The 56,590-nt window shown below is 71.2% G+C and carries 50 protein-coding genes (2 of these 50 only partly in view); 20 read left to right on the top strand and 30 right to left on the bottom strand.

Translation table 11 applies throughout. From position 1 onward, the window contains the following. The 3 genes from ACFYYF_RS01460 to ACFYYF_RS01450 form a co-directional block, all read right to left on the bottom strand. Window positions 1-774, bottom strand: the 5' portion of a protein-coding gene (locus ACFYYF_RS01460; protein ID WP_361690080.1) for a polyphosphate kinase 2 family protein. It extends 192 nt beyond the left edge of the window; only the first 774 of its 966 coding nucleotides appear in the window; its start codon is at window positions 772-774; the stop codon falls past the left edge of the window. A 42-nt stretch (window positions 775-816) separates the two neighbouring features. Next, complete coding sequence (locus tag ACFYYF_RS01455) at window positions 817-1,353, bottom strand: three-helix bundle dimerization domain-containing protein (RefSeq protein WP_388770133.1); 537 nt, start codon at window positions 1,351-1,353, stop codon at window positions 817-819. 499 nt (window positions 1,354-1,852) lie between these two features. Continuing rightward, the gene (locus ACFYYF_RS01450; RefSeq protein WP_365494744.1) at window positions 1,853-2,305 is read right to left on the bottom strand and encodes a phospholipase; all 453 of its coding nucleotides are present in this window, start codon (window positions 2,303-2,305) and stop codon (window positions 1,853-1,855) included. A gap of 304 nt (window positions 2,306-2,609) precedes the next feature. Here ACFYYF_RS01450 and ACFYYF_RS01445 point away from each other — a divergent pair, with 304 nt between their 5' ends. The 4 genes from ACFYYF_RS01445 to ACFYYF_RS01430 all read left to right on the top strand — a co-directional run bounded on the left by ACFYYF_RS01445 (window position 2,610) and on the right by ACFYYF_RS01430 (window position 5,765). Then, complete coding sequence (locus tag ACFYYF_RS01445) at window positions 2,610-3,056, top strand: SRPBCC domain-containing protein (RefSeq protein WP_388770129.1); 447 nt, start codon at window positions 2,610-2,612, stop codon at window positions 3,054-3,056. Continuing rightward, complete coding sequence (locus tag ACFYYF_RS01440) at window positions 3,053-3,406, top strand: ArsR/SmtB family transcription factor (RefSeq protein ID WP_388770126.1); 354 nt, start codon at window positions 3,053-3,055, stop codon at window positions 3,404-3,406. Before ACFYYF_RS01445 ends, ACFYYF_RS01440 begins: the two co-directional genes overlap by 4 nt. Before the next feature lie 837 nt (window positions 3,407-4,243). After that, the gene (locus ACFYYF_RS01435) at window positions 4,244-4,843 is read left to right on the top strand and encodes a cysteine hydrolase family protein (protein ID WP_388770123.1); all 600 of its coding nucleotides are present in this window, start codon (window positions 4,244-4,246) and stop codon (window positions 4,841-4,843) included. 10 nt (window positions 4,844-4,853) lie between these two features. Further along, complete coding sequence (locus ACFYYF_RS01430) at window positions 4,854-5,765, top strand: GlxA family transcriptional regulator (RefSeq protein ID WP_388770120.1); 912 nt, start codon at window positions 4,854-4,856, stop codon at window positions 5,763-5,765. A 54-nt stretch (window positions 5,766-5,819) separates the two neighbouring features. Here ACFYYF_RS01430 and nhaA read toward each other — a convergent pair whose 3' ends face one another. Beyond that, the gene (gene nhaA / locus ACFYYF_RS01425) at window positions 5,820-7,721 is read right to left on the bottom strand and encodes a Na+/H+ antiporter NhaA (protein ID WP_388771512.1); all 1,902 of its coding nucleotides are present in this window, start codon (window positions 7,719-7,721) and stop codon (window positions 5,820-5,822) included. A gap of 174 nt (window positions 7,722-7,895) precedes the next feature. Between nhaA and ACFYYF_RS01420 the strand changes: the two genes are divergently transcribed. After that, window positions 7,896-10,283: an ATP-binding cassette domain-containing protein gene (locus ACFYYF_RS01420; protein WP_388770118.1), complete on the top strand. Its 2,388-nt coding sequence runs from the start codon at window positions 7,896-7,898 to the stop codon at window positions 10,281-10,283. A gap of 36 nt (window positions 10,284-10,319) precedes the next feature. On the opposite strand, the gene ACFYYF_RS01415 is transcribed toward ACFYYF_RS01420, so the two are convergent. From ACFYYF_RS01415 to ACFYYF_RS01395, 5 genes are all read right to left on the bottom strand, one after another. Continuing rightward, window positions 10,320-10,802 carry a potassium channel family protein gene (locus ACFYYF_RS01415; protein ID WP_388770116.1) on the bottom strand — a complete coding sequence of 161 codons (483 nt, stop codon included), beginning with the start codon at window positions 10,800-10,802 and terminating at the stop codon, window positions 10,320-10,322. Window positions 10,803-11,091: 289 nt separating this feature from the next. Beyond that, entirely contained in the window at window positions 11,092-13,926 is a 2,835-nt protein-coding gene (locus tag ACFYYF_RS01410) for a hypothetical protein (protein ID WP_388770114.1), read from the bottom strand. A 469-nt stretch (window positions 13,927-14,395) separates the two neighbouring features. Continuing rightward, window positions 14,396-14,869: a hypothetical protein gene (locus tag ACFYYF_RS01405; protein WP_388770111.1), complete on the bottom strand. Its 474-nt coding sequence runs from the start codon at window positions 14,867-14,869 to the stop codon at window positions 14,396-14,398. Window positions 14,870-14,983: 114 nt separating this feature from the next. Continuing rightward, window positions 14,984-18,238, bottom strand: coding sequence for an ATP-binding protein (locus tag ACFYYF_RS01400; RefSeq protein ID WP_388770109.1), 3,255 nt, complete (start codon window positions 18,236-18,238; stop codon window positions 14,984-14,986). Further along, window positions 18,192-18,659, bottom strand: a complete 468-nt coding sequence (locus ACFYYF_RS01395; protein WP_388770107.1) for a PucR family transcriptional regulator — start codon at window positions 18,657-18,659, stop codon at window positions 18,192-18,194. The genes ACFYYF_RS01400 and ACFYYF_RS01395 overlap by 47 nt, the downstream gene beginning before the upstream one ends. Between ACFYYF_RS01395 and ACFYYF_RS01390 the strand changes: the two genes are divergently transcribed. Next, window positions 18,636-19,343: a PucR family transcriptional regulator gene (locus tag ACFYYF_RS01390; RefSeq protein ID WP_388770105.1), complete on the top strand. Its 708-nt coding sequence runs from the start codon at window positions 18,636-18,638 to the stop codon at window positions 19,341-19,343. The two genes, ACFYYF_RS01395 and ACFYYF_RS01390, sit on opposite strands and share 24 nt — an antisense overlap. 184 nt (window positions 19,344-19,527) lie before the next feature. After that, window positions 19,528-20,934: an FG-GAP-like repeat-containing protein gene (locus tag ACFYYF_RS01385; RefSeq protein ID WP_388770103.1), complete on the top strand. Its 1,407-nt coding sequence runs from the start codon at window positions 19,528-19,530 to the stop codon at window positions 20,932-20,934. Window positions 20,935-21,004: 70 nt separating this feature from the next. Here the strand turns inward: ACFYYF_RS01385 and ACFYYF_RS01380 are convergent, their stop codons facing one another. Continuing rightward, window positions 21,005-22,177, bottom strand: a complete 1,173-nt coding sequence (locus ACFYYF_RS01380) for an amidase domain-containing protein (protein WP_388770101.1) — start codon at window positions 22,175-22,177, stop codon at window positions 21,005-21,007. 90 nt (window positions 22,178-22,267) lie between these two features. Between ACFYYF_RS01380 and ACFYYF_RS01375 the strand changes: the two genes are divergently transcribed. From ACFYYF_RS01375 to ACFYYF_RS01355, 5 genes are all read left to right on the top strand, one after another. Then, window positions 22,268-23,224, top strand: a complete 957-nt coding sequence (locus ACFYYF_RS01375; RefSeq protein WP_388770099.1) for a GlxA family transcriptional regulator — start codon at window positions 22,268-22,270, stop codon at window positions 23,222-23,224. A 215-nt stretch (window positions 23,225-23,439) separates the two neighbouring features. Further along, window positions 23,440-24,438, top strand: a complete 999-nt coding sequence (gap, locus tag ACFYYF_RS01370) for a type I glyceraldehyde-3-phosphate dehydrogenase (RefSeq protein WP_361684942.1) — start codon at window positions 23,440-23,442, stop codon at window positions 24,436-24,438. An 827-nt stretch (window positions 24,439-25,265) separates the two neighbouring features. Continuing rightward, window positions 25,266-25,520 carry a hypothetical protein gene (locus tag ACFYYF_RS01365; RefSeq protein ID WP_388770096.1) on the top strand — a complete coding sequence of 85 codons (255 nt, stop codon included), beginning with the start codon at window positions 25,266-25,268 and terminating at the stop codon, window positions 25,518-25,520. Next, on the top strand, window positions 25,492-26,007 hold the full coding sequence (locus ACFYYF_RS01360) for a DUF6879 family protein (RefSeq protein WP_388770093.1): 516 nt from the start codon (window positions 25,492-25,494) through the stop codon (window positions 26,005-26,007). The genes ACFYYF_RS01365 and ACFYYF_RS01360 overlap by 29 nt, the downstream gene beginning before the upstream one ends. Window positions 26,008-26,028: 21 nt before the next feature. Continuing rightward, window positions 26,029-26,880 (top strand): helix-turn-helix domain-containing protein, encoded by an 852-nt coding sequence (locus tag ACFYYF_RS01355; protein WP_388770091.1) that lies wholly within the window; start codon window positions 26,029-26,031, stop codon window positions 26,878-26,880. Window positions 26,881-27,142: 262 nt separating this feature from the next. On the opposite strand, the gene ACFYYF_RS01350 is transcribed toward ACFYYF_RS01355, so the two are convergent. Further along, a complete protein-coding gene (locus ACFYYF_RS01350; protein ID WP_388770089.1) occupies window positions 27,143-27,616 on the bottom strand; it encodes a transfer protein spdA in 474 nt (157 codons plus the stop codon). A gap of 265 nt (window positions 27,617-27,881) precedes the next feature. On the opposite strand from ACFYYF_RS01350, the gene ACFYYF_RS01345 reads away from it, so the two are divergent. After that, window positions 27,882-28,439 carry a hypothetical protein gene (locus ACFYYF_RS01345; protein ID WP_388770086.1) on the top strand — a complete coding sequence of 186 codons (558 nt, stop codon included), beginning with the start codon at window positions 27,882-27,884 and terminating at the stop codon, window positions 28,437-28,439. A gap of 418 nt (window positions 28,440-28,857) precedes the next feature. Here ACFYYF_RS01345 and ACFYYF_RS01340 read toward each other — a convergent pair whose 3' ends face one another. The 3 genes from ACFYYF_RS01340 to ACFYYF_RS01330 form a co-directional block, all read right to left on the bottom strand. Further along, on the bottom strand, window positions 28,858-29,607 hold the full coding sequence (locus ACFYYF_RS01340) for a hypothetical protein (RefSeq protein WP_388770084.1): 750 nt from the start codon (window positions 29,605-29,607) through the stop codon (window positions 28,858-28,860). 753 nt (window positions 29,608-30,360) lie between these two features. Next, the gene (locus ACFYYF_RS01335; protein WP_388770082.1) at window positions 30,361-30,549 is read right to left on the bottom strand and encodes a hypothetical protein; all 189 of its coding nucleotides are present in this window, start codon (window positions 30,547-30,549) and stop codon (window positions 30,361-30,363) included. 602 nt (window positions 30,550-31,151) lie between these two features. After that, window positions 31,152-32,783, bottom strand: coding sequence for a recombinase family protein (locus ACFYYF_RS01330; RefSeq protein ID WP_388770080.1), 1,632 nt, complete (start codon window positions 32,781-32,783; stop codon window positions 31,152-31,154). 51 nt (window positions 32,784-32,834) lie between these two features. Here ACFYYF_RS01330 and ACFYYF_RS01325 point away from each other — a divergent pair, with 51 nt between their 5' ends. Continuing rightward, a complete protein-coding gene (locus tag ACFYYF_RS01325; RefSeq protein WP_388770077.1) occupies window positions 32,835-33,155 on the top strand; it encodes an antibiotic biosynthesis monooxygenase family protein in 321 nt (106 codons plus the stop codon). A gap of 58 nt (window positions 33,156-33,213) precedes the next feature. Here ACFYYF_RS01325 and ACFYYF_RS01320 read toward each other — a convergent pair whose 3' ends face one another. From ACFYYF_RS01320 to ACFYYF_RS01300, 5 genes are all read right to left on the bottom strand, one after another. Continuing rightward, window positions 33,214-34,512 carry a hypothetical protein gene (locus tag ACFYYF_RS01320; RefSeq protein WP_388771509.1) on the bottom strand — a complete coding sequence of 433 codons (1,299 nt, stop codon included), beginning with the start codon at window positions 34,510-34,512 and terminating at the stop codon, window positions 33,214-33,216. A gap of 89 nt (window positions 34,513-34,601) precedes the next feature. Continuing rightward, window positions 34,602-35,801: a glycosyltransferase gene (locus tag ACFYYF_RS01315; RefSeq protein ID WP_388771506.1), complete on the bottom strand. Its 1,200-nt coding sequence runs from the start codon at window positions 35,799-35,801 to the stop codon at window positions 34,602-34,604. Between the two features lie 244 nt (window positions 35,802-36,045). After that, window positions 36,046-36,576, bottom strand: coding sequence for a hypothetical protein (locus ACFYYF_RS01310; RefSeq protein ID WP_388770074.1), 531 nt, complete (start codon window positions 36,574-36,576; stop codon window positions 36,046-36,048). 8 nt (window positions 36,577-36,584) lie between these two features. After that, window positions 36,585-37,100, bottom strand: a complete 516-nt coding sequence (locus ACFYYF_RS01305) for a SigE family RNA polymerase sigma factor (protein ID WP_388770071.1) — start codon at window positions 37,098-37,100, stop codon at window positions 36,585-36,587. 303 nt (window positions 37,101-37,403) lie between these two features. Continuing rightward, window positions 37,404-38,741: an NAD(P)-binding domain-containing protein gene (locus tag ACFYYF_RS01300; protein ID WP_388770069.1), complete on the bottom strand. Its 1,338-nt coding sequence runs from the start codon at window positions 38,739-38,741 to the stop codon at window positions 37,404-37,406. A gap of 256 nt (window positions 38,742-38,997) precedes the next feature. On the opposite strand from ACFYYF_RS01300, the gene ACFYYF_RS01295 reads away from it, so the two are divergent. The 4 genes from ACFYYF_RS01295 (at window position 38,998) to ACFYYF_RS01280 (ending at window position 43,209) form a co-directional block, all read left to right on the top strand. Continuing rightward, window positions 38,998-39,648, top strand: coding sequence for a TetR/AcrR family transcriptional regulator (locus tag ACFYYF_RS01295; RefSeq protein WP_365490355.1), 651 nt, complete (start codon window positions 38,998-39,000; stop codon window positions 39,646-39,648). Then, window positions 39,648-41,360: a GMC oxidoreductase gene (locus ACFYYF_RS01290; protein ID WP_388770066.1), complete on the top strand. Its 1,713-nt coding sequence runs from the start codon at window positions 39,648-39,650 to the stop codon at window positions 41,358-41,360. Before ACFYYF_RS01295 ends, ACFYYF_RS01290 begins: the two co-directional genes overlap by 1 nt. Beyond that, entirely contained in the window at window positions 41,357-42,067 is a 711-nt protein-coding gene (locus ACFYYF_RS01285) for an acetoacetate decarboxylase family protein (RefSeq protein ID WP_388770064.1), read from the top strand. The genes ACFYYF_RS01290 and ACFYYF_RS01285 overlap by 4 nt, the downstream gene beginning before the upstream one ends. A 215-nt stretch (window positions 42,068-42,282) precedes the next feature. Then, the gene (locus tag ACFYYF_RS01280) at window positions 42,283-43,209 is read left to right on the top strand and encodes an SGNH/GDSL hydrolase family protein (RefSeq protein ID WP_388770062.1); all 927 of its coding nucleotides are present in this window, start codon (window positions 42,283-42,285) and stop codon (window positions 43,207-43,209) included. Between the two features lie 105 nt (window positions 43,210-43,314). Here the strand turns inward: ACFYYF_RS01280 and ACFYYF_RS01275 are convergent, their stop codons facing one another. Continuing rightward, the gene (locus ACFYYF_RS01275; protein ID WP_388770059.1) at window positions 43,315-44,766 is read right to left on the bottom strand and encodes a cellulose binding domain-containing protein; all 1,452 of its coding nucleotides are present in this window, start codon (window positions 44,764-44,766) and stop codon (window positions 43,315-43,317) included. 297 nt (window positions 44,767-45,063) lie between these two features. Here ACFYYF_RS01275 and ACFYYF_RS01270 point away from each other — a divergent pair, with 297 nt between their 5' ends. Next, window positions 45,064-45,951 carry a GntR family transcriptional regulator gene (locus ACFYYF_RS01270; RefSeq protein ID WP_388770057.1) on the top strand — a complete coding sequence of 296 codons (888 nt, stop codon included), beginning with the start codon at window positions 45,064-45,066 and terminating at the stop codon, window positions 45,949-45,951. Between the two features lie 21 nt (window positions 45,952-45,972). On the opposite strand, the gene ACFYYF_RS01265 is transcribed toward ACFYYF_RS01270, so the two are convergent. Continuing rightward, window positions 45,973-46,746 carry a crotonase/enoyl-CoA hydratase family protein gene (locus tag ACFYYF_RS01265; RefSeq protein WP_388770054.1) on the bottom strand — a complete coding sequence of 258 codons (774 nt, stop codon included), beginning with the start codon at window positions 46,744-46,746 and terminating at the stop codon, window positions 45,973-45,975. Window positions 46,747-46,816: 70 nt separating this feature from the next. Beyond that, window positions 46,817-48,025 (bottom strand): cytochrome P450, encoded by a 1,209-nt coding sequence (locus ACFYYF_RS01260; protein ID WP_388770051.1) that lies wholly within the window; start codon window positions 48,023-48,025, stop codon window positions 46,817-46,819. Window positions 48,026-48,425: 400 nt separating this feature from the next. On the opposite strand from ACFYYF_RS01260, the gene ACFYYF_RS01255 reads away from it, so the two are divergent. Continuing rightward, a complete protein-coding gene (locus tag ACFYYF_RS01255) occupies window positions 48,426-49,253 on the top strand; it encodes an alpha/beta fold hydrolase (protein WP_388770049.1) in 828 nt (275 codons plus the stop codon). 75 nt (window positions 49,254-49,328) lie between these two features. Here ACFYYF_RS01255 and ACFYYF_RS01250 read toward each other — a convergent pair whose 3' ends face one another. The 8 genes in view from ACFYYF_RS01250 to ACFYYF_RS01215 are tightly spaced (at most 44 nt apart) and all read right to left on the bottom strand, a layout consistent with a single transcriptional unit that may run on beyond the window. Further along, window positions 49,329-50,258 carry an LD-carboxypeptidase gene (locus tag ACFYYF_RS01250; protein WP_388770046.1) on the bottom strand — a complete coding sequence of 310 codons (930 nt, stop codon included), beginning with the start codon at window positions 50,256-50,258 and terminating at the stop codon, window positions 49,329-49,331. 44 nt (window positions 50,259-50,302) lie between these two features. Further along, window positions 50,303-51,463, bottom strand: coding sequence for a M20/M25/M40 family metallo-hydrolase (locus ACFYYF_RS01245; protein ID WP_388770043.1), 1,161 nt, complete (start codon window positions 51,461-51,463; stop codon window positions 50,303-50,305). Continuing rightward, entirely contained in the window at window positions 51,456-52,295 is an 840-nt protein-coding gene (locus ACFYYF_RS01240; protein ID WP_361684976.1) for a M55 family metallopeptidase, read from the bottom strand. Before ACFYYF_RS01240 ends, ACFYYF_RS01245 begins: the two co-directional genes overlap by 8 nt. Further along, window positions 52,292-53,446 carry an o-succinylbenzoate synthase gene (menC, locus tag ACFYYF_RS01235; RefSeq protein WP_388770040.1) on the bottom strand — a complete coding sequence of 385 codons (1,155 nt, stop codon included), beginning with the start codon at window positions 53,444-53,446 and terminating at the stop codon, window positions 52,292-52,294. The genes ACFYYF_RS01240 and menC overlap by 4 nt, the downstream gene beginning before the upstream one ends. Further along, window positions 53,443-54,351, bottom strand: a complete 909-nt coding sequence (locus tag ACFYYF_RS01230; RefSeq protein WP_388770037.1) for a hypothetical protein — start codon at window positions 54,349-54,351, stop codon at window positions 53,443-53,445. The genes menC and ACFYYF_RS01230 overlap by 4 nt, the downstream gene beginning before the upstream one ends. Beyond that, entirely contained in the window at window positions 54,327-55,358 is a 1,032-nt protein-coding gene (locus ACFYYF_RS01225) for an ABC transporter ATP-binding protein (protein WP_388770035.1), read from the bottom strand. The genes ACFYYF_RS01230 and ACFYYF_RS01225 overlap by 25 nt, the downstream gene beginning before the upstream one ends. Next, a complete protein-coding gene (locus ACFYYF_RS01220) occupies window positions 55,355-56,395 on the bottom strand; it encodes an ABC transporter ATP-binding protein (RefSeq protein WP_388770033.1) in 1,041 nt (346 codons plus the stop codon). Before ACFYYF_RS01220 ends, ACFYYF_RS01225 begins: the two co-directional genes overlap by 4 nt. A 5-nt stretch (window positions 56,396-56,400) precedes the next feature. Next, a protein-coding gene (locus tag ACFYYF_RS01215; RefSeq protein ID WP_388770030.1) for an ABC transporter permease crosses the window boundary here: on the bottom strand, window positions 56,401-56,590 show its end. 764 nt of this gene lie beyond the right edge of the window; 190 of the gene's 954 nt are visible here — the last part of the coding sequence; the start codon falls outside the window, past its right edge; the stop codon is at window positions 56,401-56,403.

Below are 56,590 nucleotides of genomic sequence, written 5' to 3'. Positions count from 1 at the left end.
CCGCGCGAACCACTTCCGGTCCGCCGGGACGACGTACCAGGGCGCCCACGGCGTACTCGTGTGCGAGAGCATCTCGGAGAAGGCGTGCTGGTACGCGTCCCAGTACCGGCGCTCCCGGACGTCGGCGGCGGAGAACTTCCAGTTCCGCTCCGGCACGTCGAGCCGCTTCATGAAACGGGTGCGCTGCTCCTCCTTGGACAGGTTCAGGAAGATCTTCACGACCTTGAACCCGTTGTCCGTCAGATAGCGCTCCCATTCGTTGACGGCCCGGTAGCGCCGGTCCCAGATGTCCGGCCCGCGCACCTCCGCCGGCAGCCGCTGCCGGTCGAGGACCTCCGGATGGACCCGGACGACCAGCACCTCCTCGTAGTGCGAACGGTTGAAGATCGCGATGTCCCCGCGGGCGGGCAGCTTGGCCGCGTACCGCCACAGATAGTCGTGGTCGAGCTCCTCGGTGGAGGGCTGCTTGAAGCTGCTCACCTTGACGCCCTGGGGATTCACCCCGCTCATCACGTGCCGGATCGTGCCGTCCTTGCCTCCGGCGTCCAGCGCCTGGAGACACAGCAGGACGCCGTACGTGTCCTGCGCGGCGAGCCGTTCCTGGTACTCGGCGAGCAGCGACACCCCCGTGCGCAGCAGCTCCACCCCCTGCTTCTTCTTCAGGCCGCCCTTGTAGCGGGGGTCGAAGTCCCTGCCCAGCTTCACCCGTGACCCCGGTTCGACCCGCAGGGGCTCGATGAGCTTCGCGACGTGCTCGGCCCTGGCATCCGTCATGACGACCCGCCTCTTCTCGCTGTCACGGTGAGCGCCGCGCGGTCACCGGCCCTCACCGACACCGCCCAGGTCGGACGCGGACGCGGGCGCGGGCCGCAGCCTCGCGGGGATCCAGCGGTCCAGCAGGGAAGAGCGGCGCGGGCCGCCGGCGGACCGTTCCAGCGTGCCCGCCGTCCTCGGCCCGCCGTCGCCCGCGCCGCCGACGGCGGGCGCGGGGGAACTCCCCTCACCGTCGAGACCGGAGAGCAGCGCACGGACCTTGCGCTCGACCAGAATGGGGACGTACGTCCTGACCTTGGCCTGCTGGAACGAGCTGCGGGCCGTCGCGACCACCTGGTCCACGACGGCCGGGGCGACCGAGGGGTACGCGGCCTTCATGCGTGCGGTCAGGTGACGCAGGGCGGCCGCCTCGTCCTGGCGGACGTCCACGGGAGCCGCGGGATCCGCGCTCGCGACGGCGTCCACGGGAGCCTCGGGGTCCGCCGTCGCGACGGCGTCCGCGGGCGGGGCGGGGGCGCGGCTCGCTCCCCCCGGCGCGCTGCTCTCGTCGTCCGTGGCTTCCGGCTCGTCCCTCTTCATCGTTCGACCACCCGCGCGCTCGCAAGTCGCGAGCCTCAAGGGGCGGAGACCGCAAGGCCAACGGTCACGATCCGGCTGCCCCGAGACGGCTCGACGGCCGGGTTACGAGGCCGTCCCACTCATTCTGGGTCCGTCCGGTCGAAACCGCCTCACGGACGACGCGCGCCGGCCCGGGTGCCGGCCGGGGGCCGCCGCCGAGGGCGGTGCGCGAGGTGTGCGACGGCCCGTGCCACCCGACCCGCGCCCACGGCCATGACACCCCGTGTGTGTCCTGCGGACGGGACAGGGGGAGGGCATGCCGGGGGACGACGGGGCGGGTGGCAGGGGGTGTTGCGGGGACCGGGCGGAGGTCGGCCACTCCGACGGATCGGGGAGACGGCGATCCGTCAGCAGGACTCAAATGGCCGCGAGTCGGCTCGCGTCCCGGTGTCGTAGGGGCGGACACATGTCATCGACGGCCCGCACCCTGTGCGGTGCCTCGCCGTCCGGGGGCCGGGCCTCAGCCGAAGACCTTGACCGCCTGGTAGTAGGTCCACGCGGTGCTGTCGCAGGAGGCCTTCGTCGCGCCGCTGTAGTTGGCGCAGACGCGGCCGAGGTCCGCGTAGAACATGCTGTCGAGACGGGACTTGTTGGCGTCGAAGGTGCCCGCGGCCTTGTAGTTGCGATAGCCGAAGTCGTGGCGGGCGCATGAGGTGGAGAAGGGGAAGCCGAACGGGTTGTCCGGCGAGGTGGAGCAGTAGTCGGTGGACCAGTCGAACGCGTACGCCGACCAGGCGGACTGGTTCGCACGTGCGGCGACCCACGCGTTGTAGCTCGACGCGCTGGTCTGGGTCCAGCTGGACAGGACTTGGGGCTTGTCGGCAGGGGCGGCGCTAGCGGCTGTAGCGGTCGCCGTGACGGCCACCAGGGCCATGGCCGAGGCGGCGAGGCCGGTGGCGAGTCTTCGGTGCATCCCAACACCTCCATGAGGCTGCGACCCGCCCGTCGGGCTGCAGGTTCATGACAGGAATGATCGGCACGGCGACCCCCTTTGACTAGTGCTTGGACCCCAACAATCAATTAACTCGCAGGAGTTGGGGGGACATGTTTCATGTCTGCGACCACCATGGCGGCCTATGGCTGGATGTGTTCCTTGGGGTGGGTGGTGTCCCGGTCGCATCCCATTGGCGCCCGTGACGTGCAACCGCAAGGTTGCTATGAAACGAGTGACGTGCAACCCTGGAGTTGCATCAATGATGGCTTCGAAGGAGTACGTCATGACCGAGGACCGGATCGAACGCGAAACCCTGATCGAAGCGCCCCTGGAACGGGTCTGGCCGCTGGTGGCCGTGCCCGGCTTCTGGGTGGCCGACGAGGAGAGCCTGCCGACCACCGAGGGCAGGGCGGGCGAGTCCGTCGTCGTGAAGAACGCCCGGTACGGGGAGTTCCCGGTGCGGGTGGAGAAGGTCGAGCCGCCCACCTACGTCGCCTACCGCTGGACCAGCGCGTTCCCCGGAGACCCGCTGAGCGACGGCAACAGCACCCTGGTCGAGTTCACCCTGATTCCGGAGGGCACGAGCACACGGCTGCGGGTCGTCGAGAGCGGCTTCGCGGCGCTGTCCGGCTCCGCCGAGCTGCGGCACAAGGCCCACGAGGACAACAGCAACGGCTGGCCCCAGGTCCTGGAGGCGTTCAAGAAGCGCGCCGCCCAGCCGTCGGTGTGACCGAGGCACAGAGCGGGAGCGAGGAGGTCGACGGCGTGCTCGCCGCGCTCGCCGACCCGACGAGGCGTCACCTGCTCGATCTGCTGGCGGCCCGGGGCGAGGTCACGGCCACGAAGCTGGCCGAGGAACTGCCCGTGTCGCGGCAGGCCGTGGTCAAGCACCTCGCCGTGCTGGACGCGGCCGGGCTCGTCACCGGGAGCCGGGTCGGGCGGGAGGTGCGGTACGCCGTGCGGCCGGCCGCGCTGAACGCCACCGCCCGGTGGATGGCCGCGCTCGCCGCCGACTGGGACCGGCGCCTCGCGCACGTCAAGCACGTCGCCGAGACCGCGGAACGCGCTGCGCGCGAGTGACCCACCCCGTGCTCGTTCCCCGGCACCCAGGTCCCGATGCCCAGGCCCCGCTGCCCGCTGCCCGGCGGCCACTGACCGGCTCCCGCCGCCCGCTGACCGGCTCCCCCCGCCCGCTGACCCGCTCCCGCTGCCCGCTGCCCGGCGCCCAGGTCCCGCTGCCCGGCGCCCGCCCCCGGCTCCCGCCGCCCGGCCGCCGTTCCGGCTCCCGCAGCCCAGCTGCCGCCGCTCGGCTCCTGCCGCCCAGCTGCCGCCGTTCCGGCTCCCTCCGCCCGCCCGCCGTTCCAGCTCCCGCTGCCCGGCGGCCACTGACCGGCTCCCGGCGGCCACTGACCGGCTCCCGCCGCCCGGCCGCCGCTGCCCGGCTCCCGCCGCCCGGCCGCCGCTGCCCGGCTCCCGCCGCCCGGCCGCCGCTGCCCGGCTCCCGCTGCCCGGCTCCCGCTGCCCGGCTCCCGCTGCCCGGCTCCCGCTGCCCGGCTCCCGCCGCCCGGCTCCCGCTGCCCGGCTCCCGCCGCCCGGCCGCCGCCGCCCGGCTCCCCCCGTCCGCCCCGTGCCGCTCGCCACCCACTGACCGGCGCCAGGTGGCGGGGAGCGGCTTGCGTGCCCATGTTCATGGGTCGTGTTCCGGGGTGTTCATGTCTCCAGCCCTCGCGCGTTCGTGTGCGTCGCCGTGTACATGTGTCCTGCACTCCCTGTTCATGTGTCCATGTACGTGGGCCCATGCATGGGCCCACGTACATGTGTCCGCCTGCTCCCCCTCCGCATGCGTGACCGGATCGGTCCGCAGTCGGACCCGATGTGGCCTGTCCCCCTGGCGCGTGCCCCGGTCAGAGTGGAGCCATGACCCGAGCACTGATCGTCATCGACGTCCAGGAATCCTTCCGCGCGCACCCCCTGTGGGAGACCATCTCCGACCCGAAGATCACCGACCGGGTGGACCGGCTCGTCCGGCTCGCCCGTGAGGCCGGCGACACCGTGGTGTGGGTGCTGCACGCGGAGCCCGGCAGCGGCGACGTCTTCGACCCCGCCCTCGGCCACGTCCGGCTGATGGACGAACTCCGCCGCGAGGACGGCGAGCCGCTGGTCCACAAGACCTCCCACAACGCCTTCACCACCACCAACCTCCAGCAGCTCCTCACGGAACGCGGAGTCCGCGAGCTCACGGTCTGCGGCATCCGGACCGAGCAGTGCGTGGAGACCACCACCCGCCTCGCAAGCGACCTCGGCTACCGGGTCACGTTCGTCACCGACGCCACCGCCACCAACCCCATCCCGCACCGGGACGCCCCCGCGGATCAGAGCGTGGCGGAACTGCTCGCGGACCCCCGCACCCTCGGCGCCGACGAGGTCATCAGGCGTACCGAGTACGCCCTGGCCGGGCGCTTCGCCGTCATCGCCACGGTCGACGAACTGGAGACCGCCGCCGCGTCTCGGGCATGATGACCGGATCGTGAGCCACATCGTCTTCTTCCTGGTGCCCGGAGTCCATCTGCTGGACCTGGCCGGCCCCGCGCAGGTCTTCTCAACGGCCGCCGACTTCGGGCACCCCTACTCCCTCGGCTACGTCGCGGAACAGCCGCGGATCGTCACCGCCCAGGGACTGCCGCTGACGGCCCTGACCGAGTGGCCCGAGCTCGGCCCCGAGGACCTGATCGTCGTGCCCGGCTGGCGCGCCCTGACCCTCGCCGAGGGTCCCCGCATCGGCGATGCGACGCTGCGGGTCCTCCGGGACCACCATGCGCGGGGCGGCACCGTCGCCAGCGTCTGCGCGGGAGCCGACGCTCTCGGCCGGGCCGGACTGCTCGACGGACGACGCTGCACCACCCATCATGACGTCCAGGACGAACTCGCCCGCCGCTACCCCCAGGCGGCCGTGGTCCGCGACGTCCTCTACACGCAGGACGACCGGGTCGTCACATCGGCGGGCATCGCCAGCGGGATCGACCTCGCCCTGCACATCGTCGCCGGCCGGCACGGCCCGGCCGCGGGGGCGCAGGTCGCCCGCGACATGGTCGTCTACGCACGGCGCAACGGCCATGAACCCCAGGCCAGCGCGATGCTCCGGCACCGGTCCCACCTGGACGACACCGTGCACCGCGCCCAGGACCTGCTCGACGCCCGGTTCGACCGGCCGGTGCCCCTGCCGGAGCTGGCCGCCGCCGTGGGCGTCAGCGAACGCACCCTGACCCGGCTCTTCACCCGCGCGACCCAGGGCCTCACACCGCTGCGCTACCAGCAGGCCCTCAGACTGGAGCGTGCCGAGCACCTCATCAGCCACGGTCTCACTGTCGACGCCGCCGCCCGCGCCGTGGGCTTCGAGGACGCCCGGATGCTGCGCCGGCTGCGAGCCCGCGCGACCTGAGACGCGTCGAGCGGGCCGGCCGCAGACGGTCCTCCCCTTCGGGCCGCCGGGGCCTCAGCCATCCTGCCCCGCGCCCGTGAGCGTCGTCCGCTGGCGCGCGGCGCGGACGGCCGCCGTCAGGGAGGCGATGTCGTACGCGCCGTAGTGACGGCGCCCGTTGACGAAGAACGTCGGCGTGCCCGAGACCCCGCTGAGGTCCGCCGACTCGACGTCCATCGCCACCCGGGCCACGCTCGCGCCGCCTCGCAGGTCCGCGCGGAAGCGTCCGCTGTCCAGGCCGAGCTCGGCGGCGTACCGGAACAGGTCCTTCGGGCCCAGCTCGCCCTGGTGACCCATGAGGAGGTCGTGCATCTCCCAGTAGCGGCCCTGACGGGCCGCGGCCTCGGCGGCCTGCGCGGCGAGCTGGGCGTTGGGGTGCACGTCGTTGAGCGGCAGATGGCGCCACACATAGCGGACGTCCCCGAAGTCGGCCAGCAGTTCACGCACCACCGATTCGGCCAGTCCGCAGTACGGACACTCGAAATCGCCGTACTCGACGAGCGTCACCGGCGCGTCGACCGGCCCGCGCACATGGTCGCGCTCCACGTCGACGGGTTCGCTCAGATCGACGATCGTCTGGCCGGTGCCGAGGAGGGCCCGCGCGCGGGAACGCCCGCTGAGTGCGCCGATCACCAGGGTGACGATCCAGGTGAGGAGGAACGAGCCGGCGACCGCGGCCAGGATGCCGATCTTCGCCTGCTCCAGCCGTTCACCCTCGAAGGCCAGCGACGCGATCAGCAGCGCCACGGTGAAGCCCACGCCCGCCAGCGTCCCGCCCGCGGTGATCGCGCCCCAGCCGACGGGCGGGTGCAGCCGTCCCCGGCCGGCGCGCGTGGTCAGCCAGGTGCCGCCGATGACGCCGACCGGCTTGCCGATCATGTAGCCGAAGAGGATGCCGAGAGTGATGGGCGAGGTGAACGCGTCGGCGAGCTGACCGGTGCTCAGCGTGATACCGGCGTTGGCCAGGGCGAACAGCGGCACGATCACGTAACTGGTCCAGGGGTGGTACATCTGCTGGAGCCGCTCGTTCGGCGACAGCGTCGAGGCGAGACCGCGGCGCACCGTGCGCTCCAGCTCCGGCGTCGGCTGCTCGCGAAAGCGCCGGAACAGCCGGCTCGCGTGCTCCAGGTCGCTGCGCTCGGCCGGGTACGCGTAGGTCAGCATGCCCATCGCGAGACCCGTCACCACGGGGTCGACGCCCGATTTCAGGAGCGCCACCCAGATCGCCACGCCCAGCACGCCGTACAAGAACAGGATCCGGGCGCCGAGCGTGCGCCGCACCAGCAGGACGACCGCGAACAGCGCGAGCGCCGTCAGCAGCGCGGGCGGCGCGATGGTGTCGCTGTAGGCGAATACGACGACGGCCAGGGCCAGGAAGTCGTCCACGACGGCGATGGTGAGCATGAAGACCCGCAGGCTGCCGGGCAGCCGGGAGCCGAAGACGGCGAGCATGCCCAGCGCGAACGCGGTGTCCGTCGACATCGCGGCACCCCAGCCGTGCGCCGCCGTGCCATGGCCCGAGGTGATGACCAGGTACACGACGACGGGGACGACCATGCCGCACAGGCCCGCCAGCAGCGGCAGGGTGACCCGCCGCCGCTCGCGCAGCTCGCCCAGGTCGAACTCGCGGCGCGCCTCCAGACCGACGACGAAGAAGAACAGCGTCATCAGCCCGCTGTTGACCCATTCCCGCAGGTCGAGCGAGACGCCGCCGGACCCGACGCGGATCGACAGCTCGGTGCCCCACACCGTCTCGTACGCATCGGGACCGATGTTGGCCCAAGCCAGGGCCAGCACCGCGGCGGCGAGCAGCACGGCGGCGCTGCCGGTCTCCGTGCGCAGGAACGCGTGCAACGGGCTGCGGGCGCGCTGACCGCACTGGGTCTGGGCGGACAGGGGGGACGCGTCGGACGGCATGGTCATCCTCCGATTCTCGCCCCGGACCCGGTCAGGATTCGAGAAGCGCCGACGGCCGTGCCTCCCCTAGCGTGGCGCATGAACATTGTCCTCCCGCGCGAAGCTGGTTGGATCGAGTCAGGCGATGCCGGCGGGGACCGCGAAGGCGGCCCCCGCCCGACAGATGGAGACACGATGAGCAAGGCCACGAGGACGGACCCGCGGCCGTCCGCGCCGCACGGCGCCGACAGCCACGATCTGATCCGTGTGCTCGGCGCGCGCGAGAACAATCTCAAGGACGTCAGCATCGAGATCCCGAAGCGCCGCCTGACGGTGTTCACCGGCGTGTCCGGTTCGGGCAAGAGCTCCCTGGTGTTCAACACGATCGCCGCCGAGTCGCAGCGGCTGATCAACGAGACCTACAGCAGCTTCGTGCAGGGTTTCATGCCCACGCTCGCCCGGCCCGAGGTCGACGTCCTCGAAGGTCTCACCACCGCCATCATCGTCGACCAGCAGCGGATGGGCGCCGACCCCCGGTCCACCGTCGGTACCGCCACCGACGCCAACGCGATGCTGCGCATCCTGTTCAGCAGGCTCGGCAAGCCGCACATCGGCCCGCCCAGCGCGTACGCCTTCAACGTCCCCTCGGTCAGCGCGAGCGGCGCCATCACCGTGGAGCGCGGCGCCAAGAAGGCGGTGAAGGCGACCTTCAACCGCACCGGCGGCATGTGCCCGCGCTGCGAGGGCCGGGGCGCCGTCTCCGACATCGACCTCACACAGCTCTACGACGACTCCAAGTCGCTCAACGAGGGCGCGATCACCATCCCCGGCTACGGCTCGGACGGCTGGAACATGCGGCTCTACAAGGAGTCCGGCTTCGTCGACCCGGACAAGCCGATCCGCAAGTACACCAAGAGGGAGCTGCACGACTTCCTCCACCACGAGCCGACCCGCATGAAGATCGCGGGCATCAACATGACGTACGAAGGACTCGTCCCGCGGATCCAGAAGTCGATGCTCTCCAAGGACAAGGAGGCCATGCAGCCGCACATCCGCGCGTTCGTGGACCGGGCCGTCACCTTCGCGGCCTGCCCCGAGTGCGAGGGCACCCGGCTCAGCGAGGGCGCCCGCTCCTCGAAGATCAAGCGGATCAGCATCGCCGACGCCTGCGCGATGCAGATCAGCGACCTGGCCGAATGGGTCCGCGGTCTCGACGAACCGTCGGTCGCGCCCCTGCTCGCCGCGCTCCAGCAGACGCTCGACTCGTTCGTGGAGATCGGCCTCGGCTACCTCGCCCTGGACCGCCCGGCGGGCACCCTGTCGGGAGGCGAGGCGCAGCGCGTCAAGATGATCCGCCATCTCGGCTCCTCCCTCACCGACGTCACCTACGTCTTCGACGAGCCCACCGCCGGTCTGCACCCGCACGACATCCAGCGGATGAACGACCTGCTGCTGCGCCTGCGGGACAAGGGCAACACCGTCCTCGTCGTGGAGCACAAGCCGGAGACGATCGTGATCGCCGACCACGTCGTCGACCTCGGCCCCGGCGCGGGCACCGGCGGCGGCTCCGTCTGCTTCGAGGGCACGGTCGAGGAACTGCGCAAGGGCGGCACCGTCACCGGCCGCCACTTCGACGACCGGGCCAAGGTCAAGGAGACACCGCGCGAGCGCACCGGCACGCTGCAGATCCGCGGCGCGTCCGCGAACAACCTGCGCGACGTGGACGTCGACATCCCGCTCGGGGTGCTCGCCGTCGTCACCGGCGTCGCAGGCTCCGGCAAGAGCTCGCTGGTGCACGGGTCCATCCCGGCCGAGGAGGGCGTGGTGTCGGTCGACCAGGCGCCGATCCGCGGTTCGCGGCGGAGCAACCCGGCGACGTACACCGGTCTGCTCGACCCGATCCGCAAGGCCTTCGCGAAGGCCAACGACGTGAAGCCGGCGCTGTTCAGCGCCAACTCCGAGGGCGCCTGCCCCACCTGCAACGGCGCCGGCGTCATCTACACGGACCTCGCCATGATGGCCGGTGTCGCCACCACCTGCGAGGACTGCGAGGGCAAGCGGTTCGACGCCTCGGTCCTCGACTACCACCTCGGCGGCCGTGACATCAGCGAGGTCCTCGCGATGTCGGTCGACGAGGCCGTGGAGTTCTTCGGCGCCGGAGAGGCGCACACACCGGCCGCGCAGCGCATCCTCGCGCGGCTCGCCGACGTCGGGCTCGGCTACCTCACCCTCGGCCAGCCGCTCACCACGCTGTCCGGCGGCGAGCGGCAGCGGCTCAAGCTCGCCACGCACATGGCCGACAAGGGCGGCGTGTACGTCCTCGACGAGCCGACCACCGGCCTGCACCTCGCCGACGTGGAGCAGTTGCTCGGACTGCTCGACCGGCTCGTCGACTCGGGCAAGTCGGTCATCGTCGTCGAGCACCACCAGGCGGTCATGGCACACGCCGACTGGATCATCGACCTCGGCCCCGGCGCGGGTCACGACGGCGGCCGGCTCGTCTTCGAGGGCACCCCGGCCGACCTCGTCGCCGCCCGCTCCACCCTCACCGGCGAACACCTGGCGGCGTACGTCGGCGCCTGACCCGGGGCCGGGGAGCCGGGCCTCCGTACGACCGGATCAACCGTCGTACGGAGGCCCGGTGTCCCTGGCGCCCGGCGGCGGCAGGTTCTGCTGGAGTCTGCCCCGCTGGACCGCCGACACGAGCAGCCGGGCGGCCACGCCGATCAGCAGGACGTTCACCACCATCTGACCCGTGACCAGCAGACGGGCCGCCTCGGAGCGTGGCGTGATGTCCCCGAACCCGACGGTGCTGAAGACCGTCACGGTGAAGTACAGGGAGTCGGTCCGTGACAGCGTCTCGCTGAAGCTGCCCGCCGCGCTGCGCCCCATCAGGTAGTAGGTCGTCGCGAACAGGAGCATGTAGAGCGGGGCGCTGGTCGCCAGCGCCTCCATGGCGCGGAGTTCGGGCCGCGGGGCCAGGGTGATCTCGCGGATCTGCCAGGCCAGGAGCAGCGCCACCGCCAGGATGCCGCCGACGAGGACGAGGATCGTGGCCAGGTTGAACTCCTGGTCGAGCGGGAGCAGATAGTAGGCGGCCACGAGAACGGCCGAGGTCAGAAGGGACCGCAGACTGGAGCGGATCGCATCCCGGTGTCTCCTCCACGAAACCCTGCCCACCGCTGTGCCCCGCTGCTCTCCGCCGTGACCGAGCGACCGTGCGGCTCGTGGATCCAACCTCGCCGGTACCGCGGTCCTCGTGTCGTAGACACACCCTGTGGTCACCGGGATGGCGGTGTGTCCACGAGGTGAGGACCCCGGGGGCGACGGCCGCGCCGCCGTCGCCCGCACGGGGTGCGGGGACGGCGGTGCGGCCCGGGCGGAGCGTCCGCTAGAGGTGGCTCGCGTCGGCCTGCGGCAGGCCGTACCGCGAGGCGATGGGATTCCACAGGGCGACGAATCCGTGCTTCGCCGCGGTCGCCTCGGCGTCGTGGTCCGTGGGCAGGTCCGCGGTGCTGCGCGTCTCACTGTGTCCGCACGCCTTGACGCCGGTCTCGTCGATCCAGACGGCGGTTTCCGACACCCAGGAGGCGTAGCCCCGGTCCGCCTTCGCCGATGCCGTCCAGGCCCGGGACAGGGCACCCAGCGCCTCGGCGAGATCGCCGTCCGCCTGCGGGAGGAGGAGGCCGACCCGGCGGGCGAGGTCCTCGCGCTTCGACGCCACGTCCAACAGTTCGTCACGCGCGTCCTCGACGGGCTTCGTGCCGTGCGAGCAACTGCCGCCCGCGATCAGGGCCTTCGCCACGCGTCCACGCTGCGGCGCGTTCTCCTCCAGCAGACTCTGCACCTGCTGGGCGATGTCCTCCTCTGCCGACTCCGAGGAGGAGGGCGACGCGTCGGAGCCGGACGGTTCGACGGGCGCGCCCGAGTCCGCCGCCGACGAGGGAGAGGGAGCGCCGGCTCCCGGCCGCACGGTGTCGCCGGTGGCGCGAGCCGCCTGCGCCGGGGACGGCTGACGTTCGGAGGTCAGCCAGAGCGCGGCCGCCGTGGCACCTCCGGCGAGCACCGCGCTCGCCACGAGGGTCGCCGTGACGACACCCCAGCCGATCCGGCGCCGTACGGGCCGGGGCTGTTCCGGGGCGGGAACGACCTGGTGCGCGGACCCAGGGTGCGCCATGGTCCCGGTCGGCAGACCTGCGAAAGCGGCGGCATGCTGCCCGGCGCCCGCCGGTACGGCCCGGGGCTGCGCGCCGGGAGTCCTGGCGGGACCGGCAGCAGGGGTCGGCGCCGGGGGCGCCGGGGGAGTGGCCGGAGGCGCGTCGACCGGAGCGTCGGCCGCGGTGGGCGTCGGACCGGTCGGCCCGACGGCAGCCGGGGCCTCCGCTTCGGCAGCGGGCCCGTTCGCGGGATCCACGGGTTCCGTCGGTTCGCCCGCCGGTTCCGCGAGTTCCGCCGGTTCCTGCGTCGACTCGGTCGGCTCGGCGGTGGGTTCCGCCGGTTCGTCTGCCGACGCGGGAGCAGGCTCGTCGGTCGGCTCCGTCGTTACCTGCGCCGATTCCACGGCCTCGTCGGTCGCCTCGGTGGCTTCGAGGAGTTCGGGTTCCGTGTCCGACGGGATGCCGGCGTCCGGAACGGGAGCGTGGACCGGAGCGGTGACGGGAGCTGAGACAGGGACAGCTGCATGGACAACGGCAGGGACGGTGGGCACGGCGGGCGCCGTGTGCCGGGACCCGCCGGTCAGGCGTCCGACGAGCGCGGCCGGTCCGGGCAGCTCCTCGATACGGGTGATGCCGAGCCGGCGAGCGGCCGCGGGTACGCCGAACACACCGATGGCCGCCCACACCGTCGCCGCGAACAGGACGGTGGGGACGGCCGGCCCGACCGTCAGCACGCCGCCGTCCATCGGGGAGATCGACAGGGCCCGGTAGAGCGCCGCGGCCAGGTACGACGAGTCGTCGATGTCCGAGGACAGTTCGAGCCCGACTCCCGTCATGGCCGCCAGCAGCACGAACCCCGAGACGAAGCACACCGCGGTGCGTACGGCGGCGGCCGGGCGCGCCGACTCGCGAAGGACACCCACGCTCAGGACCACCACGGCCATCAGACCGAGCAGCACGGACACCCACACCCATCCGCTGAGATCGTGGAGGTCGAACAGCGAGACCGCCGACGACGTGTCCGAGCCGTCGCCGTCCTGACCCCAGGACGAGGAGTCCGGGAGGACGAGGGTGTTGGTGAACTCCACGGATGCCCCGCAGGCCAGGCTCAGCAGGGTGGCGGCCAGGTTGGGGGCGAGGAGCAGCGCCGGTATCAGGGCGGAGAACCCCGCCTCGGACACCACGAAGACCACGGCGGCGAGTCCGGCCAGCGCCAGGGGCACGGCCAGCGCCACCCCGGCCAGCCGGGCCGCGCGGAGCCAGTCGAGCAGCCCCGGTCGGCGGGCGGCCCAGGCCGACATCGATGTCCGGCCAAGCGTGGGGAAGAGCACCAGGGACGCCAGCACCAGGGTCCAGCAGGCCGCGCGCACGGGAGAGCACGTCACGGACACCGTGACGTCGGAGAGGCCCAGAAGCCGGCCCAGGTAGGCGGCCGACGCGTCGGAGGAGTCAGAGGACGCGAGCGCGACGGACGTGCCGGCCGTCCAGGCCAGCAGCAGCGACCCGACCACGGCCGACAGCACGCTGCGCACACCCAGGAGCACGGTCTCCGCCGTGTCGACCTGTCGGCCGGAGGCGGCCGCGCCGCGCAGATGCAGTCGGGCACCGAACCACAGCGCGGCAGCCCACAGCAGCGTCAGCCCGAGGGGCATGAAGGAGAGGTCGAGCGAGGCCAGAGAGGCCGAGTCCCGCTCGGTCAGCTCGATTCCCGGACGGGCGCCGAGGGCGGACAGGACGACGGCGAGCGCGGTGAGGAAGGCGCCGCCGAAGGGGGCGTCGTCGGCGGCCGCGGTCGACGCCAGGACCAGGGAAACGAGCAGCAGGAGAGCCGTCGGCAGGGCGGCGATGCGGGCGGGCGCGACCCAGTCGCCGGTCAGCAGCCGGGTCAGCGCCGTGGCCGCGGCGGACGGAGCCTGCGCGGTGCCCGGAACGGCGGGCGGCGACGCGGGAGGCGGTGGCATCGCCGGGGACGGAGCGGGTGCCGGAGCGGTGGTGGGCCGGCCGCACGAGGCGCAGTAGCGGGCCTCGTCGGTCACGGCACCGCCGCAGTGCGGGCAGAAGGCAGGCATGCGTTCCCTTGTCGAAAGCGGGTGGAGAGACGTGAAGGCGATGAGAAGCCGGACGCGGCCTCCCTGTGGGGAGACCGAGGGGAGGAGGAGACCGCCGGCGATGGGGCGGGCCTGCTTCCGGATGTCCTGAGGGGTTCTTCCGGGATCTTCCGGTCGGACCGGCCGTGAGCTTCCGGCGGGCGGGGTGCTTTCCGGCCGGCGGGGAGCTTCCGGTTCATGGAGAGGAGGTGACGGGACCTGGGACGGCCGCGGCCGGACGTAACCGTGTCGCGCGGGAAAGGCAGGTCGTCAAAGGCTCTCTCAGATGGTCCGCATGTGAAGATCGAGTGAGGAAGATGTGATCATGAATATCAGGCGGCGATGTCATGATCAAGAGGTCGGGGGCGAGTGCTTGCAGGTTGCATGAGTCGCCTGAGGCATCCTTGTCCCGCCCGCGCGCCTTCCCGCCCCCTTCCCGTGTGCCCTTCCCTCATGGCCGGACGAGCGTCACCTCGCGGCGGTGTGCGGCCTGGACCTCGGGGGACCAGTCGCCGGTGCAGTACACGGACACCTCGCTCATCGAGCCGTCGCGCACCTCGGCGCGGAGCATCTCCCGGCAGTACCAGACGCCGTCGGCGTCCTCCCAGCGCTCCTCGAACTCGATGACGATCCCGGTCCCGGTGACCTCGACCCGGTGCCGTGGAACGCTGCCGAGGGCGGGATGGCCGGCGCGGCGCAGCGCCACGAGGTTGTCGCGGCCGACGGCCTGGCGCCGCCACTGGGGCAGACTGAGGTCCAGGAACACATCGTCCGTGAACAGGCCGGCGGGGGCGCTGTTCGTCCGCAGGAACTCCACGAAGAGATCGGCGAGTTGCTTGGCCCGGTGGGCGTCGAGGGCGTACCGGCCCGCGATCACCGGCTCGTCCGGCTTCGGTTCGGCCTCTGCCCTGGCTGTGTGCGGCATGACGTCCTGCCTTTCGTTCCCCGGCCGTACCCGGTTCCGTACGGCGCCTTCACCCCTCACGCGTGAGACCGGACGGCACGATGTGACACGGCGGTTCACGAGACGGCCCGGGGCTCACAGACGCCAGGCGGGCGGGTTCTCGGGCTCGTAGACGCACAGGGTGCCCGTGCGTACGGCGGTCCCCAGATGGCGTCCGAGCTCGGGATGGACCGCCGCGACGCGGCGAACGGCGGCGCGGACGCGGGCCGTGACGGCCGTGCGGGCGCGCTCCGCGGGAGAACCGGCGCGACGGACCCGGCCGCCGATGCCGTACGCGGCGGACAACTGCCGTACGAGCGCGTCCTTCTCCTCCGCGGTCCGGCTCGACCGCACCGCGTCGCCGGCCGCGTCGGCGTCCGCGGCCTCCTCCTCCAGCTCACGCAGTCGTCGCCGGTAAGCCGCACGCGCGGTGGCGTCGACGACCTCACCCAGATCTCCGGGAGCGTGCAGGTCGGCGGCGCCCGGATCACCGGCGGCCGCGCCGCCGCCGGGTGCCGCCAGGTCGACCGCCGGGACCGGGGTGCCCGGCCGGCCGAGGAGCACCGCGATGTCGCGCAGGCCCTTGCTGTCGGGCAGGCGGGCCTCCCGCCCGGCGTACACCAGCCGCCACAGCGGCCCTTCGCGGCGGAACAGTGCCGAGGGGAGGTCGTCCCCCTGAGGTGTTGGACCGGCGGGGAGGGCGGCCTCCCGAGGTCCAGGATCGGCGGGGTGGGGCGCGCCCCGGGGTTCCGGGCCGCCGGGGCCGGTCCCGTCGGAGCCGGTCTCCTGCGCGATGCGTTCCGCGAGGGCCACGGCTCCGGCCTCCCCGGCTGCCCGCAGGGCGCGGTCACGGTGCTGACGGGCCGTCCGGTCGTCGCCCAAGGACCGTGCCAGCAGCGCCAGATGACGGTCGACCGGGCCCCGGATCGCCGCGCCGATGCCCTCCACCGCGAACAGGCCCGCGTACGGCGCCAGGGCGTCGTAGAGCGCGGACGCGGAGGGATGGGTGCCCAGCGCGCCCACGGTCTCCGCGGCCTGGGCCGTCATCGGCAGCCACTCGCTGTCCCGGGGAGCCCGCAGGAGTGAGGGCATCACTCCGGTCAGGCGTCGTGAAGCCTCCTCCGGGAGCCCCAGCTGCGCGGCGAGCAGGGCCAGCGTGACGCGCGGCCACACGCCCGGCATCCGCTCCAGCGAGGCGCCGTCGCGCAGCCGCCGCAGGCTGTCCCGGTCGCCGGACTCCGCGTACAGGCACCAGCGTTGGGTCTGCGCGAGGAGCACCGCGTTGGTGCTGCCCGCCGCGCCGCCCAGCGTCTCCGCCTCGTCGAGCGCGGCGGCGCAGTCGTCGTGACGACCCTCCATCAGCGCCCGGGTGCCGCGCCACAGGGGCACGTACCACGCGTACAGCGGCTGCCGCAGTGTCCGGGCCGCGGTCTCGTAGGCGGCCGCCTCGGAGTCCGCCTCGGCGAAGGACCCCGTCTCCATCAGCGCGACCAACCGCAGCCGCCGGCCGAGGAGTTCGAGGGGGAGGTCGTGCCGGGCGCGGGCCACGGAGATGATCTCCCGGGACAGGTCGAGGCGGTCGCGGCAGTGGTCCGGACCGGACCGGGCGTCGCACAGTGCCGCGAGCGCCGGTCCGAGGGCCGCCGGGTCGTCGGCCTCACGGGCCGCGGCCACCGCCTCCTCCGCCAGGGCGACCCGGTGTTCCTCCGGTTCGAGCAAGGCCGCCGCGAGCGACAGCCGAGCGGTGACGGCGGCGCGCAGCGCGGAGTGCGCCGCATCGCCCGCGAGAGCGGAACGCGCCTCACCGAGCAGGTCGACCTGCTCGTGATCGGCCACGTCCACCTCGAACCCGACGGGACCCGTGCCGAGCCCGAGCGCGGCGCGCGCCAGCAGGTCGGGCCGGCCCGCCCGGCGGGCGAGCGAGGCGGCGCCCAGCAGCGTGGCACGGGCCGCCGCCCAGTCCCCGGAGCCGAGCTTCGCCGCCCCGAGTCCGAGCAGCACCTCGACGCGATCCCCGGCGTCGTCGGGCTCCCGGTCGGCCTGACCGGCGATCTCGCCGCTCCCGGTGGTGGTCGCGTACGCCCGTACGGCTTTCTCGTACCAGCGGGCCGCCTCCTCGAAGGCGAGCAGCGCGGCGGCGCGATCGGCGGCCTCCCGGCAGTACGCGGCGGCCTCCCGCGCGTGTTCCGGGCCGCAGAGCAGGAGATGGTGGGCGACCTCGGCGGGGCCGGTGTCGGGGCCGCGCCGGGCGTGCTCGGCCAGTACGGCGGCGAGCACGCGGTGCAGGCGGGCCCGTTCGGCGGGTGCCGCTCTCCCGGACAGGGCCTCGCGCAGGAGATCGTGCCGGAAACGGCCCTCGCCGGCCCCCGCCTCCGCGAGCAGTCCGGCTCCCGCCGCCTCCCCGAGCAGCGCGCGCACCTCGTCGAGGGAGAGGTCGGCGGCTTCCGCGAGCACGTCGAGCCGGAACCGTGTTCCCAGCAGGGCGGCGAGATCCAGCAACCGCGCCGCCCCGGGCGGCAGTTCGGCCGTGCGGGCACGGACGGCGTCCCGGATCCGTACGGAGACGGCGGTCCCCGGGGCCGCGGAGCCCGGTCGTTCGAGTCCGCCGCCCGACCTGAGGAGCTCGGTCACGAAGAAGGCGTCGCCGCCCGTGTACCGGGCCAGCGCGCGTGCGGCCGAGGGCTCGGGAGCGCCACCCCGCGCGGCGTCGAGCAGTGCCGCCACGTCCTCGTCCCGGAGCGGACCCACGGGCAACGCGGTTCCGCGGCGCAGCAGTTGGGTGCGTGCCCAGGCGCGGTCCCGCCAGGCGGCGTCGTCGTCGCGGGCCGTGGCCAGCAGCAGGACCCGGGCACCGCGCACGGCGTCCGCGGTCTCCAGGAGGAGCCGCAGCGAGGAGGCGTCGGCCGCGTGGACGTCGTCGAGGACCAGCAGCAGCGGCCGCCGCCGTGCCGCCGTCGTCAGGATCTCGGTGACGTCGCCCGCCAGGCGCACCCGTGCCGCCTCCGGGTCCGCCTCCGTCCGTCCGCCCGGCGCCGACCCGGCGAGCACCGCCCGCAGCGGTGGTGAGGCGGCGACCAGCCGTTCGCAGCGCGCGTCGGCCACGACGAGTTCGCGCAGCAGCCGCGACCAGGGGCGCAGCGCGTGGTCCACGGCGTCCGGCGGACACCACGTCCACACCGTGCGAAAGCCCTCGGCGTGTGCGGCGGCCTCCTCCGCGACGCGGGTCTTGCCCGCTCCCGCCGTCCCGGTCAGGGTGACGAGTCCGCCCCGGCCCGCGGCGGCGCGCTCCCGTGCGTCCCGCAGCTCACCGAGCAGGTCCTCGCGTCCCACGAACGGGAAACCCGTCACCATCGCAGTCCTCGTCGGTCCCTGTGGACGACCCGTCTTCGACCAACCCTAGGGCGTCGGCGGGAAGCGCGCGGGCCGAGAACGGCCGGACCCCCGGCCCGCAGCCGCGGTCTCGGCCGACCGGAAACGGATCGGAGGGCGCGGCCCCGCCATCTCGGCCGAGGCGCAGCTGGAGCATCGCGGCCAGGCGGTGCTCCGGGTCGTCCAGGTCCAGGCCGGTCAGGGCGGCGGCCCTGCGGACGCGGTAGCGAAGGGTGTTGGGGTGGATGTTCAGGGTCCTGGCCGCTCCGGTCACGTCGCCGAAGGCGTCCAGGTAGCGCAGAAGGGAGTCGGCCAGCCGGGTGCCCTGTTCGGCGTCGTGGGCGGTCAGGGACTCCAGGGCGGCATGCCGTATCTCCCCATGGCCCTCCAGAAGACGCAGCACGTCACGCACCAGGCCCGTGCCGCCGGGATCGTCGCCGTCCACGCGGCGGCCTACCGGCGCACCGCGGTCACGACGCAGTCGGACGGACGGCTCTACGTCCTCGTTCCCGACCCGGCCGCGGGACCGGACCACACGGCGTCCCGGCGGCCCGGTGTCTCGCCCGGTCACCAGGCGGACGCCAAACTCCTCACCTGGACCGTCGAACTGGTGACCACACTCAGACGCCACCTGGGCAGTCCGGTACAGGCCGCGATCGCCCAACCCGCGCCCCGTCTCGACGACGCGCCGACGGCCCGGCGGTCGGCCGACCGGATCCTGCGGGTCATGGGCCGCGACCCGGAGCGCACCGTGGCGACGTACGCGCAGGTCAAAGCCGCGGTGGTCCTGGACGAGATCCTGGGCCTCCTCGCCGAGAACCCCACGGTCCACGACCCCGCGCTGCGGCGGCTCGCCGAGCACGACAGACGCAACGGTACGGAGCTGTGCGAGTCCCTGCTGCGGTACCTCGACGCGTTCGGCGAGGTGAAGGAGGTCGCCGCCGGGCTGCACATCCACCCCAACACCCTTCGTCACCGCATCCGCAGGGCCGCCCAGCTCAGCGGCGTCGATCTGGCCGACCCCGACCAACGACTGGTCGCCCTGCTGGAACTGCGGCGGATGCGCGCTCCGGCGCGGCGCCCGTGACCCACGCCCCGCCCCGCCCGTCGCGATCGGCGCGGCCGCCGCGGCAGCCCGCCCTCCGGACGGCCGCATCGCGGTGAATCCGGGGTGAAGGGGCGGCGTACAACCATCGGCGTCGCGTACGGGTCTTGTCGGGCACCGGGCGTCGGGACGCCCGCCCCCGATCACCGTCCCTAAGGGGTTTGCCTTGTCCTCGCGAAAGCTCCGCCTGCCGGTGGCCGCAGCGGCCGCCGTCGTCCTGTCCGCCACGGGCGCCGCCCCGGTCGTGGCCTCCCCGGCGAACGCCTCCTCGGGCGCCCCCACCGCCGCCGTACCGGGGTCGGTGCGGGCCGACTTCGACGGTGACGGATACCCCGACGTGGCGATCGGCGCCCCGGGAGGCACCGTCAACGGCCACGTCGGGGCGGGATACTTCACCGTCGTCTACGGCATGGGCCAGGGCCCCGACGGCGTCAAGCGCCAGGTCATCAGCCAGAACCGCTACGGAATCCCCGGCACGGCGGAGACCGGCGACCGCTTCGGCAGCGACCTGACCGCGGCGGACCTCGACGGTGACGGTTACACCGACCTCGTCGTCGGATCTCCCGGCGAGGACGTCGGCAGCGCCCGTGACGTCGGACGGCGGACCGTGCTGTGGGGGAGTGTGGGCGGACTCATCGACGCCGCCGTCGTGGGCGAGGGCAGGGCGGCGACCCGGGCCGGCGACTTCGACGGGGACGGCCACCTGGACCTCGCGACGGCGTACGAGACACGGTACGGACCCATCAGCCGCGCCGGAGTCCCGGCCCGCACCGGCCCGCTCGTCGACACCGACGTGCGCGTCTACGCGATGGCGGCGGGCGACGTCGACGGCGACGGCAGGACCGACCTCGTCGTCAGCAGCGGCTCGTGGGACTCGGACGGCGGCACGGTCGCGCCGCCCCGCCTGCGACTCCTGCGCGGCACCGAGGACGGTCTCGTGGCGGGCCCGTTCATAGCCACCGCCGCCGACACCGCGTCCGCGGACAGCATCGCCCTCGGGGACGTCGACCACGACGGCCGCCTGGACGTCGTCTTCGGCCGCGGCACCGCCCCGGGCGGCGGGCTCGTGGGCGTGGTGCGCGGCACGGCCGGCGGATTCGCGGCCCGGGCGACCCTGATCGGCCAGGACACCGCGGGCGTTCCCGGCACCGGCGAGAGCGGCGACCGCTTCGGCACCGACGTCTCCGTCGGCGACGTCACCGGCGACGGGTACGCCGACGTCGTCGCCGGAGTGCCCGGCGAGGACCACGCCGGACGCACCGACGCCGGCACCTTCGCCGTCCTGCGCGGCGGCCCGGCGGGCCTGTCGGGCGGCGCGGTCCAGGTCGTCAGCCAGAACACGGCCGGGGTGCCCGGCACCGCCGAGAACGGCGACGCGTTCGGCGGACGCACCGCCGTCGTCGGCACGTACGTCGTCGTGTCGGCGCCCAAGGAGAACAGCGGTTCCGGGAGCGTCTGGGTCTTCCCGGGCACCGCTTCCGGCGTCACGGCGACCGGCTCGGTGAGCTACGGACCCCACACGCTCGCCGCGCCCGAGAGCGGCGCGCAACTGGGGGCCGCCGTCCAGCGCTGAGCCCCGCACACGGCGAAGGGCGGGAGCCCGGCACAAAATGCCGGACTCCCGCCCCCGGGAACGCGACCGCTCAGGTGCGGTAGGCGTAGTACGCGGCGTTCGGGTACGACGCGATGATGCTCGCCAACGACCGGTTGTAGGTGTTGGTCGAGTGGTACGACAGGTACGGCACACCCTGCGGGCTGCGGTACGTGACGATCATCGTGTGGTCCTTGGACCCGTCCTTGTTGAAGTCCATCTGGACGACGTCACCGACGTCGGCCTGATAGACGTTCGCGAGGTTCGTCGTCCGCTTCGAGGACAGGGCGAACCACGAGAACTCGTTCACACCGACGAACGAGTCCGACTGGATGTCGGCGTTGCCGAACCACTTGTGGAAGTCGTTCACGTAACCGGGAACGTGCTTCCAGCCACCCGCCTTCAGGGCCTGGCTGACGAAGTTCGTGCAGTCTCCGCCGGCGCCCTCCCCGTTGAAGTTCGGGTAGTCGGGGTTGTAGTTCTTCCAGTACTTCGCGGCGTACGCGGCCATCGCCTTGTAGTCGTAGCCGGTCGCCGAGAAGTTCTTCGGATTGGCGGGCGCCGGCCTCGTGATGGCGGCACGGGTCGCCGAGGGCGGCGCGGTGTCACCGGTCATCGGCGTGGCGACGAACGTCGTGGCCTCGACCTGGTTGACCGCGACCCCGTCGTCCGTGTCCTGGACGCCCGTGAGCTGCCAGTCGCCGTTGCGGTCGGCCTTGAAGGTCAGCGTGTGGTGCGCCTCGAAGCCCGTGGTCTTCGGCTCGGTGCCCGTCGCCTTGTCGTAGGCCAGCGTCGTCGTCTCGGTGACGTCGACGGTGGCGCTACGGCCCTTCACCCGCGTACGGTCCAGCGACACCGTGGTGTTGGCCGAACGGTACTTCTCGCCGAGCTCCGCCAGACGGGCCTTGCGGCTCTCCAGCTTCGACAGCGCGGACTTCTCGGCACGCGACTGGGACGAGGACAGGCGGACGTCGCCGGAGAACCGCGACGTCTTCTGCTTCGTTCCGTCGTCGCCCACCAGGGCGTCGGTGCGGTCGGTGAAGACCGCGTCCGCCAGCCGCTGGAAGGTCGCCTTGGTGGCGGCGTCCACCGTAGGGTCGGCGTTGACACCCGCCGCGCCCGCGGACCAGTTGGGCAGCAGGGCTGCGCCGGCGACGACCGATGCGGCCGCCGCGGTGACTATGGTTGCGCGTTGCCGCTTACGGCTCAGTTTCCTTGATTTCAATGGGGTTCCCCTCTACACCGGTAATCGCTACCGGAGCCGCATCCTCGCACGACGTGTGTGCCTCCTGTGAAGGGGGTTACGCTCTTCACCGTGTCGGCATCTCCCCTGCACCGCGTCGCCGTTCTCGTGCTCGAAGGCGCCAAACCCCTCGATGTCGGTATCGCCGCACAGGTGTTCACGACCCGGGCGAGCATGCCGTACGAGGTCCGGGTGTGCGGCGCGGAGCCCGGCCTCGTCACCGGCGGCGACGGCCTGTCGTACCACGTCGCCCACGGCCTCGAACAACTCGCCTGGGCCGAACTCGTCTTCGTCCCCGGCTACCGGTCACCGGACCGCGAGGACCCGCCGCCCGCCGTCGTCGACGCGCTGATCGAAGCCCATGCGCGGGGCGCGCGCCTCGCGGCCATCTCGACGGGCGCGTTCGCGCTCGCCGCAACGGGGCTGCTCGACGGCAGGCGGGCCACGACGCACTGGCACTACACCCGGGCGCTCGCGGCGAAACACCCGCTCATCAACGTCGACGAGAACGTCCTGTTCGTCGACGAGGGAAGCGTGCTCACGTCGGCCGGCGCCGCCTCCGGGATCGACCTGTGCCTCCACATCCTGCGCGGCGACCTCGGCGTGGCCGCCTCCAACCACGCGGCCCGCCGGCTGGTCGCGGCCCCCTACCGCAGCGGCGGCCAGGCGCAGTACGTCCCGCGCAGCGTCCCCGAACCGCTGGGCGAACGGTTCGCCGCCACCCGCGAATGGGCACTGCACCGGCTCGGCGAACCGCTCTCCCTGGAAACCCTCGCCCAGCACGCGGCCGTCTCGCCGCGCACCTTCTCGCGGCGCTTCGCGGAGGACACCGGATACACCCCGATGCAATGGGTCATGCGCGCCCGCATCGACATGGCCCGCGAACTCCTGGAACGGTCGCAGTGGAGCGTCGAGCAGATCGCCGCGGGCGTCGGACTCGGCACCGGAGCCAATCTGCGGCTCCACTTCCACCGGATCCTCGGCACCTCCCCGAGCGAATACCGGCGCACCTTCACCCAGGGCGAGTAGCCCGCCGCCACCCTGCACGCGCGATCCGCCGCCACTCGCACGCGCCGTCCGCGGCGACCCCGCACGCGCCGTCCGCAGGCGACCCAGAGTGCGCGGACCGTCACGGAGTGTCCGGAGCGGCGGCTGGCGCGATCCTTGCGGACCATGGCGATCCCGCCGCTGTCACCGCCCGGCGCCGCGCGCGACTCTTGGAGGGAGCCGAAGGGACACCACACATGACTCGCATCGCCATCAACGGATTTGGCCGCATCGGACGCAACGTGCTGCGCGCCCTGCTGGAACGCGACACCGACCTCGAAGTCGTCGCCGTGAACGATCTGACCGAGCCCGCCGCCCTCGCGCGGCTGCTCGCCTACGACTCGACGTCCGGCCGGCTCGGCCGCCCCGTGACCGTCGACGGGGACACCCTCGTCGTGGACGGCAGGCGCATCAAGGTGCTCGCCGAGCGCGAGCCCGGGCAGCTGCCCTGGGCCGAGCTCTCCGTGGACGTCGTACTGGAGGCCACCGGCCGCTTCACCTCGGCCAAGGCGGCCGGTGCGCACCTCGACGCCGGTGCGCGGAAGGTGCTCGTGAGCGCGCCCGCGGACGGCGCCGACGTGACGCTCGCGTTCGGTGTCAACACCGACGCCTACGACCCGGCCCTGCACACGATCGTCTCGAACGCCTCGTGCACGACCAACGCGCTCGCCCCGCTGGCCGCGGTGCTGGACGACCTCGCGGGCATCGAGCACGGCTTCATGACGACGGTGCACGCCTATACCCAGGAGCAGAACCTCCAGGACGGCCCGCACCGTGACCCCCGGCGGGCCCGTGCCGCCGCCGTCAACATCGTGCCGACCACGACCGGTGCCGCCAAGGCGATCGGTCTGGTGCTGCCGAACCTCGACGGCAAGCTGTCGGGCGACTCGATCCGGGTGCCGGTGCCGGTGGGCTCGATCGTCGAGCTCAACACCACCGTGGCCCGCGACGTGACCCGCGACGAGGTCCTCGCGGCCTACCGCGCCGCCGCCGAGGGGCCGCTCGCCGGCGTCCTCGAGTACTCGGAGGACGCGCTCGTCTCGTCCGACATCACGGGCAACCCGGCCTCGTCGATCTTCGACTCGGCCCTCACCCGCGTCGACGGCCGCCACATCAAGGTGGTCGCCTGGTACGACAACGAGTGGGGCTTCTCCAACCGCGTCATCGACACGCTCCAGCTCCTCACCGCCGGCTGAGCCGGCACCGCCGCGAGGGGGCCGTCCGGGCAGGGCATCGGGCGGCCCCTGAGCCGTGCGCCGTCCGCGGTGCGGCAGGATGGGGGCATGAGCGTAGTCAAGATCAATGAATGAGTCAAGGCAAGCACATGACACTACCTGGGGGTTCGTGGGTGGCGCGGCATCCCGACCAGCCACAGTGCTGAGCCCCCCGAACCCGCAGTTGTATGCCTGCCGGGGCCTACTCGTCGCGCGTTACGCGGGCATGGTCGGTCACGGCACGGCGGAACAGATCATGAGTGGGGTTGCGCCCCGTATGCCTCAAACACCAATCCTGTGCGGCTTCCTGCGTGTCCTGCGGGCCGGAATCCTCGGCGCAGTTCGACGTAACGCAGAACGCTTCATAAATCCAGCCACCCTCAGGCACGTGCCGGATTGTGTGCTGGACGTACCGCAGGACGGCGCGGGTCACGAACCCACCCCGTGGGCATGCCTGCGGATCTCCACGTTGATGTCACTTACGCGGGACAGGTCACCGCGCGTTCGCGCTTCCGTCCGCTGTGAGTCCAGGGCTAGGCACACGTCGCAGCCGGCTGAGGGTTCCGGTTCTGGGACCAGCATCAGGGGCAACACGAACGGCGCTGTCTGGGATCGCTGTGGCTCTGTCACGCCTGCCCCCTGAATCGGTTTCCGCATCAGTCAGCAGTCAACGGCCAAGGCGGCGCCCGACTCCAGGAACTTGCATCAACTTGCACAGCACTTGAATCCGTAGGTGCTCTTGACGCTGGGTAGAACAGCGGAAAGATTGCTGTGCAAGTCCGAGCAAGCCGCAGCTAACGGAGGCTGGCATGACGTTACGGTTCGTTGGTATCGACCCAGACACGGACCTAGAACACTGCCCCACTGTCTGGGCTGACGAACAGTCAGGTGAGCTAGTGATCCAAGGGTGGAAGGCAAGTCCTGATCTACGGGCAGCCTGCGAGGCGAACACCCCCGCTAAGGGCCCGATCCCTGACAGCGAAGAGGTCATCAGGATTCCGGCGCGACTGGTGCCGCTGATCAGGGAAGCGTGCGATGCAGTCGAGCGTTCCGCCGTTCGCTGAGCTACTGGCCAACACCCGCGCGTCCGCTGTGCATCTAGAGATGCGGGACGACTACGGAACCAACCCCCGACTAGAGGCATGGCAGCGGGGCGAGCGCGTCGAGTGGGAGGACCGGGAATCCTGGTGGCATCCATTCCATCAGGCCATCGCGGACGCTGCAGAACACGGCGTGAGTATTCGCCGTGCCCGTATCGTCTCGGAGCCTGCCAGTGAGTACATCCGCTGGGAGCACTACGCGACACAGGCGAACATCATTGCGGGTGAAGACGTCCGCTGGCTACCGCGCCAGGATGCGACGGGCCTACTCGTGCCAGCGCATGACTTCTGGCTGTTCGACGACGCCCTACTCCGCATCCATCACTTTGCGGGGGACGGCAGTCACATATGCGATGAACTCATCACGAACCCTGAGACGCTGAAATCGTATGGAACAGCGTTTGAGGAAATCTGGCAGCGCGCCACTCCGCACAGTGAGTACAGGATCTAGAACACACCGGGCAGCCAACACATGTCGTCCCCCTCATCCCGCGCCCAAGAGGCAAGGGAAGCCATAGCCGCGCGACTGAGAGAGCTGCGGCTAGACGCTGACATTACAGCGCGCGTGTTGGCTGTCCGGTGTGGCTGGAGCGAGTCAAAATCATCCCGCATCGAGCACGCCAAGACACCCCCCAGTGACGCCGATATTCGCGCCTGGTGTGCAGCCTGCGGACGTCCGGAACAGTCCGAAGATCTGGTTGCGGCGAACCGTCAGGCAGATTCCATGTTCGTTCAGTGGAAGCGCCTACAGCGCACGGGCCTGCGCCGGCTACAGGAGTCCGGCGTACCGCTGTATGAACAGACACGCCAGTTTCACGTGTACTGCTCGAATGTCGTTCCCGGGTTCTTCCAGACGCCCGGATACGCTACGGCGCTGCTGACGTCCATTGCGCGGTTTCGGGGCACCCCCGACGACGTTGCGGACGCTGTGACAGCACGAATGAACCGATCACACGTCGTCCGCGATGGAGACCACCGGTTTGCAGTGCTGATCGAAGAATCCGTGTTGCGGTACCTGATCGGCAACACTGAAGTCATGGCGGCACAGTTGGGCCACTTGCTTGCAGTCATGGCGCTGCCTTCTGTGTCTCTCGGTGTGATCCCGTTCTCTGCATCCCGGACCGCTTGGCCGCTGGAAACGTTCACTGTCTTTGACTCTCAGCGCGTGCACGTCGAGACGCTGTCAGCGGTGATCAGGGAGACCGAACCGAGTGAAGTCGGTTTGTATCTCAAGGCATTCACGAACCTGCAAGGAATGGCCGCGTACGGTAGCGCCGCCCGGTCAATCATCATGGCCGCAATCACCGCTCTCCTTGAGGACTGACACTCTGTCAGAAATGCCAAAGACCCCCGCACCGGCCGCCAATCAGGCAGCGGGTCCGGGGGTCGGTCATGGGATTAATCGGTGTCCGCAAGTTCGGTCACGCGTTCCTCGGCGTCCGCCAGCACGAACGGCGCGAACTCAGGATCGGTGCCCAGCATGCGGCGGCGGGCGCGCTGGACCAACGGAACGTCGAGCGGCGGGAACGTCCACAGGGGTGCACTCAGAGCCTCAGCGGACAGCGAAAGGTAATGGCGGAGGTCTCTCACGCATCACCGGCCATGGCGAGATACCGGCGTCCGGTCCGTTTGCTAACGCCGTAATGCTGGGCGAGCATGCCCCCGGTCACTGTCCGGCCGTTCCGGTCCTCAAGCTCAGCGATGACCTTACGGACGTCCTCGGCACTCGGAGGGGTGGCCGGTTCTTCCTGCGGGGCGTCCAGCGCGCTGGCCTCAAAGTCTTGCCGTAGGCCAGTGCCCGGCATGGTCTCAGCGGGCACTGGTTCCTCGGCCGGTGGTTCGGCCGGCTTGGCGGTCACCAGGGGGCACGCTGGCTGGTGCATCCGATACAGGGTTACGGGGAATACGGCGTGCAGTCCGGCCGAGACCCAAGTGTCGACAAGGCCAAGCGGTCCGGCGGTCAGCACTCCCGCTACGTTCGCAGACACGGCCACGGCCACGGCGAACAGGACGTCACGGCGCGACCGGACGGCCCAGACTAGGAACAGGTCGACAGCCACCGGCACGGCGTATGACGGCCACCCGGGGACGCCGTGCGTCGCCGCAAGATGCTGCTGTGTCGCAAAGCTGATGAGCATCGAAGCCAACAGGGCCGCATATCTGGCGTAGTTGGCGACCGACTGGGGAGTCAATAGGGCTCCAGGGCATAGCAAGGGTGCCCCGACTCACTGAGTCAGAGCACCTACGAAAATCGGGATGTGGTTGCGCTCGGACCGCTAGCCGTGCGCCCTTGACCGTCACGACCTGACTGCGAAGGATGGCGCCATGGATGCTGGATTGGCCGCAGTGCTTGGGGCGTTGGCGGGTTCGTTCGCGACGATCGGCGCAGCGCTGGCGGCGGGTTGGGCGCAGCGGGAAGGGGCCCGTATTTCCGCTAGGTCGGAGCACAGGCGAGAAAGGCGAGAGCCCCGCCACGATACGTACAAGGAATTCATGTCCGTTGCTGCAACTGTGAGGGACGTAGTTGCCGTCTATGCCATCGATACGGATCTAACTCCTGTCGAGTACGCCAACGAGGAAACTGAGAACCGATTGCGTGAGGCATCATTCGCAGTCAAAGACAAGTGGGTTGATGTATCACTCGCTGGACCTACTAGCATTGCCAAAATGGCATACCAAATTGAGCGGGCTAGTTATCTGGCGATACTTGAGTTCTCTGGTTATCGACAATGTCTGGCGGACGATGATGAGAAAAGTCAGTACGCTAGACGTGTATTCCGAAAAAATCTACTCGACGTCTCAAGGCAGCTCGACGTTTTGTTGGTCAATTTTGTGGACGCGGCACAGATAGCGCTGGATGACGACGGAAGCCGCAAAAGATAGGCGTGTGGTTGGGCGGTAAATGAGAATGCTGCGATCCGGTCGGAGATCGAGGTTTTTGAACCGGGCGCAGGTGCCATAGCCCTCCCCCGCGTTCAAGGTCCCCTAGGGGGTAGGGGTTGCATCCCCACCCCTACCGTCTTAATCGGACATCGCGGACGCTCGCGATGCGTGATGAACCTGCGAGCCGCAGCGATGACATGACGTGATCACTACGTCATTGCGTCAGGTCCGGTCGCTGCATCCACCAGGCTGAGCACGCTGTGTCTCACGCGGCTGATGCGCCGTCACGGCTCGCAGGTTCGATGGATCATGGCCGCATGGACCAGGCGGACCGAGCCCGCTCGTATGGTCTGCGTCCGTGGCCTGAGAGGGGGCCACCTACCGGGTTGAGTAGGTGGTCCCCTGTGGGCTGTGAGGGCTAGCGGGCGGCCACACCAGGAGTCGGGTTGGCGCGGGCAAGCTGTGCCTTGAGCGCCCGGATCTCAGCGTCCTTATCCGGAGTCTCACTGCCCCAGGAAAGGGCACGCTCAGCGAATGCCGAACGGTTCACACCAAGGCACTCGGAGGCAATCTTGTCCATGGCGGTCCGCAGCTTGGCGTACGCGGTGGGGGCTGCCTGGTACTTGCTGGCCGCCTCAGACCCTCCGGCGGAGGCAGCCTGGATGAACTGCGCCTCAGCAATCGCGCGCATTCCCTTGGCGTCCTCCTTGCGCCCCGTGGCCACAAGCTCGATCCAAGGGGAAGCGGCGAGCTGCGCCACGTGACCACCGGCGCAAACCATTTCCTTAATGGCCTGCGCAAGCGACACATCCGCCCGCTGTAGCACCTGCTCCGCATCCTGTCGTGCAATCAGCGCGTCAATGCCGGTCGGAGGCGTGAAGATAGTCACGTACAGATCGGCGAGATAGACCGTCTCAATGAGATCGATCGACTTTCGCCAATCGCTGTACTTCCGCTCAGCCTCGCCGAGAATCTTGTCCGCCTCAGCGCGACGGCCGGCGGGGAACTTAGTGACGTCCGCGAGCGTGCGCTGAGCGTTGCGCGCTGCGTCCATGAGAGCGGTAACGATGGCAGGTGCACCGTCGATATCAATACCCGCGCTGGACTGCTCAACTACGACGCTGTGCGCCGCGCTGATAACCGGACTGAGATTGTTGGCTTCGGCCATGAGGTCAGCGGGGCGAATGGTGGTAGGCATAACTGTTCCGTTCTGCGGGACCGGCCCGCACATGAGGATGATGGTTACTTCACTGGTCAGCGCGGATTACCCGAACGCGCCCCGGCTGGGCTAGTAGCAGCGACATGCAAACCTGCCCTCTCAGTGGTTGTGGTGGCTGCGCCATAGGCGTATGCCAGGCGCTCTCACTGTTTCCTCGTGCGCGCGCTGTTCATCAGTGACAGCGGACCAAGCAGCCTCACGCAGGCTGCCGATCCGCTCACGTAGTAGGCAGCGGTCGTATCCGCTCTCGCGAAAAGTGCGGTCTAGCTGCCTGTGATGGCGCGTGCACATGGCTTGGTAATGAGTGGGGTCGGTGGACCAGAGACGCCGTTCATCAGCGTCGAAAATCTCGTCAGCGTCGGTATGCCCGTAGCTCCACGAATCAGCGGTGCGACCACACCATGCGCAGGCGTGATGGCGAGCCGGTCCGTGGAGCTTGGTTAGTCGCTGATGCATGGTGCCGTAGCTGGGTAGTCGCGACATCTGAGGTTCCTTCGCTGTCGGATGTAGTTGTGTACTTTCGGGGCCCGATCCGGGTTTTGCTGCTAGCTACGGGAGAGAGAGATACGAACTGGGTGTGAAAAATACATAACTACATAGAGGAAGAAAAAGGCCAGGTCAGATGGTGTCTGACTGATGGCCTGTTGGATTCCTGATGTAGTTTTCGCCCCGCTCGCTGTCCCGCGCTGTCTGTCGAGCCGGCTAAGCGCGCGTCCAGATACGGATGGTGCCGACGTCAAGGCCCGTAGCGGAACGGATCTCCGCGTGAGTCATGCCCGCGCGAGCGAGCGGGAGTACGTCACGCAATTCGCTGTCGGCCGTGGCTAGATCAGCCTTGAGTCGTAGCCGTCTCGCGCCGATCTCTCGCACGCGCTTGGTCAGTTCGTCCATGGGTTCCGCCTCCCTGAGTCGGGTCCCCCTGCTTCCAGGGCAAAGAGAAGACCCCAGCCGCAATGGCTGAGGTCTGTCTCTTGCATCCCACGGGCGAGAGGGAGAGTCTGTGGGCCGCTTATCAACGGCTTGGTGTCCTGTATGTAGGTCGTCGGTTACCCGTGCTGCTGCGTTCACCCTACGAGATGTAACTAGCGAGTGGAGCACCAGGTACACGGACGCGAATGCCTCAGTCCAGCCGTCCAAGCGCCTCAGGAGCGCCCATGAGGCACTGCTGTAGCGCTTCGTACCGGGCTATCTTCTGGGTGATGAGCGTGGACCCGGTTCCCTGCCTGCTGTGCCCTACACAGGGCTTCCAGGGTCCGCGTGATCCGTGCCCACTCTTCACGGCGCAGCATCGCAGCCTCAAACTCTGCTGCCTGAGTCTCGAACTGCGCCACGCGTTCGGCTCTTGTCAAACGATTAGTCCCTCTCCCGTTGAGAGACGGGCCCTGTCAGTCCGCCAAGATCAGGCAGGGCCCGTTACATCGTTTCTGCGGGTTACTCAGTGGGGCGCTAGGCCCACTCGACACTCACGCGGTGCTCTACAGGGCGTTCAGGGTCTAACCCCGTGGTGCCTCCGCCCAGCGCACCGTCACGCGATCCTCTGTGTTCGCATGCCTGCCCCGGCCGATGGCCTTAGCGATGGTGATTCGGTCAACGAAGAACGCCAGGAACTCCCGTCTGGCCTCCAGGTCCCAACTGCCCCACGTCGACTCAGGCCCGATGGGATCACCTTCAGGGTCCGTCCACTCGGAGGGAATGGTGATCGCCCCGCTCTCATCGCTCTCCAGCTCGGTCACGCGACCATTCACGCGGGTCTCGTGGGCAGTGAGCCGCTCGACGGACTCAGCGAACATGGCCGTGCCGGTCGTTCCTGCGTACAGTCCTGCCTGCCTGTCGCCGTACAGGGTGCGCAGCGCTTCCCGCACGTGCTCCAGCTCGGCCCGAGCCGCTGCTAGTTCGGCCTGTCGTTCACCCGTATCGGCCTGTGCAGCAAACCGGCGCGCTGCCTCCGCGAGCCATTCCAGGTCTTCAGGCTCCTTGGGACCTAGAGCAGTCAGACGGCCCCACACGGTGCGGGTAACCACGGCATCTGCGGCTTCCATGTTGATCGCCAATCCTCCGTGCCCCGGTACGGCACCGGACATGGCACGGTTGCACCTGTAGAGCTGCTTGCCGTCGCGCTTGTCCGTGACCATGGATGACCCGCACACGCCGCAGAACAGCATCCCAGTCCCACCGAGCAGCGACGGCACCGAGCGGGCACCCTGCTTTACGACTTGAGGCGCACGGCCATCCAGAACTTCCTGAAGGCGCCACCAATCATCAGGGGGAATGATGCCCTTGTGCGCTGCCAGCGGGGCGCCGGAATCATCGCGCAGGATGACGCGCTTGGTTCCCTGACGCTCAGCGGCATAGCCAGCGAGGCGAGGGTCACGCAGGATACGCAACACCGTGGACGACACCCACGCTGTTCGCTCCAGCGGCTCGCTTATGCCCCTCTCCCGTCGAGCGGTTACTCGTGCCGTCATGTCTGCCGCTTTGGTCGGCACGCGGTCTGTGTTGAGCCTGCGGGCGATAGCGGATGCGGCCATACCTGTCATGGCCCACTCGACCATCTGACGCACGTGTGGAGCCTCAGTGGTGTCTGGGACCAGCTTCACCACGACCAGCTCGCCGCGCGGCTCACGGGTCGCTTGGAAGCCGTACGGGGCCATTCCCGAGACATGCGAGCCAGCGGCGCGGAGCGTTTCTTTTGTTGCCGTGATGTACGCAGACTTCAGATCGCTTTCCTGCTGGGCCAGCGCGGCGATCAGCCCGAAGATCGCGACACCCATCGGGGTTGACGTGTCCAGGTACTGTTCCTCGACGCTGACAAGCAGCACGCCATGCTTGGCAAGCTCCTGATTGATCAGCATGGCGTCTAGGGCGCCCTGACGCGTCAGGCGAGACAGCGAGAACACGACCACCGCATCGACATGGCCGGCTCGAACTGCGGCCATCATCTCCTCGAACTCGGGCCGGACAACCTTTGGGTCCCAGCCGGATTTGCCGACGTCAGCGAAGTGACCAGCGTTGTCCCAACCCTTGGCCGTGATCAGTGCCTCGCACTTGGTCCGCTGTGCTTCGGGGGACGACGCGGAGTCGTCTTCGCGTCTCTTGGACTGTCTGATGTAGGAGACTGCGCGCACGTGGTCAAGGCTAGGGGCCCAGCCGGGGCCCCGCTTGCTGAGAGGTGTCATGTGCCTAGTGTGGTAAAGATCAACGTCCTGACCGTCCCCGCCGAACAGCGGGAAACCCTCGAGAAGCGGTTCGCCTCGCGTGCCGGGGCCGTGGAGAGCTCCGACGGCTTCGAGTGGTTCGAGCTTCTGCGCCCCGTCGAGGGCACCGACGACTACCTGGTGTACACGCGCTGGCGTGACGAGGAGTCGTTCCAGGCGTGGATGGAGGGCCCGATGAAGTCGGCCCACCAGGGCGGCGGAGACCGTCCGAAGCCGGCCGCCAGTGGATCCTCGGTCTGGTCGTTCGAGGTCGTGCAGCAGGCGGCGCCCAAGACCGCGTGACACCGCGCCACGACCGGCACGTGCCCCGCACCGAGGACCGGGTGCGGGGCACGTGCCGTCACGGAATCCCGACCTCGAAGAGCACGTACCCGGCGTAGGAGCCCGAGGCGAGCGCCGCGACGGTGAGGACCGCGCACAGGACCGGTGTGCTGAGCCGGCGCATGGCGGTGGCGCAGGGGATGAGGAGCGGGAACGCCGGGAGCAGGTAGCGGGACACGTTGCCGAAGATCTGCTGGCTGCCGAGGACGAGTGCCATGGTCAGCAGGGTGCTGACGGTCAGCACGAGCGGCGGGCGCAGCCGGAACAGCAGCGGCAGCGCGATCAGGGCCAGCAGGACGGTGCCGGCGGCGATGACGTCTTCGTGGGGGTAGGCGAAGAGGTAGTCGTAGTGGCCGACCATCAGCGACGAGAGCACCTTCACGGTGTGCCGGCCGTAGTCGAACGAATGGGCCCAGGCCTTGTCCTGGAGCGTGAAGTACCCGCCGTAGTCGCCCATGCGGTGTCCCACCCAGCCGAGGTAGCCGACCAGGCCGACGGGGGCGATCAGCACGGCCGCCACCGGACGCAGGACCGCGCCCCGGTTCCCCGCGCCCTCCGGACCGGGACGGTCCTCCCAGCGGCGCACCGCGCGCCGGTGCCGGACCACCTCCACGAGCGCGGCGAGGGCGAGCGCCGCGATCAGCGCGGTGGCCGTCGGCCGCGTGAGGCCCGCGAAGCAGGTCAGGAGACCGGCGGTGAGCCAGTTCCGGCGCATCACGGCGTAGCAGGTCCAGGCGGCGAGGGCGACGTAGAGGGATTCCGAGTAGCCCGACCACTCCACGCCGGAGCCGGGCCACACGGCCCACAGCCCGGCGGCGGCCAGTCCGGCGCGCCGGCCGCTGACGCGGGCGGTCACGGCGTGAATGCCCAGTGCGGCCACGAACGAGGCGGCGACGGAGACCGCCAGGCCCGCGCCGAGCAGACCGAGCCCGGTGCAGGAGGAGACCAGGCGCATCAGGGCGGGGTACAGCGGGAAGAACGCGGCGGAGTTGCCCTCCAGCGTGATCAGGCCGGTGGCGCCGTGCACCGGTACGAGGGCGGGGTGGTAGCCGTGCGCGGCGATCTGCTGGTACCACCAGCCGTCCCAGGTGGCCAGGACGTCCCAGACGTGGGTGCCGCCCCCGAAGCGGGGGTTCTTCCGGCGGAAGTCGCCCGAGGAGTCCAGCAGGTACATGAAGACGCAGAAGCCGACGAGTTTCATCGTGCCGTACAGGGCGAGGACCGGCCCGTGCCGCCTCGCGGCCCCGGTCAGTCGATCCCGCCGAGCGGGGCCGCCCTCCGAGGGCGTGCCGTCCGGGTGTGCGCGGTCCGGGTCCATGCCCTCCGGCGGTGTCGTCGGGCGCCAACGGTCGGCGTTCCGGGGGATGTCGGCCCGGCGGGCCCACGTGGTCCTGAGGACGGGTTCGTTCACCGGGGACCGCTTCCCGTGCCGTCGCCCGGGGCGGCGGTGCTGAACACCCAGGTGCGCAGGAGCAGGAAACGCAGCAGCGTCGCCGCCAGGTTGGCGGTGACGAGGACCGCGATCTCGGTGGCGCGCCCCGGGGTGCGCGTCCAGTGGTGCAGCGCGGCCAGTGAGCCGCTGGTGAGCGCGAGTCCGAGGCCGAGGACGGCCAGCCCCTTGACCTGGTGGCGCAGGACGCCGCCCCGGCCGCGCAGCCCGAAGGTGAGCCGGCGGTTGGCGGCCGTGTTGGCGACGGCGCACACGAGCAGCGCCCAGGCGTTGGCGGCCTGAGGCCCCGTCACCGGACGCAGTGCCGCGTACAGAAGGACGTATCCGATCGTGCTGAGCGCGCCGACGGCGCCGAACCGCAGCAGTTGAGCCGTGAGGGAGGCCGGTGGCGCGCCCCCCAAGGCGCGTCCGAGGCGCGCCGTGGGCAGCGTGCCGCGGGCCAGGGAGCGGCCGATCCTCGCGATGCCGCGCAGGTCGGCCACGGCGGTGGAGACCAGGTCGACCCGGCTGTCTGGGTCGTCGACCCAGTCGACGGGTACTTCGTGGATGCGCAGTCCGGCGCGTTCGGCGATCACCAGCAGCTCGGTGTCGAAGAACCAGTCCGAGTCCTCCACCAGCGGCAGCAGACGCTCGGCGACGTCACGGCGGACGGCCTTGAAGCCGCACTGGGCGTCGGAGAAGCCGACGGCGAGCGTGGACCGCAACAGGGCGTTGTAGCAACGGGAGATGATCTCGCGCCGGGGGCCCCGGGTCACCCGGGAACCGCGGGCCAGCCGGGTGCCGATCGCGATGTCGGAGTGCCCGGATATCAGGGGGGCGACGAGCGGCAGGAGCGCGTTCAGCTCGGTGGACAGGTCGACGTCCAGGTACGCGAGCACGGGTGCCTTCGAGGCCGACCACGCGGTGCGCAGGGCCCGTCCGCGTCCCTTCTCGTCGAGTCGTATCCACGTGGCCTCGGGCAGTTCGGCGGCCAGCCGGGCGGCGATCCGCGGGGTGGCGTCGGTGCTCGCGTTGTCGGCGACGGTGATGCGGAAGGGGTACGGGAACGTCTCGCGCAGATGGGCGTGCAGGCGGCGCACGCTCGGTTCCAGGTCGGTCTCCTCGTTGAAGACGGGGACGACCACGTCGAGAACGGGTTCCGTGTGGTCCGCCGGCAACGGAAGCCGGACAGGGTGCCGGACGGGGAGCGGGAGGGGGTGCCGCACGGGGTGCCGGTCCGAGGGCACACGGTCGGATTCCTCGAAGTCCGTGGCGGCACACCGCAATGCCTTCGTCATGGTCTGTCCTGTTCTGTGTGGTGTCGCGGGGCAGGCGGAGAACGCTCACGGCCGGACCGCGCCGACGGAGTGCGGATAGGGATGCTGTGCGGAGGGCGGGTGGTGCCCGCGGAAGTCGCCCGGGCTACTCGGTGCCGGTTTCGACCGACGACGAGGACGGCTCGGGGCCCGACGGGGGAGGCGAGGACGTCGGGGTGTTCCTCGGCGTCGCCGTCCCTGTGGCGGGTGCGCTGGTGGTCGCCGTCCCCCGGTCCCCGGGATCGGAGGCCACGGACGTCGAACTCTCCGTCGACGAGGGCGTGTCCGGAGGGCCGGAGGTCCCGGCGGTGCTCTCCGCCGTGCCGGGGGCCGACTCGGTGGGTGTCCCGCTCGACGACGGGGTCGGTGACGGGGTGACGTAGGGGGAGGCGGGGGTGTCGGTGGGCCGCGGCACGGGTCCCAGGGGGCGGTCGCTGTCCGGGGCGTGCGGCAGCAGGAACAGACCGAGGCTGATCCCGGCGGCGGCCAGGACGCAGCTCGCGGCCCGCCGGGCCGCGCGGATCCGGCGGCGGACGCGGACGCCGTTCCGGAGGCTGTTCTGCTGTGCGGGCTCGAAGGGGGTGTGTTCCTGGGAGTCGCGCATCATCCGCGCCAGCTCCCGCTCGAAGTGGTCCATTCTTCCCTTCACCCCACCGGCTCGATGACATCCGCCAGGATCTGGCGCAGTCGCGCCACACCGCGTGACGCGTGGGAACGGGCGGTGCCGAGCGGACAGCCCAAGACCTCCGCGACCTGCTTCTCGGGCAGGTCCTGGTAGTAGCGCAGCACCACGGCCGCCCTCTGCCGGGGCGGCAGTTGGGCGAGCGCCGCTTCGAGCCGCGACCGTTCCACCACGGCCGCGGACTCGTCTGCGGTGTGCGCGAGGTCCGGCAGCGTCTCCACGGGGCGCTCGCCCCACCACCGCCGCCGTGCGGAGCGGGCGGCGGCGCGGGCCATGACCTTGCGCACGTACGCCTCGGGTGCCTCGTCGGCCACCTTCGGCCAGGCGAACCAGAGTTTGACCAAGGCCTCCTGGAGCAGGTCCTCGGCGCGGTGCCGGTCGCCCGCGCAGAGCAGGCGGGCGAGGTGGAACAACGCCGACCAACGGGCCGCGACGAACTCGTCGTAGCCGCCGGTCCCCTCGGCTCTTGCCTGTCCCATCCGCACCGTCCCCGCACTTGCCGGCTCGTACACCTGGAGAAAGACGCTGGAGGGCGCCGCACTATGCACTTGCTGTGCGTGATCTGGGTCACGTGCCGGCGAGGCCGGGATGCGTGGGTCGCCAGGGGGTGCGGTGCGCCGTGCGTACGCGGCCGATACGAGGTGCGCTGCGCCGTCGGTGCGGGGGACGGCCGGTGTGCGGTCCTGGCCGTCGCTTCCGTTCAGGGCGGGCGGCCCGGGTTCCGTGAGTCGAGGGCGGGTGGCTCGGGCCTGGTCGGTCAGGGTCTGGTGGTCCGGGGTGGCTCAGTGGCCGGCGGCCGTCCGCCGGGCCCGGGCCGCGCCCCTGCGCCGCTCCGTCCGCAGCTCGCGGAGATAGGTCTGCGCGTCCACCTGGATGGTGTGCCGCGTCGAGGCGACATAGCGGCGCTCCAGCCTCGCGCGGTACCTGCTCGTCTCCTGGCGCATCCGCTCGGGTCCGGGCAGCGCGCACCGGCCCTCCAGGAGATCGGCCACCCAGTGGGACTGCGCCTCGGCGAGCGGCATGATCGCGCCGAGGGGCTGGACCAGTCCGATGAAGTAGAGGCCGGGACGGTCCGGCGCCACCACGCGGTGGTAGAGCGCGATGTCGTTGTCGGACGGATCGATCACCTCGTCCTTGAGGAAGGGGAAGGCGATGTCGTAGCCGGTGCAGTAGACGATCGCGTCGATCACCTCCGTGCTCCCGTCCTCGAACGTCACCCGGTCGCCGTCCAGTCGTACGGGAGCGGGTTTCACGGTGAGGTCGCCGTGGCCGAGGCGCGAGAGCAGGTCGTCGGAGATGGTGGGATGGGCGGCCAGCACCCCGTGCCGGGGCGTCGGCAGTCCGTAGTCCTTGAGCCGGCCCCGGCTGAGCCGGAGCAGGAGCCGCAGGCCCTGTGCCTGCACGGCCAGCGGGGCCCTCGCCAGCCAGGAGCCGGTGAGACGGTCGGTGGGCACGCCGAAAAGGTACTTGGGCAGGATGTGCGCGCCGCGGCGCATGGCGAGGACCGTGCGCCGGGACACCCGTGAGGTCTCCACCGCGATGTCGCAGGCCGAGTTGCCGATGCCGAGGACGAGGACACGCTTGTCGGCGAAGGATTCCGGCGTCCTGTAGTCGTGCGAGTGCGTCTGTGAGCCGGTGAACTCCTCGGCTCCCGGAAGTGCGGGCCGGGGCCAACGGGCCTTCCAGTGGTGGCCGTTGGCGACCAGGACGGCACCGTAGACCCGTTCGGCGGTCTCACCGGTGTCCAAGTGGCGGGTCGCCACGCCCCAGGTGCCGTCCGGCAGGGGCTCCGCGCGCACCACCTCGGTGCGGAAGGCGATCGAGGGCCGCAGGCCGAAGTGGTCCACGAAGCTGTCGAAGTACCGGGCGATGTGGACGTGACTGGGGTAGACCGGGCAGTCCTCCGGCATGGGGAAGCTCGCGTACTCCATGATCTGGCGCGAGGTGTTGATGTGCAGCGAGCGGTACGCGGACGACATCCCGTTGTCGTTCAGATAGCGCCAGTTGCCGCCGACCTCCGACCCGGTCTCGTAGCAGTCGTACGGGATCCCGCGCGCCGCCAGCACCTGGCAGGCGGCGATCCCGGACGAGCCCGCCCCGATCACACACACCCTTTCCATGTCCGCTCCCTTGTGTGAACCGCCCATGTGACCACCCGGTCACATGACCGGGTGGTCACAGGCTGAAGTGCGTCGGCCGTGGTGTCAATGACCTTGACATTCCGAGGAGTTCGGGCTGATGTCAATCCAACGGGCCTTCCTCCCGGGCTTGTTCGCCCTCGGTCTCTTTCCGGTCGGCCTCGTTGACAGCGTGTCCGCATCCCCCCGAACATGACCGGGCGGTCACATGACCGCCCGGTCATACGCAGGAGCACGCATGCCCACACCCACCTGGACCCGACTGTCACCCGTGCGGCGCGAACGGGTCCTGGTCGCCGCGATGGACGAGTTCGGCACGCACGGCTACTCCACCGGAAGCCTCAACGTCATCGCCCGCGAGGCCGGAGTGGCCAAGGGCTCGCTCTTCCAGTACTTCGAGGGCAAGCTCGACCTGTTCACCTACGTGGCCGAGCAGACCTCCCTGCGCATCTACACCGCCATGCAGCCCTGGCTGGACGGATACGACGGCTCCACGGAGTTCTCCCGCCATCTCACCGACGCCCTGGAGGCGTGGTTCGACTACTTCGCCGGCCATCCGCTGGAACGCGGGGTCACCGCGGCCACCAACATGGAGCTGGACCCGGCCGTCCGCAACGCCGTACGCGCCCCGGTGCAGGACATCTACCTCGCCGGTCTGCGCCCCCTGGTCGAGCGGGCCGTCGGGACCGGCGACCTGCGCGAGGGCGCCGACGTGGACGCCCTGCTGTCGCTGCTGCTCGTCCTGCTGCCGCACCTCGCGCTCGCGGCCCACGCACCCGGCTTCGAAGGACCGGTACGCCTGGCGGGCGAGCCACCGGAGGTCCGCAGGGCGAACATCGCCCGCCTGATCGGCCCGGTCCTCGCCGACTTCCTGCCGAAGGAGCCCTGATGGACACGCCCGACTACGACGTACTCGTCATCGGCTCCGGATTCGGCGGCAGTGTCACCGCGCTGCGCCTCACCGAGAAGGGGTACCGGGTCGGGATCCTGGAGGCGGGCCGCCGCTTCACCGACACCGACTTCCCGCGAACCTCCTGGCATGTGCGCGACTACCTCTTCGCCCCTCGCCTGGGCTGCACGGGAATCCTGCGCATGACGCTGCTCGGCGACGTCCTCGTCCTGACCGGCGCGGGGGTCGGCGGCGGCTCCCTCGGCTACGCCAACACCCTCTACGAGCCGCCCGAAGCCTTCTTCCACGGCTCGCCGTGGGCCGACATCACCGACTGGCGCGGCGAACTCGCGCCGTACTACGCCCAGGCCCGCCGCATGCTCGGCGTCACCCCCAACCCCCTGCTCACGGACGCCGACCGGCTCCTTCGGGACACCGCGGACGACCTCGGCTGCGCGGACACCTTCAAGGCCGTGCCGGTCGGCGTGCACTTCGGGCCACCCGGCACCGCACCCGGCGCCCGCGTCGCGGACCCCTACTTCGGCGGGGCCGGGCCGGACCGCGACGCCTGTCTGCACTGCGGCGCGTGCATGACGGGCTGCCGGCACAACGCCAAGAACACCCTGCCCAAGAACTACCTGGGCCTCGCCGAACGCGCCGGCGCCGAGGTGCTCGCCCTGCGCACGGTCACGGACGTCACCCGCGACGGGGAGGGCTGGGCCGTCACCTCCGTACGCACCGGCGGAGGCCCCGCGCGCCGCAGACGGACCCTGACCGCACGGCACGTCGTCTTCGCGGCGGGCGCCCTGGGGACGCAGCGGCTGCTCCACCGGCTGCGGGAGGGCGGCTCCCTGCCGCGGGTGTCACCCCGCCTCGGGCTGCTGACCCGGACCAACTCCGAGGCCATCCTCGGCGTCAGGGCCCGGGACGGGGACACCGACTTCAGCCGCGGCGTCGCCATCACCTCCTCCGTGCACCTCGACGAGGACACGCACGTCGAAGCCGTCCGGTACGGCCGCGGAAGCAATCTCCTCGGGCTGCTCGGCGCCCTGCTCGTCGACCCCGTCCACGGCAGGTCCCGGCTGCTCACCGGACTGGCCGCGATGGCACGCAGTCTCCGGGACCTGCCCAGCCTGCACAACCCGCGCCGCTGGTCCCAGCAGACCCTCGTCCTGCTCGTCATGCAGTCCCTCGACAACTCCGTGACCACGTACCTCCGGCGCACCCTCACCGGGCGCCGACGGCTGACCAGCCGCCCCGGCGAGGGCACCCCCAGTCCGACCTGGATACCCGCCGGACACCGGGCCGCACGCCGGGCCGCCGAGCGCATCGGCGGTCAGGCCTGCGGCACCTGGGCCGATCTGTTCGACATCCCCACCACCGGACATCTCATCGGCGGCTGCGCCGTCGGCGAGACCCCGGAGACCGGCGTGGTCGACCCGTACCACCGGCTGCACGGACACCCGGGCCTGCACGTCGTCGACGGCTCCACGATCTCGGCGAACCTCGGTGTGAACCCCTCCCTCACCATCACCGCCCTGGCCGAGCGGGCAGTCGCCCTGTGGCCCAACCAGGGAGACGAAGACCCCCGGCCCGCACCCGGCCTGCCCTACCGGCGCGTACGGCCCGTGCCGCCGAGGCACCCCGCCGTGCCCGCCGGCGCGCCCGCCGCACTGCGGCTGGAACCCCCCACCGGAAAGGACACCCCGTGACGCGCTACCCCGAGGAACCGTGGCATCTGGCCGGCCAGATGTATCTGTCGCTGTGGCTGGTGCCGGCCCGCGAACTGCCCCGCGTGGCGGACGGCACCCGGCCGGTCGTCGTCGCCGGGCGCGGTGCGGTCGGTGCCGCCTGGGTCGTCTACGAGAACGACAGCGTCCTTCACTACAACGAACTGCTCCGCGCCGTTCTCGTACGGGACGGCCGCCGTCCGCGTGTCTGCATCACCGACATCTGGGTCGACAGCGCCGCCTCGATGACAGGAGGCCGCGAACTGTGGGGCATTCCCAAGGAGTTGGCGGACTTCGACATCGACAGGACCCCCGGCGTCCGGGCGAGGGCCGGGGCGGGCGACGGCGTCCGGACCGGTACGGCGAAGGGTGACGGCGTCCGGGCGAGCGCGGCGACGGACCGGGGCGTGCTGGCCGACGCCGTCTTCGAACCGGGCCGCCGGATGCCCGGCCGTTGGCCCCTCACCTACCGCGTCACGCAGACTCTCGACGGCGCGCTGAAGACGAGCTCCGTCCGCTCGCGCTCCGCCCTGCGGACCGCGCGCGCCCGCTGGACCGCGCAAGAAGAGGGTCCGCTGGGGGAGTTGGGGCGACGCCCGCCCCTGCTCAGCCTGGCCCTCGACGACTTCACCCTCCGCTTCGGGGACGCCGGCCTCACGCCGTCGACGCGGCCGGCCGCCGCGCCTTAGGTCGCACACGACCGGCCGAACCGGTGGGCCGGTGGACGAGAAATGGACAAGTGGAGGGCGATCAAACCCTGTTCCGGCGGCCTACTGGCCGGTATACAGACCACGTTGGGTCTGCCGGGCAGGAGCCGTCCGGCCTGCCGCGGCGCCGCGAACCCGTGCGCCGCGGGACGCCGGTACCCGTTCAGCAGGCTGTCATGGTTTCAGGGGAGGGCACGATGAACGATCACACGCGTCCGGAAAACGTCGTTCCTGGGCGGCGGGGCGCCTTGGCGCTGGGGGCGGCGCTGAGCAGTTGCGCGCTCGTCGCGGGCGTCGCGGCGGCGGCCCCCGCCCAGGCGGGCGAAGGACACTCGGGGCACGGTGTGGACTACGTCGCGCTCGGCGACTCGTACACGTCCGGGCCGCTGATCCCTCAGCAGGTCGACACCAACTGTGCCCGCTCCGACCACAATTACCCCTCGATCACCGCGGCCGTCCGCAAGGTCGCCACCTTCACGGACGTCAGCTGCTCGGGCGCGAAGACCGACGAGATGTGGAAGGCGCAGGGGACCAACGGACCCCAGCTCGACGCGGTGAAGCGCGGCACCGACCTGGTGACCGTGCAGATCGGCGGCAACGACATGGGCTTCGGCTCGATCATCGCCACCTGTGCCGGGCTCAGTTCGAAGGACCTCGCGGGCAACCCCTGTCAGCAGTACTACAACGCCTCGGGATACGACCAGCTCACCCTGAACATCCTCCAGACGGCACCCAAGGTCGCCCGGGTGCTGCGTGAGGTGCACGCGAGGGCACCGCACGCCCGCGTGGTCGTCGTCGGCTACCCCGACCTGCTCCCCGACGACGGCAGCGGCTGCTACCCGACGGTGCCCTTCGCCGCGAAGGACTTCCCCTATCTGCGCGACACCGGCAAGCGGCTGAACCTGATGCTGCGGACGGTGGCGCTGCTCAACCGGGCCGAGTACGTGGACACCTACAAGCCGACCGTGGGTCACGACATGTGCAAGGCGCCGGCCGACCGCTGGATCGAGCCGCTGCGCCCGACCGCGCCCGCCGCTCCGGCCCACCCCAACGCCAACGGTCAGGAGGCCATGGCCCGCGCGGTACTGGCCGGGCTGCGCCACGGAGCCGGCCACCGCCACTGACGTCTCCGCCGGACCATGCCTCTCCCGGGCTTCTACGGCCGGACCGTCCAAGCCGGCTCTGTACGAGCCGACTTGGAACGGTGTCCCGACCGCCGGCGCACCCCGTCAGGAAGCCGGCACCTCGTCCACGAACGAGGTGCCGGCGCTGCGGTAGGCGCTCACCTTCGAGGCGACCTGGGCCGGGGTGAGGACCTGGTCCTTGACGTGCAGGACGTAGTCGACCTGTTCGTCGTACGCGCGCGCCCCGGTCGCGGTCTGTCCGGCGAGGTCGATCAGCCACTGGTTGAAGTTGATCGACATGGGCCGCTCGGGCAGGTACTGGGCGTCGTGAGTGCCGAACAGCTGTCCGTCGATGTAGTACTTGATGCTGCTGCCGTCGATGGTGAGGACCAGGTCGTGCCAGCCGGCGTAGCTCTGGCGGGCCTCGGTGTGCTGGTTGACGGCCTGCCAGGGGTCGGGGTTGTAGGTCTCCCAGGAGGTCGTGTAGAGGATGTTGCCCGTCTCGCCCCAGCCGCCGTTGGGCAGGTACTCGAAGTCGTACTCGGCGTAGTCGTCGGCCATCGGCGCCGTGAGGTCGTTGATGGTGAAGAACGTCTGCACGAGGTGGTCGCCGTCGGGGCCGGACACCGGGGCGTCGGAGAACTTCACCCGCGCCGCGTAGGTGCCGTTCTTGAACTTCATGCTCTTGGTGACGACTTCGGTCTGCCGGGTGGACTCGGCGGTACCCGAGGTCGACGTCCGGAGGTTCATCACCGAGTTGCCCGACACCACGGGGAACGTCACCTGGGACGGGTCCCAGGTCGCGCCGGGCACCCCGGGGCCGCCGGAGTTGGAGCGGACGTTCCAGCCGTGCGCGGAGATCGCGGGGTCCGTGGACGACGCGTAGGTGAAGTCGTCGAACAGCGTCTTGCCGCCCCCGGGCGGGTCGGTCGGGTCGGTCGGGTCGGTCGGGTCGGTCGGGTCGGTCGGATCCGTGGGGTCGTTCCCCGCGGGCGCCGTGCCCCACACGGTGGTTCCGGCGAGCTGGGCGGTGACCTTGCCCCAGTCCGCGTACGAGGTCTGCGCCCCGTTGAAGGAGTAGTCGTCGGCCTGGTTCAGGGACTGCCAGCTCGACTGGTAGAAGCGCAGCTGCATGTCCCCGGTGTCGGCGCCCGGAGCCAGTGATCCGGCGGTGGAGGTGAAACCGACCTCCAGGTACCGGTCCGCGGTCCCGGTGGGGTGAGCCAGGGTGCCGAACGTGCCGGTGACGTTCGCGCATCCCTTGACGGCCCAGGAACAGGCGAAGCGATAGGTGGCGCTCGCCGAGTCCGCCTTGAAGTAGTAGCGGATCTTCACCTGGCTCAACTGCACGGAAGCGGAGCCCGTGTTGCGCACCTTGAACCAGGGCTCGCTCTGGTCGGCGGTCGCACCGCTCGCGCTGGTGCGGTACTGGACGGCGAGGCCCCCGGCCGCCGAGGCGGGAGCGGACATCGGAACGGCCACCAGGGCGGTGCCGCCCAGAAGTGCGGACAGGGCGAGCGCCACGCGTCGGCGGCCTGTGATCGGACGGTTTCTCATGGGGGTTCCTTCCGGTGGGCTCCCGCCGGCCGCGGGAGGTGGGGGTGCTCAGGAACACGCGGAGGCATGCCGTGCTTGACCAGTTGGCCGATCGGTTTTACCAGTTGACGTCGCCTGAAAAGTGGCATAGACCAATGAGCCCGTCAACCCCCTTGTATTCAAAGCGAGTTGGCCTGACATGGCGGTCTGCTTCGCTGTCGAGTCGGACGAGTCGGAAGCGAGCCCCATGACCAGCGGACCAGTTAGGGTCAGAGGCCATACCAGTTGGCCGGCACCGACGACGAGCGAGGGTCCTGCATGGAGATCGATCCCGCCGCCTCCCGCGCGGTACTCAAGCGGGAAAGGGTCCGGGACACGATCCTCGAACTCATCGAGGAACGCCGTCCCGGCGACGCCATCCCCTCCGAGCGCACGCTGTGCGCGCAACTCGGGGTTTCCCGGCCCACCTTGCGTGCGGCCGTGGATCAACTCGTGGTCGCCGGACTCCTGGTGCGCGAGCACGGGCGGGGCATGTTCGTGGCCGCCGAGAAGATCACCCAGGAACTCGTCCCGGACCGGAGGAACTTCAGTCTGCCGCAGGCCGCGGGCACGTGGACCAGCAGACTCCTGGAGTTCAGCACGATGCCCGCCGGAGCCCGGGTGGGCCGCCGGCTGCGCATCTCTCCGGCGGCGGACATCCGGTACGTGGTCCGGCTCCGCCTCGTCGACGGCTCACCCATGGCCATCGAGTACCTGCACGTCCCCGCCGGTCTCGTGCCCGACCTGACCAGTGACGAACTGGAGAACGGCGACCTGTACGAACACCTCGGCGAACGGCACGGGATCCAGGTCAGCGAGGCGGTCCAGTCGATCGAGCCGACGGTCCTGACCCGGGACGAGGCGGGCCTGCTCGACGTTCCGGAGCTGTCCCCGGCCCTGCTGTTCGAGCGCCTCACCTCGGACGCCTCGGGACGGCCGGTCGAGTACGTCCACTCGATCTACCGCGGCGACCGCTACCGCATCGTCTCCCGCCTGGCCCTCGGACCCCGTTCGGGTCACCCGTCACCCCGCGACGGACACCACCCCGGGATCCCGCCGGGGGACTTCCTGCCGGGTGAACCTGTCACGTTCTCCACCCGGGGCGTCGTGGCCGGCGGTCTCTTCGGGCAGGGCGGCGGACCGGGCGAGGGCGGCCCCGCGACGTGACACCGGCCGGCGCCCCGCCGGTCAGCGGCTCCAGGACGGGGGACGCTTCTCGGTGAACGCCCGCGCCCCCTCGGCGGCGGCGTGTGTGGTGAAGACCGGCGCGCTCAGCGGATCCTGGACGGTGTAGGCCGCGTGGTCGTCGAGACCGCGGGTGTCCTGGACGATCCGCTTGGTGATGTGGACGGCGTCGAGGGAATGGGCCTGGACGGCCTCGGCCAGGGTGATCGCCGCGTCGAGAGCCCCGCCCTGCGGCGTGACCCGGTTGACGAGCCCGTACCGCGCCGCGTCGGCGGCGGGCAGGGGAGCCGCGGTCAGCAGCATCTCCATGGCCACGTGGTACGGGAGCCGGCCGGGGAGACGGACGGCGCCGCCCTCGGCGGCGATCAGCCCGCGGGCGACCTCGGGCAGGGCGAAGAACGCGGTCTCGGAGGCGGTGATGAGGTCGCAGGCGAGGGCGAGTTCGAAGCCGCCGGCGACGGCCGCGCCCTCGACGGCGGCGATGAGCGGCTTGCGGATGCGGGCGCGGGTCAGTCCGCCGAGCCCGCGGTCCGCGACGAGCGGTACGCCTTCGGCGGGGAAGGCCTTGAGGTCCATCCCGGAGCAGAAGTGTCCGCCCGCCCCGGAGAGGACGCCGACGCGCAGGGAGGGGTCGGACTCCAGCCGGGTGAGGGCCGAGTCCAGGGCGTCGGCCAGCACTTGGTCGACGGCGTTGCGGACGTGGGGTCTGTTGAGCGTGATGAGCAGGACGCCGGGGCGTGGCTCGGCCGTCGTCACCACGGGTTCGTTCGTGTCCATGGACTGCTCCTGTCCGGGGGAGTCGGGCGCGCGGGCGTGCGGGGCACGCGCGCCGTCGGGCAAGGCCGGGTCAGACCCGTACGACGGGCAGTTCGGCCAGTCCGCGCATCACCCGGGCCGGTCGCCACGGGAGTTCGTCGTCGGGCTTGGCCAGCCGCACCGGGCCCAGGCGTTCCAGCAACCGGGGGAAGGCGACCGTGCCTTCCAGGCGGGCGAGGGCGGCACCGATGCAGAAATGGGGTCCGTGGCCGAACGCGAGATGGTCGTTGGGCGTTCGGCCCACATCGAGCCGGTCGGCGTCGGGGAAGCGGGCCTCGTCGCGGTTGGCGGAGCCGATCAGGAGGCTGACGATGTCCCCCTCGCCGATCGTCCGGCCGTGCAGAGCGATCGGTTCGGCGGCGCACCGGAAGGTCGCGTCCCGCACGGGGGAGTCGTAGCGCAGCAGTTCCTCGACGGCTGTGCCGACGAGGCCGGGGCCGGCCTCCGGTCCGGTCAGCCGGGCGGCCTGGTCCGGGTTCCGGAGCAGCGCGAGCATGCCGTTGCCGATGAGGTTCATGGTGGTGTCGTGGCCGACCAGCAGCAGGAGGTAGGCCGTCGAGCGCAACTCCTCGTCGCTCATCGCCCCGTTGTGGTCGCCCGCCCGTACCAGAGCTCCCAGCAGGTCGGTCCCGTCGGGCTCACCGCCCGCTCGTTTGCCGGCGATCAGACGGTCGAGGAGGGCGTGCAGGTCCTGCGCCACCCGGGCCGGATCCCGCACCGGGCCGGGCGCGATCGTGGCCATGAGCGTGTCCCGGGTGGCAGCGTTGTCGAGTTCCCCGGGGACACCGAGGATGGCGCAGATCATCCGGAACGTGAGCGGAGCCGCGAAGGCCGCGATCACGTCGACGTGGGTGTCGTGCTCGATCCGGTCGAGCAGACGGTCGGCGGTGTCCGCGATGAACGGTTCGAGACGGGCGATGCGGCGGGGTACGAACGCGGCGTTCACCAGGGCCCGCAGCCGGGTGTGGTCCGGGGGGTCGGCGTGGACCAGATGCCGGTTCAGACCCGCGGGACCGGGGACGTAGCCGGGCACCCGGTCCGGGTCCTTGCTCAGCCGGCCGTCGGAGAGCAGGGCCCGGACGTCGTCGTAACGGGAGATGTGCCACACGGTGGGCCGGCCGGGCCTGCGGTCCGCGTGGGCGGGAGCATGGCGGCGCAACCAGGCGAAGTACGGATACGGATCCCGCACCCGCTCGGCGAGCAGGTGAGGGGGCGGGGACGGTTCGGGAGGAGCGGACACTCTGGCTCCGGATTCGGTGATCGGCACGGACACCGCGCCAACGCCGGGGCGGGGTCCGAGGATGCGGAATCCGTCGCGTCCGCAGGCGATGAGCTAGGCAAGATCGCCCTGACGGCTCAGCGCGGCCCAGGGACGCGCAAGCGGCGTACGCGGTCGGGCAGGGGCGGTTCCGCCCGCCGCGACGCCGCGTGGCACCTGGGCTAGTGTGAGGTGGACAACGTACTCATTCCGGTCGATTCGTGCTGCCGATCTCCCTGTCGCACGGGCGGACGGCGTACGCGGCCGACGGTGTACGTGCCCGGCGGCCCGCGCCGGCCGACGGGATCGCCGGCAGGACCGGGCAGGGCGCCGGCAGCGCGCGAAGCGCCGGAATCCGGACCAGATTCGAGAGGACCCGTACATGCCTTTCGCCACCGCCAAGGACGGCACGCAGATCTTCTACAAGGACTGGGGAGCGGGTCAGCCGGTCGTCTTCTCGCACGGCTGGCCGCTGACCGCGGACGCCTGGGACGCCCAGATGAAGGTGATGGCGGACAACGGCTTCCGGGCCGTCGCCCACGACCGGCGCGGGGGCGGGCGCTCCGGTCAGCCCTGGGAGGGCAACGACCTCGACACCTACGCCGACGACCTGGCCGCGGTCATCGAAGCGCTCGACCTCCGCGACGTCATCCTGGTCGGCCATTCGACCGGCGGGGGCGAGGTCACGCGCTACATCGGCCGGCACGGTACCGGCAGGGTGGCCAAGGCGGTCCTCGTCGGCGCGATCCCGCCGCTCATGCTCAAGACGGAGGCGAACCCCGAAGGGCTGCCGATCGACGTGTTCGACGAGATCCGCAAGGGCGTCGAGACCGACCGATCGCAGTTCTACAAGGACCTCAGCGCCCCGTTCTACGGCGCCAACCGCGACGGGTCGACCGTCACCCAGGGAACACGCGACGAGTTCTGGCTCTGGAGCATGACCGTAGGCATCAAGGGCGCCTACGACTGCGTCAAGGCGTTCTCCGAGACCGATCTCACCGAGGACCTCAAGAAGATCGACGTCCCCACCCTCATCGTGCACGGCGACGACGACCAGATCGTTCCCATCGTGGCCGCCGGCGACAAGTCCTCGAAGCTCGTCAAGGACGTCGTCTACAAGGTGTATCCGGGCGCTCCGCACGGCCTCGCGATGGTGCCGAAGTTCGCCGAGGTCTTCAACGCCGACCTGCTGGAGTTCGCGCGCGGCTGACGCCGGACCAGCGGACCGACGAGACCGGCCCTCCGCCCCTCGGGACGGAGGGCCGCCGGTCTCGCTCCCGCCGGCTCAGGCGAGTACGGGATCCAGGAACGTGAGGACGCCCGCGTCGGCGTCGAGCCTGGCCCGGGTACCGATGGGGAACGTCTGCTGGGGCACGCCGTGGCCGATGTCCGCGCCGACCAGGACCGGGATGCCGAGGTCGCCGAGGCGGTCGTGCAGGAGCTCCTCGACGCGCTCGCGCGTGCCGCAGTCGGTGAAGGTGCCGCAGACGACGCTGGCCGCGCCGTCGAAGTAACCGGCGCGGCGCAGTTGGGTGAGGAACCGGTCGAGCCGGAAGGTCTCCTCGTCCACGTCCTCCAGCAGGACGATGCCGCCGCGCGCGGGCAGCGAGGTGCCGGTGCCCAGGGAGCAGGCGAGCAGGGTGACCGTGCCGCCCAGGGTGACGCCCTCGGCGGTGCCGCCGACCAGGGGGCGGGAGTCGGGGAAGCGCAGTTCCTTGACGGACGCCGGGTCGCTGAGCAGGGCGGCGAGCCCGTCGAAGTCGGCGCGGCCGGGGTGGAAGCCGCGGATGGCGGGCATCGGCCCGAACAGGCCCGTCCAGCCCAGCTTCACCGCCACCGCCTCCAGCAGCGCCGTGACGTCGGAGAATCCGATGACCGTGCGCGGGGTGGGCGTGCCGATGGCGTCCCAGTCGATCAGTTCCAGGGTGCGCTGGGCGCCGTAACCGCCGTTGGCGCAGAAGACGGCCGTGAACGCGGGGTCGGTGAGGGCGGCCGTCAGGTCGCGGGCGCGCAGCGCGTCGTCTCCTGCCAGGTACTCGCCACTGGCCCGCGCGGAGGCGAACACCTCGGGCTGGAGGCCGAGTCCGCGCAGCGACTCCAGGCCGGTCTCCAGGTTCTGCTGGTCGGTCGGTCCGCTGGCGGCGATGACGGCGACACGGTCACCGGGCTTGGGTGCGACGGGGCGGACGAGCCCCTGGGAGGGCAGGGCAGGCATGGGGATCCTTGGGGGTGAGGGTGGGCGATGGACCGAGGTGGGGATCAGTGGGTTTCCAGGAACGTGGCCATGAGCGCCGCCCGCTCCAGCAGGGAGGACAGTGAGGCGTGTTCGTCCTCGCCGTGCGCGCCGGCGCCCGCGGGGCCCAGGCCGTCGACCGTGGGGATGCCGAGCGCGCCGGTCAGGTTGGTGTCCCCCGCGCCGCCGGAGGAGCCGAGCGGCAGGTCCAGGCCCAAGGCGGTGGCGAGGGTGGTCAGTTCGGCCGCCAGGGGGTTGGCCGGGTCCATCGCCCAGGCAGGGCGGTGCGACAGCGTTCGGGTGGACAGGACGGCCCGTCGCCGGACCGGGGTCGCGTCCGACAGGGCGGACAGCAGGGCCCGTTCGGTCTCGGCGGTGGCGTAGCGCAGGCCGATCTCCGCCTCGGCGTGGTCGGCGACCACGTTGGCGCGGGTGCCGCCGCTGATCGTGCCGACGTTCAGCGCGGCGTCGGGGAAGGCGGCGGCCGTCGCCCGCAACTCCGCCAGCTGGTCGACGAGTTCGTCGATCGCGGAGACACCGAGCGCGGCGTCGAGGCCCGCGTGGGCGCTGACTCCGCGCACACTCAGCAGCACCCGGGCCACCCCACGCCGGCCGATCTTCAACGCACCGCCGGGCAGGGGCGGTTCGAGGCCGAGCACCGCGTGGGCGCCCTCGGCGTGCCGGGCCACGAGGCGGCTGCCGTCGGGGCTGCCGATCTCCTCGTCGTTGACCACCACGAGGCGCACCGGTCGCCTGGGCGCGGCGCCCGTGCGGGACAGCAGGTCCATGGCCAGTTCGACGGCGACCAGGGAGCCCTTCATGTCGAAGACCCCGGGGCCGGTGACCGTGTCGCCGTCCTCGGCGAGCGTGAAGGGGCGCCGGGCGGTCGTGCCGGCCGGGAAGACGGTGTCGCTGTGGGCCACGAGCAGCGTATGACCACGGCGGGAGCCGTCGTTCGCCGTCCCGCGCCCGTCCCAGTACGCCACCAGGTGGTCGCCGCCCGGTCCCGGCGGCCGTTCGACACGGTCGGCGGTGGCGGCGAGGCCCGCGGCCAGTTCCCCGCCGAACACGGCCGCACGGTCCGCGTCACCGGACGGGGTCTCCAACGAGACCAGCCTTTCCCAGCGTTCGAGCACCGTGTCGCCGAACGTGCGGGCCAGGGCGAGGAGTCCGGCGGGCTCAGCCATAGCAGTTCTCCACGGCCGAGGTGACCACCCGGGTCAGCGCGCGGAAGCAGCGGATCGCCTCGTACATCGTCGGCAGCGTGAACCGGACGGTCAGCGGGTCGATCTGGACGACGCCGGGGATGTAACTGGCCGCGGGTGCCAGGTGGGCGGCGTCGAAGGACACCTCGTAGGTGTAGCCCCCGGCGGGCGGGGCGAGCGGGCCGGTGGGAGCGGGCAGGGCGGTGAGGCCTTCGCGGGCGGCCTCGGTGATCCGGGCGGCGCTCAGCTCCGGCGGCAGGCAGATCGCGGAGTAGCGGTCCACGCAGGTCTTGACCACGGCGTGCGCGGCGTGCGGCGCCCAGTCGCGGGCGTCCTCGCAGCACAGGTCGTCGCCGGTGACCAGGACCACCGGGACGCCGTACTCGTCGGCGAGCAGCGCGTTCATCCGGCCCTCGGAGGCCGGCTCGCCGTTGATCCGCACCGCGGTGATGGTGTTGGGCAGATAGGTGTGGGCGAGCACGCCCGGCTGGCCCGCACCGGTGTGGTAGCCGACGAAGGCGACCGCGTCGGGGGAGCGGTCGACGCCCTCCATCATGCCGAGCGGCTTGTGCGTGCCGATCAGCAGCGTGGCCCGTTTGTCGAGCTGGTCCAGGAGCAGGTTGCGCTGGTCGGCGTGGGCTTCGTTGACGAGGATCTCGGTGGCGCCGGCCGCGGCGAATCCGGCGATCGCCGCGTTGACGTCGGCGGTGAGGAATCGCCGGTTGTACTCCCAGCGGGCGTGGCCGGGTTCGCAGTCGTCGGGGAAGGTGACGCCGGTGACGCCTTCCATGTCGGCGGAGATCAGGACCTTCATGCTGCCTTCTCCTCAGGGGTGGTGAGACGGGCGCGGGATCGGATGGTCCAGGTGCGCATGGTGTGCCGGCCCAGCCGGTCGAGGTCCACGTCGAGGCCGATGCCGGGCCGGGAGCGGGGCACGGCGACCATGCCGTCCACGGCGCGGATCGGCGGCGTGACGATGTCCCGCCGGTAGTACTTGTCGGAGCCGGAGACGTCCGAGGGCAGGGTGAAGCCGGGCAGCCCGGCCAGCGCCAGGTTGGCGGCCCGGCCGATACCGAACTCGTGCATGCCACCGCACCACACCGGCACCCCGGCGTCCAGGCACAGGTCGTGCACCGTCTTCGACGGGCCGAGCCCGCCGAGCCGGGACACCTTGATGTTGACGACGTCGGCCGCGCCCAGGTGCAGCGCGGTGCGCAGCACGTCCGGGGTGGTGACCGACTCGTCCAGGCACACCGGGGTGTCCAGGCGGGCGGCGAGCCGGGCGTGGGAGAGCAGGTCGGAGGCGGCGTACGGCTGCTCGATCATCAGCAGGCCGCGTCCGTCCAACTGCGCGAGTACGTCCTCCTGTTCGGGCCGGTAGCCGGTGTTGGCGTCCACCTGGAGGGCGATGCCGGGGAAGGCGTCCTGGACGGCGCGGACCGGTTCGAGGTCCCAGCCGGGGCGGATCTTGAGCTTGACGCGGCGGTAGCCGTCGGCGACGTGCCGGGAGACCTGCGCGAGCAGCGCGTCGATCGTCGGCTCGATGCCGAGGCTGACCCCGGCGGGCACCGCGTCGGCACCGGCGCCGAGCAGGTCGGCCAGGGGCTCGCCGCGCCGCTGCCCGTACAGGTCCCAGCAGGCCATGTCGAGTCCGGCGCGGGCGAAGTGGTTGCCGCTCACCTTGGCGGTGAGCCGGGCCGCGTCCTCGGGGTGGTCCCAGGGCCGGCCGAGCAGCATGGGGGCGAGGTACTCGCCCAGCACCTGCCAGCAGCTCCAGGTGGACTCGCCGCAGTAGAACGGGTCGGTCGGCGAGGCGCACTCGCCCCAGCCGACGCTGCCGTCCTCGGCGGTCGCGCGGACGACGATGTGCTCCAGGTACGACTTGCGGTGCGAACTGGTCTCGAAGGAGTGGACGAGATCGAGCCGGACCAGCGCCAGCTCGATCTCGGCAAGGGTGATGGTCATGCGTGGGGTGTCCTACCGTGCGGGGCCCGGTCAGGGGCGGGGGCCGTGCCGGGTGCGGCGGCACGGGGAACGAAGCGGTACGCGGCCAGCCCGCCCGGCAGCCGTACGCAGGAGACGGCCGTGCGCTCGGCGAGCAGGCGGGTGAAGGTGGGGGTGAGGCGGCCGCGCAGCCGGGCGGCGTGCTCGGGGCCGGCCTCGGCGCGCAGCCGGTGCCAGTCGTCGGGCAGGACCACGATCCGGTCGTCGCCGTCGTCGTACACCTGGCCGACGCTCCAGCCTCCCGGCGGCGGGCCGGGGGCGGGCGCGGCGGGCCGCGCGGGGGCGTCCAGGTGCCAGGAGACGATGAAACGGTCGGTGGATTCGCCGGTGGCGGCGCCGAAGCCCGAGGCGCCGTACATCGCGGGCTTGAACGCGTCCACGACCGTGCCGAGCACGTCCAGGTTGAAGTGGGCGTTGCGGGTCTGCATCGGGTCGTACGCCCAGCGGATCAGTGTCGTCCCCTCGGCGAGGCAGCGGTCGCGCTGGCCGAGCTTGAGCAGCCGTCCGATGCCGAGGCCCTGGCGTTCGTGCGCCACCACGGCCAGCTGCGAGTACTGGTACAGGCGCGGGCCCTGTCCGTCGACGCCGCGTTCGCGGGCGAGGAAGCTGTAGGTGAATCCCACCAGCGCCTCGCCGAGATAGGCGCCGACGACCAGGCCGCTGTTGTCCTGAAGCGCGGTCAGCAGACGCGGGTTGAGGCTGCCGTCGCCGGGGCGCAGGCCCATGACCCGGTCGTACAGCGCGACGCAGTCGGCCATCTCCAGCGGCCCGTCCACGTCGCGTACGACCAGCGGCGGAGCCTGCCGGGCACCGGCCGCGCACCTCGGGGCCGCCGTCGCGTTCACGAGCCGCTCGCGAGATGACACGCGGCCAGGCCGCCCGCCGGAGCCTGCGTCGGCAGGACCGGCAGGGTCCGCCGGTCGCAGCCCGCCTCCGCGCGGCCCGCCGCGTCCAGGCCGGCCCACACCGGGCAGCGCGGATGGAACCGGCAGCCCGCGGGCACGTCCGTCGGGTCCGGCGGCTCGCCCTGGAGGAGCTGGGGACGCCGCTCACCGCGCCCGCCCTCCGCGGACACCACCGACAGCAATGCCTTGGTGTACGGGTGCTTCGGCGCGAGCAGCACCTCCTCCACGGTGCCCACCTCGACGATTCTCCCCAGGTACATCACCGCCACCCGGTCGGCGATGTTCCAGGCCAGGCCCAGGTCGTGACTGACCACCAGGGAGGACAGGCCGAGGTCGCGGCGCAGGTCGAGGACGAGCTTGAGGATCTCGCCGCGCACCGAGGCGTCCAGCGAGGCCACCGGTTCGTCGGCCACGATCACCGAGGGCTCCAGTGCCAGCGCGCCCGCGATCACCACGCGCTGCTGCTGCCCGCCGGACATCTCGTGCGGGAAGCGCGCCAGGAACTGCTCCGGGGGGCGCAGTCCGGCCTTGGACAGGGCGGAGTGCACACGCTGTTCGAGGCCGTCCTTCATCCGGTGCAGCCGGGGACCCTCGGCGACCGCGTCGAACACGTTCTGCCGCGGGTTCAGGGCGCCGCCGGGGTCCTGGAGGACGAACTGGACCCTGTGGCGGTGCGCCTTGAGCGCGGTGCTGGTGTAGCGCAGCGGCACGCCGTCGCACAGCACCTCGCCCGATGTGGGTTTGACCAGCCCGGTCAGGGCGCGCGCCAGGGTGGACTTGCCGCAGCCGGACTCGCCGATCAGGGCGAGGATCTCGCCGCGCCCCAGCTGGAGGTCGACGCCGTCCACCGCGCGGGCGGGGCCGCGGCCCGCCCGGGGCGGATAGGTGATGTGCAGGTCGCGGACCTCCAGCGCGGGCGCGGTGGCCGCGTCGGGTCCGGTGACCGTGCCCGGGGTGGTGACGGTCATGAGCGGGCTCCTTCCGCGGACGGTTCGGGAACGGGCGGGGCCGTGGAGAGGTCCGGGAACGCGGGCAGCACCCGCAGGCACGCGGACTGCCGTCCGGGACCGGCCGGCCACAGTTCGACGGGGGTGCTGTCGCACACCTCGTGCACCTCGGGGCAGCGGGCCGCGAAAGGGCAGCCCGTGCCGAGGGCGGCCGGGTCGGGCGGGTCGCCCGGCAGACCGGCCGGCGCCCTGCGGGAGGCGGGGTCGCCGATGGTGGGAAAGGCGCGGGACAACGCCCGGGTGTAGGGGTGGCGCGGGTCGTCCAGGAGCTGCCGGGAGGGGCCGGACTCCACCAGCTCCCCGGCGTACATCACCGCCAGCCGGTCGCACATCTGGCCGAGGACGGACAGGTCGTGGCTGATCATGATGACGCCGATGCCCTCGTCGCGGACGAGGTCCGACAGCAGGTCCAGGATCTGGGCCTGCACCATGACGTCCAGCGCCGTGGTGGGCTCGTCCGCGATGACCAGGTTCGGGCGGCAGGCCAGCGCCATCGCGATCATGACGCGCTGGCGCTGCCCGCCGGAGAACTCGTGCGGATAGCTGCGCATCCGCCGCGCCGGTACGCCCACCGACTCCAGCAGCTCGCCCGCGCGGGCGCGGGCCTGCTTCTCGGTGATCCGGCCGCCCTCCTCGCCGGCCCTGCGGCCGTGCAGCAGGATCGGCTCGACGAGCTGGTCGCCGATGGTGTGCACCGGGTTGAGCGCGGTCATCGCGCCCTGGAAGACCACGGAGGCCTCCGCCCAGCGCACGGCGCGCATCCGGCTCCAGTTCGCGGTGAGCAGGTCCTCGCCCTGATACAGCACCTGGCCGGTGACCTTCGCGGCGGCCGGCAGCAGCCGAAGCAGGCTCATCGCCAGGGTGGACTTGCCCGAGCCGGACTCGCCGGCCAGGCCGAGCGTCTGCCCGGCGTCCAGGGTGAGGTCCACCCCGCGTACGGCGGGCACCGTGCGCCCGCCACTGCGATACGTGACCTTGAGGTCCTTGACCTCCAGCATCGCGTTCAACGTGTCTTCACCGACCTCGGGTTGAGAAGGGTCTCCACGGCGCGGCCGGTCAGGGTGAAGCCGAGGACGACGATCAGGATGGCGATGCCCGGCGGGTACAGGTACCACCAGGCGCCGGCGGTGACGGCGCCGCCGGACAGCGCGGAGTTGAGCATCGCGCCCCAGGAGATGCCGGTCGGGTCGCCC

Source organism: Streptomyces sp. NPDC001914, from assembly GCF_042891215.1.
In the GTDB taxonomy this organism is placed as follows: Bacteria; Actinomycetota; Actinomycetes; order Streptomycetales; family Streptomycetaceae; genus Streptomyces.
This window is presented reverse-complemented; position numbering and strand designations above follow the sequence as displayed.

Coding starts and splice junctions, on each gene's coding strand:
- ACFYYF_RS01270 (WP_388770057.1), top strand. CDS start 45,064: ATGGAGATCGATCCCGCCGCCTCCCGCGCGGTACTCAAGCGGGAAAGG.
- ACFYYF_RS01250 (WP_388770046.1), bottom strand. CDS start 50,258: ATGCCTGCCCTGCCCTCCCAGGGGCTCGTCCGCCCCGTCGCACCCAAG.
- ACFYYF_RS01435 (WP_388770123.1), top strand. CDS start 4,244: ATGACCCGAGCACTGATCGTCATCGACGTCCAGGAATCCTTCCGCGCG.
- ACFYYF_RS01225 (WP_388770035.1), bottom strand. CDS start 55,358: ATGACCGTCACCACCCCGGGCACGGTCACCGGACCCGACGCGGCCACC.
- ACFYYF_RS01365 (WP_388770096.1), top strand. CDS start 25,266: ATGACGTTACGGTTCGTTGGTATCGACCCAGACACGGACCTAGAACAC.
- ACFYYF_RS01360 (WP_388770093.1), top strand. CDS start 25,492: ATGCAGTCGAGCGTTCCGCCGTTCGCTGAGCTACTGGCCAACACCCGC.
- ACFYYF_RS01220 (WP_388770033.1), bottom strand. CDS start 56,395: ATGCTGGAGGTCAAGGACCTCAAGGTCACGTATCGCAGTGGCGGGCGC.
- ACFYYF_RS01265 (WP_388770054.1), bottom strand. CDS start 46,746: ATGGACACGAACGAACCCGTGGTGACGACGGCCGAGCCACGCCCCGGC.
- ACFYYF_RS01400 (WP_388770109.1), bottom strand. CDS start 18,238: ATGGTGACGGGTTTCCCGTTCGTGGGACGCGAGGACCTGCTCGGTGAG.
- ACFYYF_RS01345 (WP_388770086.1), top strand. CDS start 27,882: ATGGATGCTGGATTGGCCGCAGTGCTTGGGGCGTTGGCGGGTTCGTTC.
- ACFYYF_RS01445 (WP_388770129.1), top strand. CDS start 2,610: ATGACCGAGGACCGGATCGAACGCGAAACCCTGATCGAAGCGCCCCTG.
- ACFYYF_RS01240 (WP_361684976.1), bottom strand. CDS start 52,295: ATGAAGGTCCTGATCTCCGCCGACATGGAAGGCGTCACCGGCGTCACC.
- ACFYYF_RS01410 (WP_388770114.1), bottom strand. CDS start 13,926: ATGCCTGCCTTCTGCCCGCACTGCGGCGGTGCCGTGACCGACGAGGCC.
- ACFYYF_RS01255 (WP_388770049.1), top strand. CDS start 48,426: ATGCCTTTCGCCACCGCCAAGGACGGCACGCAGATCTTCTACAAGGAC.
- ACFYYF_RS01450 (WP_365494744.1), bottom strand. CDS start 2,305: ATGCACCGAAGACTCGCCACCGGCCTCGCCGCCTCGGCCATGGCCCTG.
- ACFYYF_RS01420 (WP_388770118.1), top strand. CDS start 7,896: ATGAGCAAGGCCACGAGGACGGACCCGCGGCCGTCCGCGCCGCACGGC.
- ACFYYF_RS01305 (WP_388770071.1), bottom strand. CDS start 37,100: ATGGGACAGGCAAGAGCCGAGGGGACCGGCGGCTACGACGAGTTCGTC.
- ACFYYF_RS01355 (WP_388770091.1), top strand. CDS start 26,029: ATGTCGTCCCCCTCATCCCGCGCCCAAGAGGCAAGGGAAGCCATAGCC.
- menC (WP_388770040.1), bottom strand. CDS start 53,446: ATGACCATCACCCTTGCCGAGATCGAGCTGGCGCTGGTCCGGCTCGAT.
- ACFYYF_RS01275 (WP_388770059.1), bottom strand. CDS start 44,766: ATGAGAAACCGTCCGATCACAGGCCGCCGACGCGTGGCGCTCGCCCTG.
- ACFYYF_RS01455 (WP_388770133.1), bottom strand. CDS start 1,353: ATGAAGAGGGACGAGCCGGAAGCCACGGACGACGAGAGCAGCGCGCCG.
- ACFYYF_RS01390 (WP_388770105.1), top strand. CDS start 18,636: ATGGCCCTCCAGAAGACGCAGCACGTCACGCACCAGGCCCGTGCCGCC.
- ACFYYF_RS01335 (WP_388770082.1), bottom strand. CDS start 30,549: ATGGACGAACTGACCAAGCGCGTGCGAGAGATCGGCGCGAGACGGCTA.
- ACFYYF_RS01310 (WP_388770074.1), bottom strand. CDS start 36,576: ATGGACCACTTCGAGCGGGAGCTGGCGCGGATGATGCGCGACTCCCAG.
- ACFYYF_RS01340 (WP_388770084.1), bottom strand. CDS start 29,607: ATGGCCGAAGCCAACAATCTCAGTCCGGTTATCAGCGCGGCGCACAGC.
- ACFYYF_RS01245 (WP_388770043.1), bottom strand. CDS start 51,463: ATGGCTGAGCCCGCCGGACTCCTCGCCCTGGCCCGCACGTTCGGCGAC.
- ACFYYF_RS01290 (WP_388770066.1), top strand. CDS start 39,648: ATGGACACGCCCGACTACGACGTACTCGTCATCGGCTCCGGATTCGGC.
- ACFYYF_RS01300 (WP_388770069.1), bottom strand. CDS start 38,741: ATGGAAAGGGTGTGTGTGATCGGGGCGGGCTCGTCCGGGATCGCCGCC.
- gap (WP_361684942.1), top strand. CDS start 23,440: ATGACTCGCATCGCCATCAACGGATTTGGCCGCATCGGACGCAACGTG.
- ACFYYF_RS01320 (WP_388771509.1), bottom strand. CDS start 34,512: ATGGACCCGGACCGCGCACACCCGGACGGCACGCCCTCGGAGGGCGGC.
- ACFYYF_RS01405 (WP_388770111.1), bottom strand. CDS start 14,869: ATGCCGCACACAGCCAGGGCAGAGGCCGAACCGAAGCCGGACGAGCCG.
- ACFYYF_RS01295 (WP_365490355.1), top strand. CDS start 38,998: ATGCCCACACCCACCTGGACCCGACTGTCACCCGTGCGGCGCGAACGG.
- nhaA (WP_388771512.1), bottom strand. CDS start 7,721: ATGCCGTCCGACGCGTCCCCCCTGTCCGCCCAGACCCAGTGCGGTCAG.
- ACFYYF_RS01280 (WP_388770062.1), top strand. CDS start 42,283: ATGAACGATCACACGCGTCCGGAAAACGTCGTTCCTGGGCGGCGGGGC.